The organism is Pseudomonas sp. CCOS 191, assembly GCF_001007005.1.
GTDB lineage: Bacteria > Pseudomonadota > Gammaproteobacteria > Pseudomonadales > Pseudomonadaceae > Aquipseudomonas > Aquipseudomonas soli.
On the sequence record NZ_LN847264.1, the window covers coordinates 1574931 to 1632601 of the forward strand.

Below are 57671 nucleotides of genomic sequence, written 5' to 3' on the forward strand. Positions count from 1 at the left end.
CCGGCGAACGCCAGGGCGAACAGCCAGTTGACCACGGGCGCCTTCCACTTGAGGAAGGTCTCGCTGTGGAAGGCCAGGGTCAGGCCACCGAACACCAGGCAGGCGACCAGGGTCAGCAACTGGCCCTTCTCCAGCTTGCCGTGGCGCAGGAACAGCGCGCCGTAGACCACCACGGAGCTGACGATCAGCATGGCGGTGGCGCTGTAGATCCCGCCGAACTCGAAGCCGTGGCCGGCGAATTCGACCGGGCGCGGGTCAAGCTTGTAGACGATGAAGAACAGCAGCAGCGGGATGAAATCGATGAATTGTTTCACAGTGGCAGCCAGAAGCGGGATGTGACGGCATAATAACAAACATCGATTCCTGCGAAAGCGCTCCTCCATGAATGTTGATCTGCACTGTCACAGCACGGCCTCCGACGGCGCCTTGTCGCCCACGGCACTGGTCGCCCGGGCCCATGAGCACGGGGTGCGCACGCTCTCGCTCACCGACCATGACACCCTTGAAGGCCTGCCGGAGGCGCGCCAGGCCTGCCTGGACAACGGCATGCAGTGGGTCAGCGGCGTGGAGCTGTCGTGCACCTGGGGCGGCGCCACCATTCATGTGCTGGGCTACGACTTCCCTCTCGACGCGCCGGCGTTGCTCGATGCCATCGCCAACCTGCACCGTGGTCGTTGGCTGCGCGCCGAGGAAATCGACCGCAAGCTGGCGGCCAAGGGCATGCCCGGCGCGCTGGACGGCGCGCGGGCCGTGCAGCAGGAACTGGGCGACAGCGGCAACGCCCCGGCGCGTCCGCATTTCGCCGAGTTCATGGTCCGCGCCGGCTTCGTCAAGGACCGCGGCGAGGCGTTCCGCAAGTGGCTGGGCGCCGGCAAGCTGGGCGACGTCAAGCTGCACTGGCCGACGCTTGAGGAAACTGTCGCGACGCTGCGTGAGTCCAATGCGTGGGTGAGCCTGGCCCATCCCATGCACTACGAACTGACCCGCAGCAAGCGCAGACGGCTGATTGCCGACTATATTCAGGCTGGAGGGCAGGCACTGGAAGTGGTCAACGGGATGATGCCGCCCGAGCAGGTGGGGACGATGTCGATCCTCACCCGTGAGTTCGGCCTGCTGGCAAGCGCCGGCAGCGACTTCCACGGCCCTGGCACCTGGGGCGAGATCGGTGCCTACCGGCCATTGCCTGAGGACCTGCCACCCCTGTGGCGCCGATTCCGACATGAACAGCCTATGGCGGTATGAACAGGACGACTTCGTGAGCCAATTTTTCCAGATTCATGCGGAGAACCCGCAGGCGCGCCTGATAAAACAGGCTGTCGAGATCATCCGCAAGGGTGGGGTGGTGGTCTATCCGACCGACTCGGCCTATGCCATGGGCTGCCAGATCGGTGACAAGGCTGCCATCGAGCGCGTGCGCCGCCTGCGCCAGCTGGACAAGCACCACAACTTCACCCTGCTGTGCTGCGACCTGTCCGAGATGGGCACCTTCGCCAAGATCGACACGGCGACGTTCCGCCTGCTCAAGGCCCACATTCCGGGCCCGTACACCTTCATCCTCAACGCCACCCGCGAGGTGCCGCGCCTGCTGATGCACGACAAGCGCCGCACCATTGGCCTGCGCGTGCCGTCCAACCCCATCGTCCTGGCCCTGCTCGAGGAGCTGGGCGAACCGCTGATGAGCGTCAGCCTCATTCTGCCAGGCGACGAGGAGCCGATGACCGACCCCTACGAGATCCGCCAGCGCCTGGAGCACCACGTCGATCTGATCATCGACGGCGGCTTCGGCGACCTGAAGGCCTCTACCGTCATCGACCTGTCCGGTGACGAGCCCGAGCTTATCCGTGAAGGCTGCGGGGATCCGACGCCGTTCCTGGTCAACGCGTGAGCCAGGTACAAGCCCCCGAGGCGCCGGCCGCAGAGGCGCAGACGCCGTTCCAGCTGCAACTGGCCCTGGTCTACGGCGAAGCCCTGACCGAGATGCCGGTCGACCTGTACATCCCGCCGGATGCCCTGGAAGTCTTCCTCGAAGCCTTCGAAGGCCCGCTGGACCTGTTGCTGTACCTGATCCGCAAGCAGAACGTGGACATTCTCGACATCCCCGTGGCCGAGATCACTCGCCAGTACATGAGCTATGTCGAGCTGATGAAGAGCGTGCGCCTGGAGCTTGCGGCCGAATACCTGGTGATGGCCGCCATGCTCGCCGAGATCAAGTCGCGCATGCTGCTGCCGCGTTCCGGCGAGGTCGAGGAGGAGGAGGGCGACCCGCGCGCCGAACTGATTCGCCGGCTGCAGGAGTACGAGCGGTTCAAGGCTGCCGCCGAAGGTATCGACGAGTTGCCCAGGGTCGGACGCGAAATCGTCGTGCCGCGCCTGGAGGCTCCGCAGGCCAAGGTGCGCAAGTTGTTGCCGGAGGTGGCGCTGGAAGAGATCCTGTTGTCCATGGCCGAGGTCATGCGCCGCAACGACCTGTTCGAGAGCCACCAGATCACCCGCGAGGTGCTGTCGACCCGCGAACGCATGAGCGAAGTGCTCGACCGCCTCAAGGGCGGTGCCTTCGTGCCTTTCGTCGAGCTGTTCACCCGCGAGGAGGGCAAGCTCGGCGTGGTGGTGACCTTCATGGCGATTCTCGAGCTGGTGAAGGAATCCTTGATCGAACTGGTGCAGAATGAGCCCTTCGCCCCGATTCACGTCCGTGCCCGGGCAGAATGACCTGACAACTACCGATGAACCTGAACGAACCCCGTGAACTGGCGTCGCTGATCGAGGCCTTCCTGCTTGCCTCGGGCAAGCCGCAATCCCTCGAACGCCTGTACGAGCTGTTCGAGGAGGCCGAGCGCCCGGCCCCCGCCGTTTTCAAGAAGGCCCTGGAGGTGCTGGGCAAGTCCTGCACTGGCCGCGCCTTCGAACTCAAGGAAGTGGCCACCGGCTACCGCCTGCAGATCCGCGAGGACTACGCACCCTGGGTCGGCCGCCTCTGGGAGGAGCGTCCGCAGCGCTATTCCCGCGCGCTGCTGGAAACCATGGCGCTGATCGCCTACCGCCAGCCCATCACCCGTGGCGAGATCGAGGATGTGCGGGGCGTGGCGGTCAACAGCAACATCATCAAGACGCTCATGGAGCGCGAGTGGATCCGCATCGTCGGCTACCGCGAGGTGCCCGGGCGACCGGCGATGTTCGCCACCACCAAGGCATTCCTCGATCATTTCAACCTCAAGAGCCTCGATGAGCTGCCGGCGCTGGCCGAGCTGCGTGAGCTGGAGGTGGAACCTGAGGCCGATCCGGACGAGGCGCCGGTGCCCGCTCACCTGCAAGCCCTGGCCGATGCCAGCCTGGGCGAGGAGGGCGAGGAAATCGAGCCGAAGGAGGAGACCAGCTTCCGCTCGCTGCTGGTGGAACTGGATGCGATGGAAGAAGGGCTCAAGATCGATTTCGATGATTTGCGCGATGAGGCTTCCATCGAGCCCGAGGACGAACCAAAGGCCTGACAGCCCAGCTCTATGGACGCCGGCTTGCGCCTTTGGGCGGAATCTGCTGGGCGATCGGCAAAAACCTTCTACCCTCCAGTGCGTTCCCTTGCTGAACCGCGTATGATGCGCGCCCGCTTTCACTACTACACCGGGAGGTGCCCAGATGAGTGACAAAGACCTGCAAGACCAACAACCTACCCCGCCGTCCGGCGAAAAGCTGCAGAAGGTACTGGCGCGTATCGGCGTCGGCTCGCGTCGTGACGTCGAGGCCTGGATCGGCCAGGGCCGCATCAAGGTCAACGGCGTCGAGGCCACCCTCGGCCTGCGCGTCGACCTGCACGACGCCATTACCGTCGACGGCAAGCTGATCAAGCGCGTCGAGGCCGCCGAGGCGACCCGCCGCGTGATCATGTACAACAAGCCCGACGGCGAGATCTGTACCCGTGACGACCCGGAAGGCCGCCCGACCGTGTTCGACCGCCTGCCGCGGCCGAAAGAGGGCCGCTGGATCAACATCGGCCGCCTGGACATCAACACCACCGGCCTGCTGCTGTTCACCACCGACGGTGAGCTGGCCAACCGCCTGATGCACCCGTCCTATGAAATGGACCGCGAGTACGCAGTACGTGTGCGCGGTGAAGTCGACGACGACATGGTCGACCGGCTCAAGGCTGGTGTGGTGCTCGAAGATGGCCCGGCCAAGTTCACCGATATCCAGAAGGCGCCAGGTGGCGAAGGCTTCAACCACTGGTATCACTGCGTGGTGATGGAAGGCCGCAACCGTGAGGTGCGTCGCCTGTGGGAATCCCAGGGCGTGGTGGTCAGCCGCCTGAAGCGCGTGCGTTTCGGCCCGGTGTTCCTTAACTCCGACCTGCCGATGGGCCGCTGGCGCGAAATGAGCCAGGGCGAGATCGACATTCTCGCCGCGGAAGTTGGCCTGCAGCCGGTGGCACTGCCGGAAATGAAGCTCAAGGCCAAGGACAAGCTCGAGCGCCTGCAGCGCAAGTCGACCCGTCCGCTGGGGCGTGGCGAGCGCGTGCGCACCCTGCGCCCGGCCGCCGAGGGCCAAGCCGAGCGTCCGGCACGTGCGCCGCGTGAAGACGCAGCGCCGCGCAAGGGCAACCGTGGCAGCACGGTGGCCGAGCGTCCGAGCGAGATGCGCAAGCGTCCGTCCCGTCCTGAAGGCGACAAGCCGGCAGGCCGTGGTCGCGGCAAGCCGCGCGGCTGATTCGGTCCGGTAGCGAGAGAGCCAGCCTTCGGGCTGGCTTTTTTGTGTCTGCGGTAAATGGCCCATCGCTGCCCAAGTACCTGAACGGACAGAAAATTTCCCGATCTGTGGCAAATTTTCAAACCACCATGTAAAGAAAACTATACGATTCCTGGCGTTTTCCCCGGCTTACCTGTGCTTTTCCGTTCTTCGTCACAAAATCTTTCCAAAGCCTGCGCGGCAGAGCCTCCCCGGCCCCCTCCACCCCCTTCCCAAACCCCCGCCCAAGCGCTGAGATAGCGCCATTGCCGTGTGCAGAGCCAGGCAGGATCGCCAGGCACTTAAAACAACAAAATGGAGGCGCCATGCACGCCGATCACTCCGCCTTTTCAGGCCTTCACCCCAGGAACGCTGCGTTTTTTCCACAGGAAACGATGCAACGCGTTGACGCCTGCGCGTTTGCAGGGGTATACAATGCGCCGCGTTTTACCTGTGACTCCCTTGCGTACCGCGCACGCTTGCTGACACCCGGTTGATCCGCCCCAGGCCACCAAGGCCACGAGCGACTGCCCGTCACAAGTATCCAAGGTAACCACCTTGCCCATTCCGCTGCGCCACGAGTGCGGTGGGTCCGATTCCGTCACAGATAAAAACAAGCAGGTGACTTCGTTCATGAGTGGACATAACTCACAGTCCGGCGAACTCAAGCGTGGCTTGAAGAACCGCCATATCCAATTGATCGCCCTGGGCGGCGCCATCGGCACCGGGTTGTTCCTGGGCTCGGCCGGTGTGATGAAGTCCGCCGGTCCGTCGATGATCCTCGGCTATGCGATCTGCGGCTTCATCGCCTTCATGATCATGCGCCAGCTCGGCGAGATGATCGTCGAAGAGCCGGTGGCCGGCTCCTTCAGCCATTTCGCGCACAAGTACTGGGGCGGTTTCGCCGGCTTCCTGTCGGGCTGGAACTGCTGGGTGCTGTACATCCTGGTGGGCATGTCGGAACTGTCGGCGGTGGGCAAGTACGTCCACTACTGGTGGCCGGAGATCCCGACCTGGGTTACCGCGGCGGCGTTCTTCCTGCTGATCAACGCGATCAACCTGATGAACGTGAAGTTCTTCGGCGAAGCCGAATTCTGGTTCGCCATCATCAAGGTGGTGGCCATCGTCAGCATGATCGGCCTGGGTGCCTACCTGCTGACCAGCGGCAGCGGCGGTCCTGAAGCCTCGGTGACCAACCTGTGGGCCCATGGTGGTTTCTTCCCGCACGGTGTCAGCGGGCTGGTGATGGCGTTGGCGTTCATCATGTTCTCCTTCGGTGGCCTGGAGATGCTCGGTTTCACCGCCGCCGAGGCCGACAAGCCGAAGACCGTGATCCCCAAGGCGATCAACCAGGTCATCTACCGCATCCTGATCTTCTATGTCGGCGCCCTGGTGGTGCTGCTGTCGCTGACCCCGTGGGACAACCTGGTGGCGAGCATCGACGCCTCTGGCGGCAGCTATGGCAGCAGCCCGTTCGTCCAGGTGTTCTCGTTGCTGGGCAGCGACGTGGCGGCCCACCTGCTGAACTTCGTGGTCCTGACCGCGGCGCTGTCGGTGTACAACAGCGGCACCTACTGCAACGCCCGCATGCTGCTGGGCATGGCCGAGCAAGGTGATGCGCCGGCGGCGCTGGCCAAGGTCGACCGCCGCGGCGTGCCGGTACGTTCGATCCTGGTCTCGGCAGCCGTGACCCTGATCGCGGTGCTGCTCAACTACCTGATGCCGCAGAATGCCCTGGAGCTGCTGATGTCGCTGGTGGTGGCGACCCTGGTGATCAACTGGGCGATGATCAGCTACTCGCACCTGAAGTTCCGCCAGCACCTTGACCGCACCGGCCAGAAGCCGCTGTTCAAGGCGCTGTGGTACCCGTACGGCAACTACCTGGTGCTGGCGTTCGTGGTGCTGATCCTGGGCATCATGCTGCAGATTCCGGGCATCCAGGTGTCGGTGTACGCGATGCCGGTGTGGCTGGTGGTGATGTATGTGGCCTACCAACTGAAGAGCAAGCGCGGCTCCCAGGCCAATGGTGCTGCCGGCAGCATCGCCAAGTAAGCGCTGAGGCGCACCAACAAGAAGCCCGATGCCGAGTAACCGGCATCGGGTTTTTTGTTGCCTGTGCCGGCCTCAGATCTGTTCGAGCAACCAGCCACGAAACGCTCGCAACGATGGCAATGCCTCGTTCCTGGGCGGATAGATCAGGTAGTAGCTGCGCTGGCTGGCAAACGGTGTGCCCGGGCTGAACAGTTCGCCGCTGGCCAGTTCCTCCTGCACCAGGATCCTGGGCACCAGGCCAATGCCTATGCCTGCCCGAACTGCCTGAATCAAATGCGAGGTCAGCTCGAAACTTGGCCCAAGGCGCATCGCCCGGTGGGGCAGGGCATGGTGGGAAAACCACTCACCCCAGGCATGGGGGTTATTGGCGACGTTGAGCAGCACTTCCTCACTGATCCTTTGCGGGCTCCATTGGCCATCCGCATTGGCTTCGGGTGGCAGGATCACCACCAGTTCCTCGGCATGCAGGCGATGGCAGATCAGCCCGGGCAGGTCATGGCTGGCAACGCCAATGGCCGCGTCGATTTCGCTGGTGTCGAAGTTGATGGCTTCGATACGTGAATGAATGTGTACCAGCATGCCGGGGTGGGCGCCGTAGAAGGCATGCAGGCGCGGCAACAGCCATTTCGAGCCGAAGGTCGGCAGTGTCGCCAGGCGCAGGGTGCCGACGCCCGACTGATAGGCCAGGGCCTGCAGGGTGGCGCTGCGTATGCGCCCCAGGGCCTCGCTGAGTTCGCGCTGGTACAGGCGGCCGACGTCGGTCAGTTGCACCTGACGCCCTTCGCGGCGAAACAGTGTGAGCCCCAGCTGTTGCTCCAATGCCTGCACCTGGCGGCTCACCGCGCTCTGGGTCAGCGACAGCTCGGCGGCGGCGCGGGTATAGCTTTCATGCCGCGCGGCGGCCTCGAAGGCCAGCAAGAGCGACATCGAAGGGGTGAGGTGGCGGTAATTCATTCATAAAGCTCATCGATAGCGGCAGGAATATCCGTTTGCCCCTGGCGCGAAACTACAGGAACATTGACGCATTCGAAATCCTCCCATGATCCATTCATGCCGGAGCGACAAGATTTCCGTGAATTAGCCGATATCAAAGAGGCATCCTTCGATGATCGCCCAGCTGCCGCCCCGTGCGCCCGCCGCCCAATACCCCGAATTCCTCGACGCCCTGAAGAACAGCGGCTTCCGTGGCCAGATCAGCGCCGACTACGGCACCCGCACCGTGCTGGCCACCGACAACTCGATCTACCAGCGCCTGCCCCAGGCGGCGGTGTTTCCGCTGGACGCCGACGACGTGGCGCGGGTCGCCAAGCTCATGGCCGAGCCGCGTTTTCGTGACATCAAGCTGACCCCGCGTGGCGGCGGTACCGGCACCAACGGCCAGTCGCTGACCGACGGCATCGTCGTCGACCTGTCGCGGCATATGAACAACATCCTTGAAATCAACGCCGAGCAACGCTGGGTGCGGGTGCAGGCGGGCGTGGTCAAGGACCAGCTGAATGCCGCGCTCAAGCCCCACGGGCTGTTCTTCGCGCCGGAGCTGTCCACCTCCAACCGCGCCACCGTCGGCGGCATGATCAACACCGACGCCAGTGGCCAGGGCAGCTGCACCTACGGCAAGACCCGCGACCACGTGCTCGAATTGCACAGCGTGCTGCTCGGCGGTGAGCGCCTGCACAGCCTGCCGATCGACGATGCGGCGCTGGAGCAGGCCTGCGCCGCCCCAGGCCGGGTCGGCGAGGTGTACCGCATGGCCCGCGAGATCCAGGAAACCCAGGGCGAACTGATCGAGAGCACCTTCCCCAAGCTCAACCGCTGCTTGACCGGCTACGACCTGGCGCACCTGCGCGACGATCAGGGCCGCTTCAATCTCAACAGCGTGCTGTGCGGGGCCGAGGGTTCGCTGGGCTATGTGGTCGAAGCCAAGCTCAATGTGCTGCCGATCCCCAAGTACGCCGTACTGGTCAACGTGCGCTACACCAGCTTCATGGACGCCCTGCGCGACGCTAACGCGCTGATGGCGCACAAGCCGTTGTCGATCGAGACCGTCGATTCCAAGGTGCTGATGCTGGCGATGAAGGACATCGTCTGGCACAGCGTCGCCGAATACTTCCCGGCCGACCCCGAGCGCCCGACCCTGGGCATCAACCTGGTGGAGTTCTGCGGTGACGAACCGGACGAGGTCAATGCCCGGGTCCAGGCCTTCGTCGCGCACCTCCAGGCGGACAAGGGTGTCGAGCGCCTGGGCCACACCCTGGCCGAAGGCGCCGAAGCGGTGACCCGCGTCTATGTGATGCGCAAGCGCTCGGTGGGGCTGCTGGGCAACGTCGAGGGCGAAGTGCGCCCGCAGCCGTTCGTCGAGGACACCGCGGTGCCGCCAGAGCAGCTGGCCGATTACATTGCCGACTTCCGTGCATTGCTCGATGGCTATGGCCTGGCCTACGGCATGTTCGGCCATGTCGATGCCGGTGTGCTGCACGTGCGCCCGGCGCTGGACATGAAAGATCCGGCCCAGGCCGCGCTGGTCAAGCCGATCTCCGATGCCGTGGCGGCGCTGACCAAGAGCTATGGGGGCCTGCTGTGGGGCGAGCACGGCAAGGGCCTGCGCTCGGAGTATGTGCCGGAGTACTTCGGCGAGTTGTACCCGGCGCTGCAGCGCCTCAAGGGCGCGTTCGACCCGCACAACCAGCTCAACCCGGGCAAGATCTGCACCCCGCCGGACAGCGCCGAAGGCCTGACCCCGGTGGATGGCGTGACCCTGCGCGGCGACCTCGACCGAGGCATCGATGAGCGCGTGTGGCAGAGCTTCGGCAGCGCCGTGCACTGCAACGGCAACGGCGCCTGCTACAACTACGACCCCAACGACGCCATGTGCCCGTCGTGGAAGGCCACCCGCGAACGCCAGCACTCGCCCAAGGGCCGTGCCTCGCTGATCCGTGAGTGGCTGCGCCTGCAGGGCGAGGCGAACATCGATGTGCTCGCCGCCGCCCAGCGCAAGGCCTCCTGGCTCAAGGGGTTGCCGGCGCGGCTGCGCAACAGTCGTGCGCAGCAGCAGGGGCAGCACGACTTCTCCCACGAGGTGTACGACGCCATGGCCGGCTGCCTGGCGTGCAAGTCCTGCGCGGGGCAGTGCCCGATCAAGGTCAACGTGCCGGACTTCCGCTCACGCTTCCTCGAGCTGTACCACGGCCGCTACCAGCGTCCGCTGCGCGACTACCTGATCGGCTCGCTGGAGTTCACCATCCCGTACCTGGCTCATGCGCCGGGCCTGTACAACGCGGTGATGGGCTCGAAGTGGGTGAGCAGGCTGCTGGCGGACAAGGTCGGCATGGTCGACAGCCCGCTGATCAGTCGTTTCAACTTCCAGGCCACCCTGACCCGTTGCCGGGTTCAGGTCGCCAGCGTGCCCGCGCTGCGTGAGCTGACCCCGGCCCAGCGCGAGCGCAGCATCGTGCTGGTGCAGGACGCCTTCACCCGCTATTTCGAGACGCCACTGCTGGCCTCGTTCATCGAACTGGCCCATCGCCTGGGGCACAAGGTGTTCCTCGCGCCCTACAGCGCCAACGGCAAGCCGCTGCACGTGCAGGGTTTCCTCGGTGCCTTCGCCAAGGCGGCGGTCCGCAACGCCACCCAGCTCAAGGCCTTGGCCGACTGCGGCGTGCCGCTGGTGGGGTTGGACCCGGCGATGACCCTGGTCTATCGCCAGGAGTACCAGAAGGTCGATGGCGTGGAGTGCCCGTCGGTATTGCTGCCCCAGGAGTGGCTGATGAACGTGCTGCCCGAGCAGGCGCCGTTCAAGGCCGACAGCTTCCGCCTGATGGCCCACTGCACCGAGAAGACCAATGTGCCGGCCAGCACCAGGCAGTGGGAGCAGGTATTCGCCCGCCTGGGGCTGAAACTGGTCACCGAGGCCACCGGCTGCTGCGGCATGTCTGGTACCTATGGGCACGAGGCGCGTAACCAGGAGGCCTCGAAGACCATCTTCGAGCAGTCCTGGGCGACCAAGCTGGACAAGGCAGGGGAGGCACTGGCGACCGGGTATTCATGCCGCAGCCAGGTCAAGCGCATGACCGAGAAGCAGCTGCGCCACCCGCTGGAAGTGGTGCTGCAGTACGCCCAGCGCTAGTGATATTGTCGGGGCCGCTATGCGGCCCAATCGCCGGCAAGCCGGCTCCCACTCTGATCGCATAAGCCCGAGCCATGCGCTAACCCTGTGGGAGCCGGCTTGCCGGCGATGAGGCCGGTGAAGCTACAGCCGAATCAGGATTGATGTGCACTTTGGCGCATCCGCCGCGCCTGGCGATACAAGTACATGCTCAACACCAACCCGCATCCCGCTGCCGCTGCCGCGAACAGGAAAATCGAGGCAAAGCCGAAGCCTGCCGCCACGGCGCCCACCAACGGTCCGGTGATGCCCAGCGACAGGTCGATGAACAGCGAGTAGGCCCCCACCGCCGCGCCGCGGTTGGCCGCCGATACCTGGTTGACCGCCTCCACCCCCAGCGCCGGGAACACCAGCGAGAACCCGAAACCGCTCAACGCTGCGCCCGCCAGGGCCAACCCGGGCGTCGGCGCCAGCCAGAGCATCAGCAACCCCAGGGTTTCTACCGACAGGCAGGCGATAGCCACGCGAAAACCGCCGATACGGTTGATCAGGTTGCCAAACAGCAGTCGCGCACAGATGAAGCTGGCACCGAACAGGCTCAGGGTCAGCGCGGCATCGGGCCAGTCGCGGCTGGCGTAGTACAAGGTGATGAAGGTGGCGATGGTGCCGAAACCGATCGAGCCCAGGGCCAGTCCCGAGCCATGCGCGAAGACCTTGCCCAGCACCCGCAGAAACGGCAGCCGCACCCCTGCCACCACCGGCGCCGCGCGCTTGGGCCAGGCCAGCAGCAAACCGATCGCGCCCAGCAGGATGATGCTCACGCCCATGCTCCACAGCCCCAGATGCTTGACCATCAGTACCCCAAGCGGTGCGCCGATGGCCAATGCGCCATAGCTGGCGATGCCGTTCCAGGAGATCACCTTGGCGGTATTTTCCGAGCCGACCCGGCCGATCCCCCAGCCGATCGACCCCGCCCCCACCAGGCTCTCGGCGCTGCCCAGCACCAGGCGGCCGATGAACAGGCAGATCAGGCTCAGCCAGGGCAGGTGAGTGAGGAAGTTGCAGGCCAGCATGAACACGCCGCTCAGTCCGCAGCCGAACAGGCCGTACATGACTGCCTTCTTGCTGCCGAGGTTGTCGATGATACGGCTGGCGGTAGGGCGGCTGAGCAGGGCGGCCAGATACTGCACGCTGATCACCAGGCCCGCGACCACGGCGCTGAAACCCAGGTCGTTGTGCACGTAGCCGGGCAGTACGGCTAACGGGATGCCGATGTTCAGGTAGCCGATGAAGGTGAACAGGACGATGGCGACCACCTGGGTGGTGGTCGCGAAGGATGAAGGCCGATGTTCGGGCATGAGAGGTTCCGGAAACGATAAAGCGAATGCCGGGACATCATAGTCGTGCGGGTGAGGGTTGTGGATGAAGGTTTCATCGTTGGGGACGGTGGTCGCCTTGGCCACCGTCTGATTGTCACAGAGACGTCAGTTGTTATAAGGCAGCAACCAGCTGACGCTGAACTCGGCATTCGGATAGTCCAGACGCAAGCGAGGCATTACATAGCCGCCGCAGGATCGGCAAGTGTCCATCAGGGTGAAGACCTTGATGCTGGTGACTTCGTCAGGCAGGTTGAGCAAATCCTGGTTGATTGTCGAGGCGATCAGGCGCTCGGAGTCCAGGTGACGTCGATGATTCCTGACGGTCAGCCAATTGGCGCGACGCAGTACGGGAAGGTGGGTGAAGCGAGGGTCCGGGTCGACACCCTGCATACGTGCGCGGGCGTCGATGTAGTCGAGAGGTGGGCGCTGGCCGGGCGCAGGGGGTTGGACCATGATTCCCTGCCTGGCCCTGCCGCCGGAAAGCGCGAAGTACACGCGTCGATTGCCGTTCCTGAGGGTGACCGTGGCGAAGGCGAAGTTGGCGCCCGACAGGTGTTGCTTCAACTGGTTCATGCCGTTTTCGCTGAGCATCTGGGCAACCGACATCGGCGTGTATCCCGCCCGCGTCCCGGACGCGGGCAGCAAGCGATTGAGGACACCGTTGACATGCAATTGCTCCACGGCGTCGAACCTGGCCAGGTTATGGAAGTTGGGGATGATGGATTTGTTCAGCCCCATCACGTCGTTCAGTGAGAAGCCGGCCAGGCCATCCTGTGCGCGGGCTGATGTCAGAATATTGCGTGCGAAGAGTGGGTACTGTGCTTCTTCCACTTGCTCGATCGCGCGTTGCAGGGCGGTCGGTGCGGTGGGCGACACGGTGCTTCGCTGGTGGCGCATCCAGTCACGCAACAAACCTGCGAGGTTGTCGATGTCCTGTTGCAGGCTAGGTCGGGCGGCCACCATGCGGTAGGTTTCACTGACGTCGAGATATTGGCTGATGGCGTCGAGATCAGTGACCCGAGTGAATGTCAGGCGGGTACTTTCCGCTGGAACGGGATAGCGGGTGGGGCTCAGCGTGCCATTTAGCAGGGCTGCTGTCTGGCTGCGTTGCCAGGCCTCGAAGTCGAAAGGGGTACCATAGAACACGCCGGTATCGGCTTCGACCAGCAACCAGTCCTGGTCGAGGTAGTGAACGCGAGCACCGCGCAAGGTGCGCCGATCGGCAAGGCCTCGGCTCAGCCTGCCAAGTCGTACCGGCGGGCAATGGCCGGTGAACAGCGCGACCTGGTCGGCTGTCATTTCAGCGGGTAGGCCAAGCCAATGTTCGCTCACCGGGTAGCCAAGTACCCCCTCATTGTAATAATGGGGAGGGTTGAGCAACCCCATCGTATCGGCTTCTTCATCGCTCAGCGTCTTGAGAATCATGCGTCCGGTATGGCTGTGGCGGCCCCTGTTGGGGATCACTTCCTCGGTGTACTGCACCAGCCGGTTCTCCCTGACCATGACGTGGGCAACGCTATCGCTGTTCGCGCCGTTCGCCCGGTAGGTGATCGGTACCGGTTCGATGCGAATGGTCTCGAATGCCCGGCTGACCTGCTGGCCGTACGCTGGCGTGCCGGCTTGGTTGGCAACAGGCGCCAGCTGTATCGCGATCCCCTGTGGTGGCGCGTCGGGGTATGGGGTGGGCAGGCGCACAGGGTCCTGTGACCACAGCAATGGCGTCTGTCGCACACGCTGGGCCAAGCCTGCGGATTGACCGATCCGGTGGCGGTAGGCGACACCGTTGATGATTGCGTCCACATGTTCAGGGTCGCGGACGATGAATAACGGGTAGACCACCGGGTTGGACGCCTTGTCCCAGGCCCGGGTGATATCGTCGCCTTCGCCCAGCAGCAGGCTGATGACATCAGGCTTATGGCCTGGCAGCAGTTTTTCCTGGGGGAGCGCTTTGCCGAGCTTGGCGTGGGCATTCCCGTCAAGGTTGCCACTCCAGCTTTTGGAGCCTGCGCCATGGCGATACAGCTTGGCGGGTATCGACCGGCCTTTCCAGTGCCTGGCGGCTTGCAGCATCCCAAGGCGCATGGCGCTGGCGCTCCTGCCGGCTGTGCCATACAGCCTCGACAGGGGCCTGATGATCCGCCCGCCAAGGGCAAATGCGCTGCCCAGAGCGCCGAGTGCGTCCAGGCCGCAGCTCAAGGCTTCATTACCACTGCGAACGCTGATGCAGCCCAGCCCTGGTACTAGATTGGAGAACAGTCTGAACAGATAGCGCCCTGTGCTGTCCTTGCGCTTTTCGGCAAGAAAATGCTCATGTGGCGTCGCGCCCTTGCCGCTGTTGTACAGCGCATCGCGATTCCCCAGCGCAACCGATTTGGCATAACAGCGTGCCAGTGCCTGCAATCGGTCTTCGGTCGGTGCATCGATCAGCGCGACAGTTTCTGGCGTGGAGCTGGTGTGCCAGGGAATATCGACTTCGTTGTAGTCCCGATAGCGGAAATCAAGAGCGGCGGCCCATACCGCGCGCTGCTGTGCGGTGATGAGATGGCGACGCCATTTCAGCGTCTCCGGAAACAGTTCATAAATGGTGTCTGCGGTACCGCCAGGAAGATAGACGACTATCCCTTGGGTGCCGGTTTCCGCCTTCCAGTCAGCAGCCGGCGAGTCTCCATGGCTGGGAATGCCGCCTTCGACAGGGCCTATGTAGGTGGGCCAGGTGACCGCGTGGCAATGCCACCTACCGTCACGTAGTTGTTCCTGGTCTGTTTGCGGCAGGTGGCGCAGCAAACGGTGCATCATGTCTTCGTATGTTGCCTGGGCGCGGAGTTGCCATGCCTTGAATTCATGGTCGTAGAGTGCCGTGGCATCAGGCAGTCCGCCGTGTTGGTAGCCCGCGCCGTGGTCCAGGTAGGCGTTGAGGTGCAGCTGCTTGTCTACATTGCTGCCTTCAGGCGCGATTCCTGCCAGGCGCAGCTCCCACCTGGCCATGTCGAAACGATCAGGCATGTCCCGCAGGCTTTCCCGATCCCAGGCAATGAGATAGTGGTCATAGGCCTGTTGCCATTGTGGTTTCGACCAAGGCGGTGACTCCGCGAGCACGCCGTGCAACTGTGCCCACTCGGCAAGAGTCGCGGCCAGGGCACCTTCGAACAGCTCTGTGTCCTCCTTGTGCAGGCCAGTGGCAGCCTCTGCGGTGTCGAATGTCACCGGTTTGCACTGGGTCAGCAGCAGATAGGCTCCGTGGCGCAGGTTGGCCCAGCGCACATCGGGTTCATACAGATAGTCATGGGGATCATCGTCGATCAGCAGTTCTGGGGCAAAGTGGCGTATCAGCAGTTCGGCGGCAATTTCCGCCATGGCGGGTACACCGCCGAGATGCGTGTGGAGGCTGTTGACCAGATCAAGGCGAATTTCGCTGAGGTGTTCGTACTTGTTATGGGTATTGAAGATCTCGAAATCGAGAATATGGCCTGGTCGGCGCTTTTCCGGTGGATAGAGTGCGTCTGTCAGCGCCTGCTCAGCCAGGGCGCGGTGCATTGCAGCGTTTGCCGCGGAGCAGTCCCATTGTGCTGCTGCCGCCAGGCGTTGCCCCAGGCGCTCGAAGGCCCTGGCGCCAAGTAGTGCATCGACTACCTGCCCTGCCGGCGCATTCAGGGCCGAACCGTCCATCGCGATGCGCCCGTACTGGTTCGCAAGCGCACCCTCCTTGCGCTCGCGCGCGGTGGGATGCCTGTATCGCAATCCTTGGTAGTAGAACGAAGCCTGCGCTTCATTGAGCAGCTTTTCGAAGAGGCTGTTGCCGGGTGTATGCGCGAACAGGTGACCAGCGAGGACGGGGAGATCAAGGTGCTCGTGGACTTCAACGGTGGGTTGCCAGTCGCGGTTGGATGCCGCCGTCAGTTGGCCGCGAAGCAGCAGCGTTGCAATGAGATAGGCGTCCGCACGTCTCAGGCGTGGGTGATGGTGCCAGAGTGCCTGGGCAAAGCTGCAGACTGCATAAGGTGTGTCGAGGTGTGATCGTGGAACCAGCTCGGGAAACTTCTGGGTGTCGGCGTCTTTGATGAGTTGTGCGGCCAGGGTTGCATAGAACAGCGCGCAATCGTTCAGGTTCGCCTGCAGGGACGCTTCACGACCCAGAAAGCGATTGAGGTGCTGTTTTGCGCTGTCCTTGCTCAGGGCCGCATCCAGTGCGCTTTCGAGCTCCAGGTCCAGCAGCGTTGACGGGTAAAGTGCGCCAAGACCGAATGCTTGATCGAAATGGTCGCTGAGTGAGGTGGCTATATCCTGTGGGCCGGAAAGCTCACTGATGACAACAACCTGATCAGGGGTAAGTGCGCGAATCCTGGCCTTTTCGGCAGAATTGAGGGTCGAACGACGTGACATGGCGGCCTCTGCTGTGTGAAAGGCGTCAGTCTGTCGAGTTCGGGTAGGCCAGAGCGGTGCGTGGATACCGCACCTTGTGGGAAGTATCTGAACGGTGTGAAAACGTGATGACGGGGATAGCCCGCAGGTCAGCCGTTTTCACACAGTCGGAGGGGGATGCGCGGCTATTCCTGGTCGGCGCTGGATTGATCGTCACCATCCTGCTCGACGGCGGGCGTCGGTTCGGCGTGGGCGGCAACGGATTGCTCTTCGGGGTTCAGGCTTGGGAAGGGAAGATTCGGGATTTCATGCATCTCGTCGTTCCTCGCAAGTGTGAGTGAAAAGGCAGCGCTTGGCGCATGTGAGGCTTCGAAAAGCTGGGGCAGGATACAGCAGTCTGGATGACAGTTTGGGATTTTTCCCGGACGCTGGTCGGTTTTAGCGGGCGGCTATCGAACAATGGGATGCAGGCGGGGCGTGGGAGGCTTGCGCCGCGATAGTGCTATCGCGGCGCAAGCCCAGGCCACATCGGCAGGTTTCAGCGACAGACGTCGGCGATGGCCGCTGCCAGCTGTTCCAGGCGCTTGGCGTCCGCTCCGGCGATGTTCGCCCGGCCGGTACCGACCATGTACACGCTGTGTCGCTCGCGCAGCAGGCGCACCTGCTCGGGGTTCAGGCCGGTGTAGGAGAACATCCCGCGTTGCGCGGCGATATGCGCGAAGCGCTCGGCCAGGCCATGGGGCTTCAGCGCTTTCACCAAGCCGAGGCGAAGCTCGGCGATGCGCTGGCGCATGGCGTTCACTTCCTCGATCCACAACGCCTTGAGTGCCGGGTCACCGAGAATCTCGGCGACCACCGCCGCGCCATGGTCTGGCGGCGTCGACCACAGGTTGCGCGCAATGAACGCCAGCTGGCTGCGCACATCCTGCAGTTTCTCGGCGTCGTGGCTGCACACCAGCAGGGCGCCGGTGCGCTCACGGTACAGGCCGAAGTTCTTCGAGCAGGAACTGGTGATCAGCAGCTCCGGCAGTTCGGCGGCGAACAGGCGCACTGCCCAGGCGTCCTCCTCCAGACCGTCACCGAAGCCTTGGTAGGCAAAGTCGATCAATGGCAGCAGGTTGCGCCGCTTGACGATGTCGAGCACCGCGCGCCAGTCGTCCTGGCCCAGATCGAAGCCGGTGGGGTTGTGGCAGCAGGCGTGCAGCAACACCACGTCGCCTTGCGGTGCTTGCTCCAGTGCGGCGAGCATGGCGTCGACGTTCAGGCGGTTGTCCGCGCCCACGTAGGGGTAGTGCGACACCTTGAGCCCGGCCCCGGCGAAGATCGTCTCGTGGATCGGCCAGGTCGGGTCGCTCAGCCAGATACCGCGGCCCGGCAGGCAGTGGGCGATAAACTCCGCCGCCAGGCGCAGGGCACCTGTGCCGCCAGGGGTCTGGGTGGCGCCGGCGCGCTGGCTTTTGAGCAGCGTGGAATCGCTGCCCAGCACCAGCTCGCTGACCAGGCGCGTGAACGCTGCATCACCATGGCCGCCGACATAGCTCTTGGTGGCCTGCCGCTCGACCAGGCGCTGCTCGGCCTGCTTGACCGCAGCCGGAATCGGCGTCAGCCCCGCAGCGTCCTTGAACACGCCGACACCCAGATCGAACTTGGCCGGGTTGCCGTCGCGGGCGTAGGCTTCCATCAGCCCCAGGATCGGGTCGCCAGGGACCCGAGCGATGGCGGCGAAGTGCATCACTTGCGCCCTTCAGCAGTTTTGGCGACCTCGTCGGTGCGTGCGCACATGATGAAGTCGTTACGGTGCAGGCCTTTGATCGAGTGGCTCCACCACGTCACGGTGACCTTGCCCCACTCGGTCAGCAGGCCTGGGTGGTGGCCTTCGGCTTCGGCGATCTCGCCGATGGCGTTGGTGAAAGCCAGGGCGTGCTTGAAGTTCTTGAACAGGAACACGCGCTCGAGCTCCATGTGGCCGTCGCGGGTTTCGATGTTCCAGTCCGGGATCAGTCGGATCAGTTCCGCCAGCTCCTCGTCGGTGACTTTCGGCGCATCGGCGCGGCAGGCTTCGCAGTGGGCTTGGTTCAAGGCATTCATGGGTGTTTTCCGGTTTGAGTTGTTATCGACAGGGGCGCTCAGGCAGCGACCTTGGGTGGAAACTTCGGTGCGTGCAGGCCCAGCTGCATGGCCTGGTGGACCATGGCCATGATGTCTTCGTGGGCCAGGTCGAACAGACGCTTCATGTTCGGCAGGACGAAGTACAAGGGCTGCAGGATATCGATGCGGTAGGGCGTGCGCATGGCTTCGATCGGGTCGAAGGCCTGGTGCTCCGGTTCGCTGGACAGGCTGTAGACTGTCTCTTTGGGCGAGGAGAGGATGCCGCCGCCGTAGATCTTGCGACCTTGCGCGGTCTCCATCAGGCCGAACTCGATGGTCATCCAGTACAGGCGCGCCAGGTAGACGCGCTGTTCCTTGGTCGCCGCCAGGCCGAGCTTGCCATAGGTGTGGGTGAATTCGGCGAAGAACGGGTTGGTCAGCAGCGGGCAGTGGCCGAAGATCTCGTGGAAGATGTCGGGCTCCTGCAGGTAGTCCAGCTCTTCCGGGGTGCGGATGAAGGTGGCGACCGGGAAGCGTTTGCTGGCCAGCAGTTCGAAGAAGGTCTGGAAGGGGATCAGCGCGGGGACGCGGGCGACCTGCCAGCCGGTGGTGGCGCCGAGCACCTTGTTGACTTCGCCCAGCTGCGGGATGCGGTCATGGGGCAGCTTGAGCTGGTCGATGCCGTCCAGGTATTCCTGGCATGCCCGGCCTTCGATCACTTTCAGCTGGCGGGTGATCAGGGTGTTCCACACCGCATGCTCTTGCTGCGGGTAGTCGATAAAGCCATGCGCATCGGGCTCGCGTGCCACGTATTGCGTCTGTTTCATGTGGCTCTCCTGGTGAGGGCGTTCTTGTTATGTTCAGGACATACCTTAGGAATATCCCTACAAACGAGGTTTTGCACCGGGGTGAGGGCCCATCCTGCGCCGCCGTTTATCCTCTGTGCGTAACGATAATTTTACAAAATTGGCGTCATCCCGGAAAATCACGGACATCGAGCTGGGCAGATGGCTATTTTTGTCAGCTTATCTTTACGACTTTTCCGTGGCGCGAGCAAAAACTCGGCCGCTTAGAGAGCCTTCATGCGCATCAAAGTGCATTGCCAGAACCGCATCGGCATTTTGCGGGACATCCTCAACCTGCTGGTGGAGTACGGGATCAACGTGTTGCGCGGCGAAGTGGGGGGTGACCATGGCAACGCCATCTACCTGCACTGCCCGAACCTGATCAACCTGCAGTTCCAGGCCCTGCGGCCCAAGTTCGAGTCGATCGCCGGGGTGTTCGGGGTCAAGCGCGTCGGCCTGATGCCCAGCGAGCGCCGGCACATGGAGCTCAATGCGCTGCTGGGGGCGCTGGACTTCCCGGTGCTGTCGATCGACATGGGCGGCAGCATCGTCGCCGCCAACCGCGGCGCGGCGCAGCTGCTCGGCGTACGGGTGGACGAAGTGCCGGGCATTCCGCTGTCGCGTTATGTCGAGGACTTCGACCTGCCGGAGCTGATACGGGCCAACAAATCGCGGATCAACGGCCTGCGGATCAAGGTCAAGGGCGATGTGTTCCTGGCCGATATCGCACCGCTGCAGTCCGAGCATGACGACAGTGAAGCCCTGGCCGGCGCGGTAATCACCTTGCACCGTGCGGACCGTATCGGTGAGCGCATCTACAACGTGCGCAAGCAGGAGTTGCGGGGTTTCGACAGCATCTTCCAGAGCTCACGGGTGATGGCCGCCGTGGTGCGCGAGGCGCGGCGCATGGCACCGTTGGATGCACCGCTGCTGATCGAGGGCGAGACCGGTACCGGCAAGGAGCTGCTGGCGCGGGCCTGTCACCTGGCCAGCCCGCGTGGCCAGGCGCCGCTGATGGCGCTCAACTGCGCCGGCCTGCCCGAGTCGATGGCCGAGACCGAGCTGTTCGGCTATGGGCCGGGGGCGTTCGAGGGCGCGCGGGCCGAGGGCAAGCTGGGGCTGCTGGAGCTGACGGCCGGCGGCACGTTGTTCCTCGACGGGGTGGGGGAGATGAGCCCGCGCTTGCAGGTCAAGTTGCTGCGCTTCCTGCAGGATGGCTGTTTCCGCCGGGTTGGCAGCGACGAAGAGGTGTACCTGGATGTGCGGGTGATCTGCGCGACCCAGGTCGACCTGTCCGAACTGTGCGCCCGTGGCGAGTTCCGCCAGGACCTCTACCACCGCCTCAACGTGCTGTCGCTGCACATCCCGCCGCTGCGCGAATGCATGGATGGCCTGGAAGGGCTGGTGCAGCACTTCCTCGACCAGGCCAGCCGGCAGATCGGCTGCCCGCTGCCGCGCCTGGCGCCGCCGGCGATGGAAAAACTCGGCCAGTATCATTGGCCGGGCAATGTGCGCCAGTTGGAAAACGTGTTGTTCCAGGCAGTGTCACTGTGCGAAGGCGGGGTAGTGAAGAGCGAACATATCCGCTTGCCCGATTATGGCGCGCGTCAACCGTTGGGCGAGTTTTCCCTGGATGGCGATCTTTCGCAGATTGTCGGGCGGTTTGAAAGGGCGGTATTGGAAAGTTTGATGAGTGAATTTCCAAGTAGTCGGGCGCTGGGAAGAAGATTGGGCGTTTCCCATACGACCATTGCCAACAAGTTGCGAGATTATTCGTTGAACAAGTCGGTGGAATAATCCGGAAGTTTATCAAGGCTTGAATTGATCGCGGGGCAAGCCCGCTCCCACGAATGCAAAGGTAGTGGGAGGGGCTTGCCTCGCGATAAGCCTATGGCCTCAGCCGTTGGAGCAACCGTTGCCCATCACGCGGTATTCGAGAATGTGCTTCTGGCCCTGGGAGTCCTCATAGGTCATGCGCGCAGGCACCACTTCGCAGACGTTCGGCACTTCGCTCATGGAGATGACGCGGGCGATGTCCAGGTGCTGCGAATAACTGTACTGTTCAACCGGAATCTGCTCGACATCTTTTGCTTCGCCGGCCAGTGCCGCGCCGCAAAAACCGCCAAGTACCAATACCAGTAAAGCTTTCATTTTCAATTTACCTGTCTAAGGTCGTGAGGGGGCGCGCGGCGCTTGTGGCGCCGCGAGTGCAACTAAGTTTCAACTATCAGGATGAGGTGCGGATTAACGTTGCCTTCGTGGGGGCTGTTTCCAAGTTAATCGCGTTGCCGTTGCTGGCGAGGTGAATTCTAGGAGGGTGGTCGGGGCTGAAACAGAGCGGGTTTTGATAAAGTCTTTTGACAGAATCTGTAACAATCCCTGGCAAAGCGCTGCCTTTTCCCGCCTGCGATGGCTGGATGCCATGCACTAGAGCGGTTGCTGCACATTCATGGACTGACGGTTCGTCGCGTTACTACCAACGTCGAATGGTCTTTGTCGCTCTGGTACAGTTACAAACGCTTCCATACAAAAACAACTATTACACCGAGGTAACACAGATGAGTGCGGCTCCACTGTATCCCGTTCGTCCCGAGGTTGCGGCCAGTACCCTGACCGACGAGGCCACCTACAAGGCCATGTACCAGCAATCGGTGATCAACCCGGACGGCTTCTGGCGCGAGCAGGCCCAGCGTCTGGACTGGATCAAGCCCTTCACCAAGGTCAAGCAGACCTCGTTCGACGATCACCATGTCGATATCAAATGGTTTGCCGACGGCACTCTGAATGTCTCCTACAACTGCCTGGACCGCCACCTCGAAGAGCGCGGCGACCAGCTGGCGATCATCTGGGAAGGCGACGACCCTTCCGAGCATCGCAACATCACCTACCGTGAGCTCCACGAGCAGGTCTGCAAGTTCGCCAACGCCCTGCGTGGCCAGGACGTGCACCGGGGCGACGTGGTCACCATCTATATGCCGATGATCCCCGAGGCCGTGGTCGCCATGCTGGCCTGCGCGCGCATCGGTGCGATCCATTCGGTGGTGTTCGGCGGCTTCTCGCCCGAGGCACTGGCCGGCCGCATCATCGACTGCAAGTCCAAGGTGGTGATCACCGCCGACGAAGGCCTGCGTGGTGGCCGTCGTACCCCGCTCAAGGCCAACGTCGACCTGGCCTTGACCAACCCTGAAACCAGCAGCGTGCAAAAGATCATCGTGTGCAAGCGCACCGGTGGCGACATCGCCTGGCACCAGCACCGCGATATCTGGTACGAAGACCTGATGAAGGTCGCCTCCAGCCACTGTGCGCCGAAAGAAATGGGTGCCGAGGAGGCGTTGTTCATCCTCTATACCTCCGGCTCCACCGGCAAGCCCAAGGGTGTGCTGCACACCACCGGTGGCTACCTGGTGTATGCCGCACTGACCCACGAGCGCGTGTTCGACTACCGTCCGGGCGAAGTGTACTGGTGCACCGCCGACGTGGGTTGGGTCACCGGCCACAGCTACATCGTCTATGGGCCGCTGGCCAATGGCGCGACCACGCTGCTGTTCGAAGGCGTGCCGAACTACCCGGACATCACCCGCGTGTCGAAGATCGTCGACAAGCACAAGGTCAACATCCTCTACACCGCGCCGACCGCCATCCGCGCCATGATGGCCGAGGGCGAGGCGGCGGTCGCCGGCGCCGATGGCTCCAGCCTGCGCCTGCTGGGTTCGGTGGGCGAGCCGATCAACCCTGAAGCTTGGAACTGGTACTACAAGACAGTCGGCAAGGAACGTTGCCCGATCGTCGATACCTGGTGGCAGACCGAGACCGGCGGCATCCTCATCAGCCCCTTGCCGGGCGCCACGGGGCTCAAGCCGGGTTCGGCGACCCGTCCGTTCTTCGGCGTGGTGCCGGCGCTGGTAGACAACCTGGGCAACCTGATCGACGGCGCCGCCGAGGGCAACCTGGTGATCCTCGATTCCTGGCCGGGCCAGTCGCGTTCGCTGTACGGCGACCACGACCGCTTCGTCGACACCTATTTCAAGACCTTCCGTGGCATGTACTTCACCGGTGACGGCGCCCGTCGCGACGAAGATGGCTACTACTGGATCACCGGCCGCGTGGATGACGTGCTCAACGTTTCCGGGCACCGCATGGGCACCGCCGAGATCGAGAGCGCGATGGTGGCGCATCCGAAGGTCGCCGAGGCGGCGGTGGTGGGCGTGCCGCACGACATCAAGGGGCAGGGCATCTATGTCTACGTCACCCTGAACGCCGGCGAGGAGTCGAACGAGCAGTTGCGCCTCGAGCTGAAGAACTGGGTGCGCAAGGAGATCGGCCCGATCGCTTCGCCGGACGTGATCCAGTGGGCGCCGGGGCTGCCCAAGACCCGCTCGGGCAAGATCATGCGCCGCATCCTGCGCAAGATCGCCACTGGTGAGTACGACGCGCTGGGCGATATCTCCACACTGGCCGATCCAGGGGTGGTGCAGCACCTGATCGACACCCACAAGGCGATGAGCCTGGCTTCGGCCTGAGCGTCGCGGGGCTGTCTTGCGGCCCCGGTGATCCTGAAACCATGACAAAGCCCCGCCGCACCCGGCGGGGTTTTTGCTTTACTGATACAAACTGTTACTCCGACATTCATCGGTAACCGTTGCTGTCACCGATTTCGCCCAAATGCGGGGCTTGCGGAAACATCTGCGTGCCAAATGAGTGCATTCTGCGGGCATTTCGTGCAGGGTCGCACGCTGCGCTTGCCGGAATACAAGGCTTTGCCAATAATGGGCCCGCTTATTGCTTTGGGTATAGGTTATTTCTCTTTTGCTCTTGCATATCTCGCAGGAGCTGTCAATATCGCCCGCCGCGGTTCCTGGCGCTTCTGTAATTAGTTGTCGCTTTGAAGAAATATCGACCACCGGGCTGTCGCTAGAATGCCACTCACTCGCTCGTGGTCTGCGACCTTGGTCGAAACCTGCGCGGCTCGCGCTGTACCCATTCGCATATCGGGCAGCCGTTACAACTGCCTTGTATTGCCCCGTACCGATGGAGTTACCTGATGAAGAAGCTCGCACTGCTTGGCGCCCTGGCGCTTTCCGTGTTTTCCCTGGTATCGCAGGCCGATGAGAAGCCGTTGAAGATCGGTATCGAGGCCGCCTACCCACCCTTCGCCTTCAAGCAGCCCGATGGCAGCCTCGCAGGCTTCGACTACGACATCGGCAACGCCCTGTGCGAACAGATGAAAGCCAAGTGCACCTGGGTCGAGCAGGAGTTCGACGGCCTGATCCCGGCACTGAAAGTGCGCAAGATCGACGCCATCCTGTCGTCCATGTCGATCACCGACGACCGCAAGAAGTCGGTCGACTTCACCAAGCGCTACTACCTGACCCCGGCGCGCCTGGTGATGAAGGAAGGCACCACCGTCAGCGACAGCCTGGCTGAGCTCAAGGGCAAGAAGATCGGCGTGCAGCGCGGTTCGATCCACGACCGTTTCGCCAAGGAAGTCCTCGCCCCGCAAGGCGCCACCGTGGTGCCCTACGGTACCCAGAACGAAATCTACCTGGACGTCGCCGCCGGCCGCCTGGACGGCACCGTGGCCGATGCCACCCTGCTCGAGGACGGCTTCCTGAAGACCGATGCCGGCAAGGGCTTCGCCTTCGTCGGCCCGGCCTTCACCGACACCAAGTACTTCGGTGACGGCGTCGGTATCGCCGTGCGCAAGGGCGACACCGCCAACGCCGAGCGCATCAACGCCGCCATCGACGCGATCCGCGCCAACGGCAAATACAAAGAGATCGAGAAGAAGTACTTCAACTTCGACATCTACGGTCCAGACTCGAAGTAACCATCGAGTTTCACCTGTGCAATGGTGCAAACAGCAGAATCTCTGAGGTTTGCACCATTTTTCATTCCCAAGCCCTGAGGAATCCGAATCATGTTGAAAGGCTATGGGGCAGTCATCCTCGACGGGGCGTGGCTGACGCTGCAGCTCGCCTTGTCGTCGATGGCCCTGGCCATCGTCCTCGGCCTGATCGGCGTGGCGCTGCGTTTGTCGCCGGTGCGCTGGTTGGCCTGGCTGGGGGACCTGTACTCCACGGTGATCCGTGGCATCCCTGACCTGGTCCTGATCCTGCTGATCTTCTATGGCGGCCAGGACATCCTCAACCGGGTGGCGCCGCTGCTCGGCTATGACGACTATATTGACCTCAATCCCCTGGTCGCCGGCATCGGCACGCTGGGCTTCATCTTTGGCGCGTACCTGTCGGAAACCTTCCGCGGTGCCTTCCTCGGCATCCCCAAGGGCCAGGCAGAGGCGGGCGCGGCCTACGGCATGAGCGGTGTCCAGGTGTTCTTCCGCATCATGGTGCCGCAGATGATCCGCCTGGCGATCCCGGGCTTCACCAACAACTGGCTGGTGCTGACCAAGGCGACCGCGCTGATTTCGGTGGTCGGCCTGCAGGACATGATGTTCAAGGCCAAGCAGGCGGCGGACGCCACCCGCGAACCCTTCACCTTCTTCCTCGCGGTGGCGGCGTTGTACCTGGTGCTGACCAGTGTCTCGCTGCTGGCGCTGAAGTATCTCGAGAAGCGCTACTCGGTGGGCGTCAAGGCGGCTGAACTATGATCTTCGACTACAACGTCATCTGGGAAGCCATGCCGCTGTACCTGGGCGGTCTGCTGACCACCCTCAAGCTGCTGGCGCTGTCGCTGCTGTTCGGCTTGCTGGCGGCCATCCCGCTGGGCCTGATGCGCGTCTCGAAACAGCCGCTGGTGAACATGAGTGCCTGGCTGTACACCTACGTGATCCGCGGCACGCCGATGCTGGTGCAGCTGTTCCTGATCTACTACGGCCTGGCCCAGTTCGAGGCGGTGCGCGAGAGCATCTTCTGGCCGTGGCTGTCCAGCGCGACCTTCTGCGCCTGCCTGGCCTTCGCCGTCAACACCAGCGCCTACACCGCCGAGATCATCGCCGGCAGCCTCAAGGCCACGCCCCATGGCGAGATCGAGGCGGCCAAGGCCATCGGCATGTCGCGCATGAAGATGTACCGCCGCATCCTGCTGCCTTCGGCGCTGCGCCGGGCGCTGCCGCAGTACAGCAACGAAGTGATCATGATGCTGCAGACCACCAGCCTGGCGTCGATCGTCACCCTGATCGACATCACCGGTGCAGCGCGCACGGTCAACGCCCAGTACTACCTGCCTTTCGAGGCCTACATCACGGCGGGCGTGTTCTACCTGTGCCTGACCTTCATCCTCGTGCGCCTGTTCAAGATGGCCGAACGCCGCTGGCTCGGTTACCTGGCGCCGCGCAAGCACTGACCGCTCTGTGAGATCCGACAGTATGTACAAACTCCAAATCCAAGACCTGCACAAGCGCTACGGCAGCCATGAGGTGCTCAAGGGCGTCTCCCTCGAAGCCAAGGCAGGCGACGTGATCAGCATCATCGGCTCCAGCGGTTCGGGCAAATCGACCTTCCTGCGTTGCATCAACCTGCTCGAGCAGCCGCACGCGGGCAAGATCCTGCTCAACAACGAAGAGCTCAAGCTGGTCGCCGGCAAGGACGGCGCGCTCAAGGCCGCCGACCCGAAACAGCTGCAGCGCATGCGTTCGCGCTTGTCGATGGTGTTCCAGCACTTCAACCTGTGGTCGCACATGACCGCGCTGGAAAACGTCATCGAGGCGCCGGTGCACGTGCTGGGCGTGAACAAGAAGGAAGCGCTGGAGAAGGCCGAGCACTACCTGGCCAAGGTCGGCGTATCCCACCGCAAGGACGCGTTCCCCGGGCATATGTCCGGTGGCGAGCAGCAGCGTGTGGCCATTGCCCGCGCCCTGGCCATGGAGCCGGAGGTGATGCTGTTCGACGAACCGACTTCGGCGCTGGATCCGGAACTGGTGGGCGATGTGCTCAAGGTCATGCAATCGCTGGCCCAGGAAGGCCGCACCATGGTGGTGGTCACCCACGAGATGGGCTTTGCCCGCGAGGTTTCCAATCAGCTGGTGTTCCTGCACAAGGGCCTGGTGGAAGAGCGGGGCTGCCCGCGTGAAGTGCTGGTCAACCCACAGTCGGAGCGCCTCAAGCAGTTCCTTTCCGGCAGCCTGAAGTAAAGGCTGCACTTTTGCACCATGATGGGGCATGCTGCGCAACGCACGCAGCATGCCCCGGCGCCACAAGCGCGACCCTCCTTTTCAGGTTTCGGACCACGCCCTATGACCACCCAGCGAATCGGATTTCTCATCTGGCCTAGCACCAAGCCGCTGACCCTGGCGTTGGCCGAAGAGGTGTTGCAGGTGGCCCAGCGGGTGCATCCGGATGTGGTCTACACAATGTCCTTCCTGCAAGCCGAGGCCGGGCAGGAGGGCGCCTGGCGCCTGCCGGGCGAAGCGTGGGCTGGCCGCCTGGAGGGCTATCACAAACTGTTCCTGCTGGCTGATGAGCCGCCGGCGGCGATCGGTTCGGCATTGTCCGCCGCGCTCAAGCAGTTGGCGCGCAGCGGTTGCATGATTGGCGGCTTGTCGGCCGGGGTTTATCCGCTGGCGGCGCTGGGCCTGCTCGACGGCTATCGCGCCGCGGTGCATTGGCGCTGGCAGGATGATTTTGCCGAGCGCTTCCCCAAGGTGATCGCCACCAGCCATCTGTTCGACTGGGATCGTGATCGCCTGACTGCCTGCGGCGGCATGGCGGTGACCGACCTGCTGCTGGCCGTGCTGGCCCGGGACCATGGGGCAGAACTGGCCGGCGCGGTGTCGGAAGAGCTGGTGGTCGAGCGCATTCGCGAAGGTGGCGAGCGCCAGCGCATCCCGCTGCAGAACCGCCTGGGCTCCAGTCACCCCAAGCTCACCCAGGCGGTGCTGCTGATGGAGGCCAACATCGAAGAGCCGCTGACCACCGACGAGATCGCCCAGCATGTGTGCGTGTCCCGCCGCCAGCTGGAGCGGATCTTCAAGCAGTATCTCAATCGCGTGCCCAGCCAGTACTACCTGGAGTTGCGCCTGAACAAGGCGCGGCAGATGCTGATGCAGACCAGCAAGTCGATCATCCAGATCGGCCTGTCCTGCGGGTTCTCCTCCGGGCCGCATTTCTCCAGCGCGTACCGCAATTTCTTCGGCGCCACACCGCGCGAAGACCGTAACCAGCGACGTAACAGCAGCCCGTTCGAGCTGAGTTCGGCGCCGGCCGAGCGCGGCTGAGATTTCATTGGGGCTGCTCCGCAGCCCATCGCCGGCAAGCCGGCTCCCACCGGTGCGTGTAGGCCTTGGGGGTGATATGTTCGGGTGTGGCCTTATCGCTGGTCACCCAGCACTCATACGGATGGCACCTGGCTTAAAGGTGGCGCGGTCGGGGTGGGAGCCGGCTTGCCGGCGATGGGGCGCGCAGCGGCCCTTTCTTCTGAAGTGAACAACCGTTCTCCCAATTTGCGCTGCCATCTCCCCGCTACCTTGTCCTGCCGTTACACTGCGCGATTGCGACACTGTTTGTCGCATTGCCGAAAACCGCGTGAAAACTCGGTTTGGCGCTGTAACAAGTTGTCGCCTGGCAGCAAGGACAGGCGCCGATCAGTCCTTACAATCCCTTCATCGCTCGCCACTTCCAGGCCAGCGTTCCTCTTCAGGAGACTCAGATGTCCGTTGAGCAAGCCCCGGTGCAACGTGCCGATTTCGACCAGGTCATGGTTCCCAACTACTCCCCGGCGGCCTTCATTCCTGTGCGAGGCGAGGGCTCCCGAGTATGGGACCAGTCCGGGCGCGAGCTGATCGACTTCGCCGGCGGCATCGCGGTCAACGCACTCGGCCACTGCCATCCGGCGCTGGTCAAGGCGCTGACCGAGCAAGCCAATACCCTCTGGCATGTCTCCAACGTGTTCACCAACGAGCCGGCCCTGCGCCTGGCGCACAAGCTGGTGGACGCGACCTTTGCCGAGCGCGCCTTCTTCTGCAACTCCGGCGCCGAGGCCAACGAGGCCGCCTTCAAGCTGGCCCGTCGTGTCGCCCATGACCGTTTCGGCCCCGAGAAGCATGAGATCATCGCCACCGTGAACAGCTTCCACGGTCGCACCCTGTTCACCGTCAGCGTTGGTGGCCAGCCCAAGTACTCCGATGGCTTCGGGCCGAAGATCACCGGCATCAGCCACGTGCCGTACAACGACCTGGAAGCGTTGAAGGCGCAGATCTCCGACAAGACCTGCGCCGTGGTCATCGAGCCGATCCAGGGCGAGAGCGGCGTGGTGCCGGCCGACAAGGCCTACCTGGAAGGCGCGCGCAAGCTGTGCGACGAGCACAACGCGCTGCTGATCTTCGATGAAGTGCAGACCGGCGTCGGCCGTACCGGCTCGCTGTATGCCTACCAGCATTACGGCGTCACCCCGGACATCCTGACCAGCGCCAAGAGCCTGGGCGGCGGCTTCCCGATTGGCGCGATGCTGACCACCAGCGACCTGGCCAAGCACCTGGCCGTCGGCACCCACGGCACCACCTACGGCGGCAACCCGCTGGCCTGTGCCGTCGCCTGCGCCGTGCTCGATGTGGTCAACACCCCGGAAACCCTGGCGGGCATCAAGGCCAAACATGAGCGCTTCAAGACCCGCCTGGAGAAGATCGGCCAGGAAACCGGCCTGTTCACCCTGGTGCGCGGTGTCGGCCTGCTGATCGGCTGCGTGCTCAGTGACGCCTGGAAGGGCAAGGCCAAGGACATCCTCAACGCCGCCGAGAAGGAAGGCGTGATGGTCCTGCAGGCAGGTCCCGATGTCGTGCGCTTCGCCCCGAGCCTGGTGGTCGAGGACAGCGATATCGATGAAGGCCTGGAACGCTTCGAGCGTGCTGTGCGCAAACTGACCCAGGGCTGATCCTGCGGTTCTGTCGCCGGCCTCGAGCGAAGCCGGCGATACCTGATTCCAGTGCGGGCACCTGCTTGCAGGTAGTGGCGCGTGCCCGCCGTTTTTTCGTGCCGAGGTGATCGGTGCGCTTTCCCGAAAGGAGTGACACCATGCTGGTGATGCGCCCCGCGCAAATGGCTGATCTGAACGAAGTGCAGCGCATGGCTGCCGACAGCCCCATTGGTGTCACCTCGCTGCCGGACGACGCTGGCCGCCTGGGCGACAAGATCGCCGCGTCGGAAACCTCTTTCGCCGCCGAGGTCAGCTTCAACGGCGAGGAAAGCTACTTCTTCGTGCTCGAGGACAGCGCCACCGGCAAGCTGGTCGGTTGCTCGGCCATCGTCGCCTCGGCCGGCTACTCCGAGCCGTTCTACAGCTTCCGCAACGAGACCTTCGTGCACGCCTCCCGCGAGCTGAAGATCCACAACAAGATCCACGTCCTGTCGCTGTGCCACGACCTTACCGGCAATAGCCTGCTGACCAGCTTCTACGTGGTGCCGGAGCTGGTGACCAGCGCCTTTGCCGAACTCAACTCGCGTGGCCGCCTGCTGTTCATGGCCTCGCACCCGGAGCGCTTCGCCGAGTCGGTGGTCACCGAGATCGTCGGCTACAGCGACGAGCAGGGCGAGTCACCGTTCTGGGACGCCATCGGCCGCAACTTCTTCGACCTCAACTATGCCGATGCCGAGCGCCTGTGTGGCCTGAAGAGCCGCACCTTCCTTGCCGAGCTGATGCCGCACTACCCGATCTATGTGCCGCTGCTACCGGACGCCGCGCAGGAAGCCATGGGCCAGGTGCATCCGCGGGCGCAGATCACCTTCGACATCCTCATGCGTGAGGGCTTCGAGACTGAGCACTACATCGACATCTTCGACGGTGGCCCGACCCTGCATGCCCGCGCTTCAGGCATCCGCTCCATTGCCCAGAGCCGGGTGGTGCCGGTCAAACTCGACGACGCAGTGATCAAGGGCGGCCGTCCGTATCTGGTGTGCAATGGCCAGTTGCAGGACTACCGCGCCGTGCTGCTGGAACTGGACTGGGTGCCGGGCAAGCCGGTCAGCCTCAGCGGCGAAGCTGCCGAGGCCCTGGGTGTCGGCGAGGGCGCCAGCGTGCGCCTGGTCGCGGTCTGAACCGCCGCAACAGAGAGTTTCGCGGCAGGCACAGACCGCCGCACAAGGAGATAGCATGATCGTTCGTCCTGTACGCAGCAGCGATTTACCCGCGCTGATCGAGTTGGCCCGCAGCACCGGCACCACCGGGCTGACCACCCTGCCTGCCAACGAGGAACGCCTCGGCCAGCGGGTCGGCTGGGCGGAAAAGAGCTTCCGTGGCGAAGCCGAGCGCGGCGACACCGACTACTTGTTCGTGCTGGAGAACGACGAGGGCCTGGTGGTCGGCATCAGCGCCATCGCCGGCGCTGTCGGCCTGCGCGAGCCCTGGTACAACTATCGGGTCGGCCTGACCGTCAGCGCTTCCCAGGAGCTGAACATCTACCGCGAGATTCCCACGCTGTTCCTGGCCAACGACCTGACCGGCAACTCCGAGCTGTGTTCGCTGTTCCTGCGCAGCGATTACCGCAGCGGGCTCAACGGGCGTCTGCTGTCCAAGGCGCGCATGCTGTTCATCGCCGAGTTCCCGCAACTGTTCGGCAACAAGATCATCGCCGAGATGCGCGGCATGTCCGACGAGGCAGGTCGTTCGCCATTCTGGGAAAGCCTGGGCCGGCACTTCTTCAAGATGGAGTTCAGCCAGGCCGACTACCTCACCGGCGTGGGCAACAAGTCGTTCATCGCCGAGCTGATGCCCAAGTTCCCGCTGTACACCTGCTTCCTCTCGGAAGCGGCGCGCAACGTCATCGGCCGCGTGCACGCCGATACCGAGCCGGCGCTGGCCATGCTCAAGCGCGAAGGTTTCAACTACCAGGGCTACGTCGACATCTTCGACGCAGGCCCCGCCATCGAGTGCGAGACCTCGAAGATCCGCGCCGTGCGTGACAGCGAGACCCTGGTGCTGGCCGTTGGTACACCAGGCGACGACGCCACCCCTTTCATCATCCACAACCGCAAGCGCGAAGACTGCCGCATCACGGCCGCGCCGGCGCGCCTGGCCGCGGGCACCCTGGTGGTCGATCCGCAGACCGCCAAGCGCCTGCGCCTGGGCGCCGGCGACAACGTGCGCGCCGTGCCACTGTCCGCCGGTCGGGAGGCCCAGTAAATGAATACGCATTACATTGCCGGCCAATGGCTGGCTGGCCAGGGCGAAGCCCTGCAGTCGCTCAACCCCGTCACCCAGGCGGTGATTTGGCAAGGGCAGGGCGCCGATGCCGCGCAGGTAGAGAATGCCGTGCAGGCTGCCCGCCAGGCGTTCCCCGGCTGGGCATCGCTGAGCCTGGAGGCGCGCATCAGCGTGCTGGAGGCCTTCGCCGAGAAGCTCAAGGCCAATGCCGAGGCGCTGTCGCGCTGCATTGGCGAGGAAACCGGCAAGCCGCTGTGGGAATCGGCCACCGAAGTGACCAGCATGGTCAACAAGGTCGCCATCTCGGTGCAGAGCTACCGCGAGCGTACCGGCGAGAAGAGCGGTCCGCTGGCCGACGCCACTGCCGTGCTGCGCCACAAGCCCCATGGCGTGGTGGCGGTGTTCGGCCCATACAACTTCCCGGGTCACCTGCCCAACGGCCATATCGTTCCGGCGCTGCTGGCTGGCAACTGCGTGGTGTTCAAACCCAGCGAGCTGACCCCCAAGGTTGCCGAGCTGACGGTCCAGTGCTGGATCGAGGCCGGGTTGCCGGCTGGTGTGCTCAACCTGGTCCAGGGTGCCCGTGAGACCGGCGTGGCGCTGGCCGCCAACCCGGGTATCGACGGCTTGTTCTTCACCGGTTCCAGCCGTACCGGCAACCTGCTGCACCAGCAGTTCGCCGGCCGCCCGGACAAGATCCTGGCCCTGGAGATGGGCGGCAACAACCCGCTGGTGGTTGACGAGGTCAAGGATCTGGATGCCGCGGTGTACACCATCATCCAATCGGCCTTCATCTCCGCCGGCCAGCGTTGCACCTGTGCCCGCCGCCTGTTGGTGCCGCAGGGCGCCTGGGGTGACGCGCTGATTCAGCGCCTGGTCGAGGTGAGCCGCAGCATCAGTGTCGGCGCATTTGATCAGCAGCCCGCGCCGTTCATGGGTTCGGTGATTTCGCTGCAGGCGGCCCGCGCATTGCTGGCGGCCCAGGCCGAACTGCTCGGCAAGGGCGCCGTGGCGCTGCTGGAGATGACCCAACCGCAGGCTGACGCCGCCTTGCTTACCCCCGGCATCATCGACGTCACTGCGGTAACCGGGCGCCCGGACGAGGAATTCTTCGGCCCATTGCTGCAGGTGATCCGCTACATCGATTTCGATGCGGCAATCGAGGAAGCCAACAACACCCAGTACGGCCTGGCCGCCGGCCTGCTGTCGGACTCCAATGCCCGTTACCAGCACTTCTGGCTGCGCAGCCGCGCCGGCATCGTCAACTGGAACAAGCAACTGACCGGCGCCGCCAGCAGCGCGCCGTTCGGTGGCGTCGGTGCCAGCGGCAACCACCGCGCCAGCGCCTACTACGCGGCGGACTACTGCGCCTACCCCGTGGCTTCGCTGGAGACCGCGAACCTCGTACTGCCGGCGACCCTGACGCCGGGCGTCACCCTATAACAACAGGTCTCGGAGCCTTGCCGATGAAATCCTTTGAAGTGAATTTTGATGGCCTGGTGGGGCCGACCCACAACTACGGCGGCCTGTCCTACGGCAACGTGGCCTCGCAGAGCAACAGCCAGCAGGGTTCCAACCCGCGCGAGGCGGCGCGCCAGGGCCTGGCGAAGATGAAGGCGCTGATGGAAATGGGCTTCAAGCAGGGCGTGCTGGCCCCGCAGGAGCGCCCGGATGTGGCCGCATTGCGCCGCCTGGGTTTCACCGGCAATGATGCCGAAGTGATCCAGCGTGCCGCCAAGGAAGCCATGCCGCTGCTGGTCGCCAGCTGCTCGGCGTCGAGCATGTGGGTGGCCAACGCCGCCACTGTCAGCCCCAGCGCCGACACCGCCGATGGCCGCGTGCATTTCACCGCGGCCAACCTGAACTGCAAGTACCATCGCAGCATCGAGCACCCGACCACCAGCCGGGTGCTGGGCGCCATGTTCAGCGATGACAAGCACTTCGCTCATCACCAGGCCTTGCCGGCCGTGGCGCAGTTCGGTGACGAAGGCGCGGCCAACCATACGCGGTTCTGCCGTGCCTATGGCGAAGCGGGGGTGGAGTTCTTCGTCTATGGCCGCAGCGCCTTCGACAGCCGCTACCCCGCGCCGCAGAAGTACCCGGCGCGCCAGACTCTGGAGGCTTCCCAGGCCGTCGCTCGCCTGCATGGGCTGAGCGATGATGGCGTGGTCTACGCTCAACAGAATCCGGCAGTGATCGATCAGGGCGTGTTCCACAACGACGTGATCTCGGTAGGCAATGGCGAAGTGCTGTTCTACCACGAGGACGCCTTCCTCGAGACCGATGCGGTGCTTGGCCAACTGCAGGCTAAACTGGCCAGCAAGGGTGGCCGCTTCCAGGGCATCTGCGTGCCGCGTGCGGCGGTGACGGTGGAGGACGCGGTGCGTTCCTACCTGTTCAATAGCCAGTTGCTCAGTCGCGAAGACGGCTCGATGCTGCTGGTGGTGCCGGAAGAGTGCCGCAACAACGAGCGGGTCTGGGCGTACCTGGGGCAACTGACCAGCCAGGGCGGCCCGGTGAAGGAGGTCAAGGTGTTCGACCTCAAGCAGAGCATGCAGAACGGCGGTGGTCCGGCTTGCCTGCGGCTGCGCGTGGCGTTGAAGGAAAACGAACTGGCGGCGGTCAACCAAGGCGTTATCATGACCGCCCCGCTGTACGACACCCTGGTGCAATGGGTCGAAAAGCACTACCGCGATCGCCTCGGCGAGGCGGACCTGGCCGACCCGCAGTTGCTGGTGGAATGCCGCACGGCACTGGATGAACTGACCCAGATCCTCAAGCTGGGTTCGGTCTATCCGTTCCAACGCCAACCTTGAAGAGAGAAATTGCAATGTCCGACGCCCTGCGCCTGATCCTGGAAGATGAAGACGGCACCCAGCTGGAAACCTCGTGCACCCGTTTTGCCGTGGTCTGGCAAGGCAAGGAGGTGTGGATCCAGCAGGACGGTCGCGGCCAGCTGCTGATCGGCGTCGATGTCGAGGAAGACGACACCGAGTACGCCAACCTGCTGCTGCGCCCGATGGCCACCAACCTGGTCAGCCTGCAACTGGAAATGGAACCGGCCGATGTCGCCGGTGACGACGACCACGTCCACGGCCCGGACTGCGGCCACCACCACTAAGGAAGCGCCTATGCTCGCCCTTGGCAAACTGCTTGAGCTGACCCTGACCGATCACGAACCGGCCGAGAAGACCCAAGTGACCACCCGGGGCGTGCGTTTGCGCTGGCTGGGGGAGGGTGCGCTGGAAGTGCGCCCGCCCGAAGGTGAGGATTGCGGGCTCGACCTGCTGCTGTCGGCCGGTATCCATGGCAACGAGACAGCGCCGATCGAGTTGCTCGAAAGGCTGCTGCACGGCGTGGCCAACGGCAAGATCAAGCCTCGTGCGCGGGTGCTGTTCCTGTTCGGCAACCCGGCGGCGATCCGCAAGGGTGAGCGTTTCATCGAGCAGGACATCAACCGTCTGTTCAATGGCCGGCATGAACTCTCCAGTGGCTTCGAGGCGCTGCGCGCCGCCGAACTCGAACAGTTCGCCCGGGTGTTCTTTAGCAAGCCCGAACGCACCCGCCTGCACTACGACCTGCATACCGCCATTCGTGGGTCCAAGATCGAGCAGTTCGCGCTGTACCCCTACAAGGAGGGGCGCCTGCACTCTCGTCGAGAGCTGGCGCGCCTGGCAGCGGCCGGCATGGAGGCGGTGCTGCTGCAGAGCAAGTCGTCGATCACCTTCAGTGCCTTCACCTATGAGCAGCTCGATGCCGAGGCCTTCACCCTGGAGCTCGGCAAGGCCCGTCCGTTCGGGCAGAACGAGGAGGTCAACCTCGACAGGCTCGAAGCGCGTCTGATCCAGCTCATCGAAGATGCCGAGCCGCAGACCGAGCAGTCCCTGGATGGCCTCAAGCTGTTCAGTGTCGCCCGCGAGATCATCAAGCACAGCGACAGCTTCCGCCTGCACCTGCCGGCGGACATCGAGAACTTCTCCGAGCTGAAAAAGGGCGATCTGCTGGCCGAGGATCTGGCCGAGACGCGCTGGGTGGTGGAGGAGGAGGGCGCACGAATCATCTTCCCTAACCCCAAGGTGAAGAACGGGCTGCGCGCCGGCATCCTGATCGTCCCGGATTCGGGGCAACGCCTGGCCTGATACCCGTAGGCGCGGGGCAAGCCCGCGCCTGCGATTTTGGATCCCTTCGGTGATGAAATTCTTTTAATTCACCAACCTGTTAATTTTCCCTGCCCCGGGACCGTAATTGGCTTGCCAGTAGCGAAACGCTGGCGATAGCATCGCGGTCATGCCGTTTTCAATTGCTTTAGCCCTGCAAGCCGTCCAATCGACGGTTTCTATCGCATAAACACACTGCACCGAGACTGCAGGACCGATATAATGCGGCCCTTTGCCGTCGTTTCGTCGATTCGACGTGTGGCCGCCGTTTCCGTGGAAGAACCTATGAAAAGCGCAGAAATCCGTGAAGCCTTCCTCCGCTTCTTCGAAGAGCAGGGACATACTCGCGTTGCCTCCAGCTCCCTGATCCCGGGCAATGACCCGACCCTGCTGTTCACCAACGCCGGCATGAACCAGTTCAAGGACTGCTTCCTCGGCCAGGAAAAGCGCGCCTACACCCGCGCCGTGAGCAGCCAGAAGTGCGTGCGCGCCGGTGGCAAGCACAACGACCTGGAAAACGTCGGCTACACCGCCCGTCACCACACCTTCTTCGAGATGCTGGGCAACTTCAGCTTCGGCGACTATTTCAAGCGCGATGCCATCACCTTCGCCTGGACCTTCCTGACCTCGGACAAGTGGCTGAACCTGCCCAAGGAAAAGCTGTGGGTCACCGTCTACGCCAGCGACGACGAAGCCTACGACATCTGGACCAAGGAAGTCGGCGTTCCGGCCGAGCGCATGGTACGCATCGGCGACAACAAAGGCGCCCCGTACGCCTCCGACAACTTCTGGACCATGGGCGACACCGGCCCGTGCGGCCCGTGCACCGAGATCTTCTATGACCACGGCGCCGACATCTGGGGCGGCCCACCCGGCTCGCCGGAAGAAGACGGCGACCGCTACATCGAGATCTGGAACAACGTCTTCATGCAGTTCAACCGCACCGCCGACGGCGTCCTGCACCCGCTGCCCGCCCCGTCGGTGGACACCGGCATGGGCCTGGAGCGCATCAGTGCGGTGATGCAGCACGTGCACTCGAACTACGAGATCGACCTGTTCCAGAGCCTGCTGGCCGCCGCTGCCGAAGCCATCGGCTGCAGCAACGATGACCAGCCATCGCTGAAAGTGGTCGCCGACCATATCCGTTCCTGCGGCTTCCTGATTGCCGACGGCGTGCTGCCGTCCAACGAAGGCCGCGGGTACGTGCTGCGCCGCATCATTCGCCGCGCCTGCCGCCACGGCAACAAGCTGGGCGCCAAGGGCAGCTTCTTCCACAAGATCGTCGCCGCCCTGGTGGCCGAGATGGGCTCAGCTTTCGCTGAGCTGAAGAGCCAGCAGGCGCACATCGAGCGCGTGCTCAAGACCGAGGAAGAGCAGTTCGCCAAGACCCTCGAGCAGGGCCTGCGTATCCTCGAGCAGGACCTGGCCCAACTGCAGGGCAAGGTCGTCCCGGGCGACGTGGTGTTCAAGCTGTACGACACCTACGGCTTCCCCATGGACCTCACCGCCGACATCGCCCGCGAGCGCGAGTTGACCATCGACGAAGCCGGCTTCGAGCGTGAAATGGAAGCCCAGCGCGAGCGTGCCCGTTCCGCCAGCGCCTTCGGCATGGACTACAACAGCCTGGTCAAGGTCGACACCGCCACCGACTTCCTCGGCTACGACACTACCGAAGGGCAAGGCAAGATCGTCGCCCTGTACAAGGATGGTCAGTCGGTCGACCAGTTGGGCGAAGGCGAGGAGGGCGTGGTCGTGCTCGACCGCACGCCGTTCTACGCCGAGTCCGGCGGCCAGGTCGGCGACAGCGGCTACCTGCAGGCCGGTGCCGCGCGTTTCGACGTGCGCGATACCACCAAGACCGGTGGTGCCTTCCTGCACCACGGCGTGGTCGCCAGCGGTGCGCTGGTCATCGGCTCGCCGGTCGAGGCCAAGGTCGATGCCGAGGTGCAACACGCCACCTCGCTGAACCACTCGGCCACTCACCTGCTGCACGAAGCGTTGCGCCAGGTGCTGGGCGATCACGTGCAGCAGAAGGGCTCGCTGGTCGACAGCCAGCGCCTGCGTTTCGACTTCAGCCACTTCGAGGCGGTCAAGCCAGAGCAGATCAAGGCCCTGGAAGACATCGTCAACCGCGAAGTGCGCAGGAACACCCCGGTCGAGACCGAGCTGACCGATATCGAAACCGCCAAGGCCAAGGGCGCCATGGCGCTGTTCGGTGAAAAATATGGCGACACCGTGCGTGTGCTGAGCATGGGCGGTGATTTCTCCGTCGAGCTGTGTGGCGGCATCCATGCCAAGCGCACCGGCGACATCAGCCTGTTCAAGATCATCAGCGAAGGCGGCGTGGCCTCTGGCGTGCGCCGTATCGAAGCGGTCACCGGCGCCGCCGCGCTGGCCTACCTGAACGCTGCCGAAGAGCAGGTCAAGGAAGCCGCGCAGCTGGTCAAGGGCAACCGCGACAACCTGATCGACAAGCTGTCGGCTGTGCTCGAGCGCAACCGCCAGCTGGAAAAGCAGCTCGAACAGCTGCAGGCCAAGGCCGCCAGCGCCGCCGGGGACGATCTCTCCAACGCGGCCGTTGAGGTCAAGGGTGCCAAGGTCCTCGCCGCCCGCCTGGATGGGCAGGATGGCAAGGCCCTGCTGGCGCTCGTCGATCAGCTGAAGAACAAGCTCGGCCATGCAGTGATCCTGCTGGGCAGCGAGCATGAGGGCAAGGTCGTGCTGGTGGCTGGCGTGACCAAGGACCTCTCCAGCCAACTCAAGGCTGGCGATCTGATGAAACAAGCCGCTGCGGCGGTCGGTGGCAAGGGCGGTGGTCGCCCTGACATGGCCCAGGGTGGTGGCGTCGACGTCGCCGCGCTGGACAAGGCCCTGGCCCTGGCAGTGCCGTTCGCCGAGCAGGGACTTTGAGATGAGGCGGCCGGCGGTCTAGTCGCCGGCCGTTTCATGTTGGATTGTTTTTTGGGGCCCTTTAGGGCTGAGGCACCTTTGAAATGGCGTTGATCGTACAGAAATTTGGCGGTACCTCTGTCGGTTCCATCGAGCGGATCGAGCAGGTTGCCGACAAGGTCAAGAAATTCCGCGAGCAAGGCACCGACCTGGTGGTCGTGCTGTCGGCGATGAGCGGGGAAACCAATCGCCTGATCGACCTGGCGAAACAGATCACCGACAAGCCCGAACCCCGCGAGCTGGACGTGATCGTCTCGACCGGCGAGCAGGTCACCATCGCCCTGTTGTCCATGGCCCTGATGAAGCGCGGCGTGCCGGCGGTGTCCTACACCGGCAACCAGGTGCGCATCCTCACCGACAGCGCGCACAACAAGGCGCGCATCCTGCAGATCGACGACCAGAAGATCCGCGCCGACCTCAAGGCTGGCCGTGTCGTGGTGGTTGCCGGTTTCCAGGGTGTCGACGAGCACGGCAACATCACCACCCTCGGTCGTGGCGGCTCCGACACCACCGGCGTGGCCCTGGCCGCGGCCCTGAAAGCCGATGAGTGCCAGATCTACACCGATGTCGATGGCGTCTACACCACCGACCCGCGTGTCGTGCCCCAGGCCCAGCGCCTGGAGAAGATCACCTTCGAGGAAATGCTGGAAATGGCCAGCCTCGGCTCCAAGGTGCTGCAGATCCGCTCGGTGGAGTTCGCCGGCAAGTACAACGTCCCGCTGCGCGTGCTGCACAGCTTCAAGGAGGGTCCGGGTACCCTCATTACCATCGATGAAGAGGAATCCATGGAACAGCCGATCATTTCCGGTATCGCCTTCAACCGTGATGAGGCCAAGCTGACCATTCGTGGCGTCCCGGACACCCCAGGCGTTGCCTTCAAGATCCTCGGCCCGATCAGCGCCGCGAACATCGAAGTCGACATGATCGTGCAGAACGTCTCGCACGATAACACCACCGACTTCACCTTCACCGTGCACCGCAACGAGTACGAGAAGGCGCTGAGCGTGCTGGAGAACACCGCCCGCGAGATCGGCGCGCGTGAAGTGATCGGCGACACCAAGATTGCCAAGGTATCGATCGTCGGCGTCGGCATGCGTTCCCACGCGGGCGTTGCCAGCCGCATGTTCGAGGCCCTGGCCAAGGAGAGCATCAACATCCAGATGATCTCCACCTCCGAGATCAAGGTCTCGGTGGTGATCGAAGAGAAGTACCTGGAGCTGGCCGTACGCGCGCTGCACACTGCGTTCGAGCTCGATGCTCCTGCCCGACAGGGTGAGTGACACGCTGCCTGGAGGGGCGCGGCTTGCCGCGCCCTTCGCGTTTCTGGTCGCGGCGGCTGTCCCTGTCCAGGCAGCCGTGGCGGTCGATCCGGGTCAGTGCCGTCGTCCCCGGCCAGGCCCTGCTTTTCAAAGACTGTTGTCCCTGAAGATTCATGTGAGGAGAAAACTATGCTGATTCTGACTCGTCGGTGCGCCGAGAGCCTGATCATTGGTGACGGTGAGATCACCGTGACGGTCCTGGGTGTCAAAGGCAACCAGGTGCGTATCGGCGTGAGCGCGCCGAAAGAAGTGGCCGTTCACCGCGAGGAAATCTACCTGCGGATCAAGAAAGAGAAGGACGAGGAGCCAAGCCTTTAATTCTTTTGAAGTTTTTTTCAAAAAAAGGGTTGCAAACGAGGAAGGGTGTGTTTAATATTCGCCTCGTGTTGCGGTGAGGTGGCCGAGTGGCCGAAGGCGCTCCCCTGCTAAGGGAGTATACCTCATAAGGGTATCGGGGGTTCGAATCCCCCCTTCACCGCCATTATTTGCCTGGAGCGCTTCAAGCGATCCGAATGGCACAGCAAGACACGGACTCATAGCTCAGCTGGATAGAGTACTCGGCTACGAACCGAGCGGTCGGAGGTTCGAATCCTCCTGAGTCCGCCACTTTTGAAGTGGCTTTGCTTGCAAGGCTGCTTCAATCAACCAGTGGTAACCTGGTCTAAAACTACCCCACGGACTCATAGCTCAGCTGGATAGAGTACTCGGCTACGAACCGAGCGGTCGCAGGTTCGAATCCTGCTGAGTCCGCCACTTTTGAAGTGGTTTTGCTTGCAAAGGCACTTCAACAAGCCAGTGGTAACCTGGCCTAAAACTACCAACCACGGACTCATAGCTCAGCTGGATAGAGTACTCGGCTACGAACCGAGCGGTCGCAGGTTCGAATCCTGCTGAGTCCGCCACTTTTTGAAGTGGCTCTGCTTGCAAAGACGCTTCAACAAGCCAGTGGTAATCTGGCCTAAAACTACCAACCACGGACTCATAGCTCAGCTGGATAGAGTACTCGGCTACGAACCGAGCGGTCGCAGGTTCGAATCCTGCTGAGTCCGCCATACATCAAGAAGCCCGCTCATTTGAGCGGGCTTTTTGTTTTCCGAATGCGCTGAATTGTCGCAGATGTCCATCTAAGCTACTGCTGTAGGTGATCCTTGCAAGGATCTGCAGCTGTAGATCGAGTCGACACAAAACGAATGTGCTTTTAACGCCAGAGCAACCGTCGCACTGATGGCTTCGAGCGTTGTCACAGCTTTAGCGCGCAAACGATTGTTCTAGCCAAAAATTTAAGCGATCCGACAGCTTGCACAGTGTATGATTGCGCCCGTCAGCCCCGCCGGGGCTTGTGGAATACCACCATGGACTTACCCAGTAGTTACTCGCTAACACGCTTCATACAGACAGATCTGACCGATTGATTCTCCCGGCGTGCTCCGCTGCTGGGAGTGGAGTTCGCCTATGACCGAAATCGAAGTAAAGAAAACCCAAGACAGCCTGCAGGATCGCCTGGCCCAGGTGATCGAGCTGTTGCAGCGCCAGCGGGTGGTCGAGGACCTGACGCACCGTCAGGAAGGTCATCACCATGACCTGGTGGAAAACCTGGTCCATCGCCAGAACCTGGTCGAGCTGCAGCGCAAGCTCGACGATCTGCACCCCGCCGACATCGCCTACATCCTCGAAGCCCTGCCGCTGGACGATCGTCTGACGGTCTGGCAGCTGGTGCGCTCCGACCGTGACGGCGACATCCTGCTTGAAGTCTCCGATGCGGTGCGCCAGACCCTGATCGCCGACATGGACGATCACGAGTTGCTGGCGGCCGCCAAGGAGATGGACGCCGACGAACTCGCCGACCTGGCTCCGGAATTGCCCCGCGACGTCGTTCATGAGCTCATGGAGAGCCTCGATGCCCAGCAGCGCGAGCGTGTGCGCTCGGCCCTGAGCTACGACGAGGAGCAGGTCGGTGCATTGATGGACTTCGAGATGGTCACCATCCGCGAAGATGTCAGCCTCGAAGTGGTACTGCGTTACCTGCGCCGGCTCAAAGAGCTGCCAGGGCACACCGACAAGCTGTTCGTGGTCGATTACGACGGTATTCTCAAGGGCGTGCTGCCCATCAAGCGGTTGTTGGTCAACGACCCGGACAAGAAGGTCGCGGAGGTCATGGCCAATGACCCGGTGACCTTCCACCCCGAGGAAGATGCCTACGACGCGGCTCAGGCCTTTGAGCGATACGACTTGGTATCCGCTCCGGTGGTGGACAAGAAAGAGCGCTTGATCGGCCGCCTGACCATCGATGAAATGGTCGATCTGATCCGTGAGGAAAGTGAGAGCGAAGTGCTCAACATGGCCGGTCTACGCGAAGAGGAAGACATCTTCGCCTCGGTCTGGCGCTCGCTGCGCAACCGCTGGGCGTGGCTGGCCATCAACCTGATCACCGCGTTTGTCGCGTCGCGGGTGATCGGCCTGTTCGAAGGCTCCATCGAGAAGCTGGTGGCCCTGGCGGCATTGATGCCGATCGTTGCCGGTATCGGCGGCAACTCCGGCAACCAGACCATCACCATGATCGTTCGCGCGATGGCACTGGACCAGGTGTCACCAGGCAACACCAGCCGCCTGATGCGCAAGGAGCTGGCGGTATCGTTGATCAATGGCCTGGTCTGGGGTGGTGTGATCGGGGTGGTGGCGTTCTGGCTGTACGGCAGCTGGTCACTGGGGCTGGTCATGACCGCCGCGATGACCTTGAACCTGCTGCTGGCAGCGCTGATGGGTGTACTGATCCCGATGACGCTGACGCGCCTGGGCCGAGATCCGGCAATGGGGTCGAGCGTGATGATCACTGCCGTGACCGACAGTGGTGGGTTCTTCATCTTCCTCGGCCTGGCAACGTTGTTCCTGATGTAGGTCGACGGAGCGCCAGAAACAAGAAAGCCAGCTTACGCTGGCTTTTTTGTGTGCGCTTGGCAGGATCAGGACGCGTCGGCGGCCATTTCCACATCGTGAGCGATGAGGGCGACCAGAGCATTCTGCTGGCGGTGGGACAGCTGGCGGAAGCGTTGCAGCAGTTCGCGTTCGTGAAGGCTGAGCTCTGGGCTGTCCAGGCGCATGCTCAGCTCGTCACCCAGAGCGCCTTCCTGGATAAGGCTCTGCTCCAGGCGGGCGATGATCTCGGAGTTCATGCTGCGGTGATGGTTGCGCGCTACCTCGGCAATGCGCTCACGCATCCCGTCTGGCAGGCGGACGACAAACTTGTCAGCGGTGCGGCTGGAGTAGATAGCCTGTTTCATTGGGCGCATATAAATTGACCGGTTGTTCTGGTTCAGGGGAGCGGTTCTCAAATTGGCCGCACGGTGGAAGTACGACCGCGGCGACGACAAAATGTTCAACCGTGATGTGATTTTGGTTCTTCATCTTGCCTCATGGTCGCCGTTTCCTTGGCGTCAATTCTGTGACAAATAGTGATCTCGATAAAGGCTTTTTGCCAGTACCAATTATCAGAAATGAGCACTGGTTTGAAAAGTTTCACATTCATCGAATTGCACAGGTGTCAGACAAATGCCGTCAAAATCTGGTAAAAGACAGCAAAGGGTCAGGGAAAATCATCAAATGCGCTGTTTTCCCATACATTGAGCATAGTGGCTATGCAATATGACGCAAGCGGTGGGGCGGCCTCAAGGGGGCGCCTGATATTCCTCATGGGACCGTCTGGTTCAGGAAAAGATTCCCTGATTGAGGCGGCCCGTGAGCGATTGTCCGCCCAAGGGGTCGAATTCGCCCGGCGGGTCATCACGCGCTCTGCCGAAGCCAAGGGAGAAGCCGCGCATGGCGTGAGCGCCGAACGTTTCGAGGTGATGCGCGAAGCGGGGGCCTTTGCGTTGGACTGGCAGGCCAATGGCCTGCGCTACGGCATCCCTGTGCAGCTGGATGCTTGGCTCGTTGCGGGGCGCTCGGTACTGGTCAATGGTTCCCGGGCGTACCTGCCGATCGCCCGGCAGCGCTATCCCGACCTCGTGGCTGTAGGGCTGGTCGTTTCCCCGCAGGTATTGCGCCAGCGCTTGCTGGCCCGGGGGCGGGAGAGCACCGAGCAGATCGAGCAGCGCCTGGCCCGCAACTTCAGGCTGCAGGCCTATGATCCCGGCGTGCATGTCGTGGACAATTCCGGGCCGTTGGCCGGTGCGGTCGAGGCCTTGATCGCACTGTTGCACGCCGAAGGCGTTATCGCTGACACGCAGGGAAAAAGGCCGACGTGCATAATGCCCGATTGATACATGACAAATGCGCACATGCTGGTTAACATGCTCGCCGTCCCCGCCGTACAGCGTCCGCTGTTGGCTGCAGTGTCTCAGTAGCTCAATTGGATAGAGCATCCCCCTCCTAAGGGGAAGGTTGCAGGTTCAAATCCTGCCTGGGACGCCATTCCCCTTGTGCTTTTCATAGTCCAGTGTGCCCGCGTGCCTGCCTCAGAGCTGGGCGCTGTAGCGTTGCTCGATATCCCGGTCATCCTCAGAGGCCAGCCTGCCATGCGACTGGCTGGCGACCTGCGCGCTTTGGGCCTGCTGTTCGACCTTGGCCTGGACCTTCGCCTCGACCTCTTCCTGCAGACGCTGGGCGATCTGTTGGTCGATTCTTGCTTTTTGGTCGGGCGGCAATGCGTCGTATTCCTCCGACGTCAGGCCCAGCTCCTGAAGCATCTTTTCCTTGATCTTCTCTGCTGGCGACTTGGCCATGTAATCGCGAAATTCCTGCAGGGCGCTGGATCCTTCCTGTTTGCCCACGCTGGCCTGTTCACGCTTGGCCGCGTCCGGATTCTGCAGCATGACCATCAGCTTGGCGAAGGCCTCCTTGCGATTGTCTTCGGCGTGTTGCTGCGAAGTGCTGCCCTGATTGTTCTGCTGTGCCGAAGCTTTCGCGCTGGCCATCAGCGGCTGGAGCGCGGGCATCTGCGCGGCGGGATGTTCGAGAACGCTGCGTTGGGTTTGTACGGCCTGCCAGCTCAGGCCGTTCGCTGTGATAAGCATGTTTCCTCCATGAACGACTGTTAGAGAGGCGACTAAAGGGGCAAAAGCTGTGCCAGCGATGGTGGAGCGGCAAAATAGGCCGCAAGGGCTATTCCGGCGACCGCTCGCTCGGAATATGCTTGCCCGGCAGAGGAACGGTATTGCCGCTAGCGGCAAAAAATAAGTGTCGGCAGCACCGGTTACGGGGCGCAGTTGCTGGGCAACAGGGAGAGCGTCCATGAGTCAGGCAGCAAAGCCGATACCGGCTGGCTTCACCGAGCAGCAATTGCACACCTTGTTCGAACTGATCAGCGACGGCATCTGGGACTGGGATGCCAACAGCGGCTACGTCTACCGCAACCTGGGCTGGTACGCGATGCTGGGTTACCCCAGCCACTCGCTGGACAACTCCGTGCTGACTTGGGAAAGCGTGATACACCCGCAGGACTATCCGCGGGTGATGGCGCATTTCGAGGCCTATATCACCCAGCGCAATGAGCGCTACCGTATCGAGTACCGGTGCCGTTGCCAGGATGGCAGTTACCTGTGGGTCGAGGACAGCGGCCATATCATCGCCCGCAACGCCGATGGCTCGGTGGCGCGAATGCTCGGGGCCCATCGCAATATCGACGCAGGCAAGCGCCTGGTGGAGGAGCTCGAACAGCGCAACCAATCGCTGGAGGGCCAGGTGGCCGAGCGTACCCGTGAGCTGTCATGGGTCAACCAGCAATTGCAGCGGCAACTGGATGAGAACCGCGAACTGGCCGAGCGGGATGCGTTGACCCGTACCGCCAACCGCTATCGCCTGGAGAAAACGCTCCAGCAGGAGTGTGAGCGCGCCCGGCGCTTCCATGAGCCACTGGCATTGATCGCCATGGACCTGGACGACTTCAAGCCGATCAACGACCTGCACGGTCATGCCCGCGGGGATGCCGCGCTGATCGAGGTCACCGAGCGCATCCGTCAGTGCCTGGGCGGTCGGGGACTGCTGGCACGTTGGGGAGGTGATGAGTTTGCCGTGGTGTTGCCGCGCACATCGCTGGAACAGGCCTGTGAGGTGGCGTCGGCGATCCGCACGGCGATGGCGGCGATCGAGCCCATCGGCACGTGTCGGCTGACCATGAGCTATGGCGTGGTGCAGTGGCGTGAGGGTGACGATGTCGGCGGGTTGCTGGCACGGGCGGATCAGGCGCTGTATCGGGCCAAGGCGGATGGCAAGAACACCGTAGCCGAGTGATGGTCAAAAAAAGACCCGCGGCGCCTGGGGCGCAGCGGGCCAAATCGGCTAGTGCCGCTTCAGTGTCTTCAATCAGATGTGCAGTGCGTGCCCCAGGGCGCGCAGCGCCGCTTCCTGTACCGCCTCGCCCAGCGTCGGGTGGGCATGAATGGTCCCGGCGATGTCTTCCAGGCGCGCGCCCATCTCCAGGGACTGGGCGAAGGCACTGGACAGTTCGGAAACCGCCACGCCCACGGCTTGCCAGCCGAGGATCAGATGGTTGTCACGGCGAGCCACCACACGCACGAAGCCGCTCTTCGACTCCAGGCTCATGGCCCGGCCATTCGCGGCGAAGGGGAACTGCGCGACGATGCAATCCACACCTTGTTGGCCGGCCTGTTCCGGGGTCTTGCCGACCACCACCACTTCCGGGTCGGTGAAGCACACCGCGGCGATTGCGGCCGGCTCGAAACGTCGCGTCTTGCCGGCGATGATCTCGGCAACCATCTCGCCCTGGGCCATGGCCCGGTGCGCCAGCATCGGCTCGCCGGCCACGTCGCCGATGGCCCAGACGTTGCGCATGCTGGTCTGGCAGCGCTCATCAATGGCGATGGCGGCGCCGTTCATCTTCAGGTCCAGGCTTTCCAGGCCGAAGCCTTTGCTGCGTGGACGGCGGCCCACGGCCACCAGCACCTGGTCAGCTTCCAGGCGCAGTTGCCCACCCTGGCCGTCGCTGGCCAGCAGGCAGCCGTCGGCATAGCCTTCGACACTGTGGCCCAGGTACAGGGCGATGCCGAGTTTCCTGATCGAGTCGGCCACCGGCGCGGTGAGTTCCGCGTCGTAGGTCGGCAGGATGCGTTCGCGGGCTTCCACCACGCTGACCTTGGCGCCGAGCTTGCGGTAGGCGATGCCCAGCTCCAGGCCGATGTAGCCGCCGCCGACCACCACCAGGTGCTCGGGCATGGCCTGGGGCGCCAGGGCCTCGGTGGAGGAAATGATCGGCCCGCCAATCGGCAGCATCGGCAGTTCGACACTGCTGGAGCCGGTGGCCAGCAGCAGGTGTTCGCACTGGATGCGCTGGCCGTCGACTTCGACGCTCTTGCCATCGAGGATCTTCGCCCAACCATGGATCACCTTCACGCCGTGCTTTTTCAGCAGCGCGGCGACGCCGCTGGTGAGGCGGTCGACGATGCCGTCCTTCCACTCGACGCTGCGGCTGATGTCCAGGCGCGGCGAGGACACGCTGATGCCCAGCGGTGAGGGTTCGGTGTAGCGGCTGGCCTGGTGGAACTGCTCGGCCACGTGGATCAGCGCCTTGGACGGAATGCAGCCGATGTTCAGGCAGGTGCCGCCCAGGGCCTGGCCTTCGACCAGCACGGTGGGGATGCCCAGTTGCCCGGCGCGGATGGCGGCCACATAGCCGCCGGGGCCGCCACCGATGATCAGCAGGGTGGTGTTGATGAGCTCTTGCATGATCACTCCACGAACAGGCAGGCGGGCTGTTCCAGCAGGCCGCGCACGGCCTGGATGAACAGTGCGGCATCCATGCCATCGACCACGCGGTGGTCGAACGAGCTGGACAGGTTCATCATCTTGCGCACGACGATCTGGCCGTCGATCACCACCGGCCGTTCGACCATGCGGTTGACGCCGACGATCGCCACTTCCGGGGTGTTGACCACCGGGGTGCTGACGATGCCGCCGAGGGCGCCGAGGCTGGTCAGGGTGATGGTCGAGCCGGACAGCTCTTCACGGCTGGCCTTGTTGTTGCGCGCCGCGTGAGCGACACGGGCGATCTCGCTGGCGTTGCTCCACAGGCTGCCGGCTTCGGCATGGCGCAGCACGGGCACCATCAGGCCGTTGTCACCCTGGGTGGCGATGCCGACGTGCACCGCGCCGTGGCGGGTGATGACCTGGGCTTCGTCGTCGTAGGTGGCGTTGATCTGCGGGAAGTCGCGCAGGGCGACGACCATGGCGCGCACCAGGAACGGCAGCAGGGTCAGCTTTCCGCGGCTGTCGCCATGCTTGGCGTTGAGCTGTTGGCGCAGGGCCTCGAGGGCGGTGACGTCGATTTCCTCGACGTAGCTGAAGTGGGCGACGCGACGCTTGGCGTCCTGCATGCGCTGGGCGATCTTGCGGCGCAGGCCGATCACCGGCACCTGCTCGCTGTCGGTGCGTTTACCGTAGCCGCCGGGTGCCTGCCCGGCACTGCTCTGCGGCTTGCTGATGAAGGCGTCGAGGTCTTCGTGCAGGATGCGCCCGGCCGGGCCGCTACCGTGTACGTAGCGCAGCTCGATACCGGCATCCAGGGCGCGCTTGCGTACCGCCGGGGAGGCCAGTGGCTTGTCATGGGCCTCGCGCGGCACGATGGGCGCGGCGCTGTGGTTGGCGGCGGCTTGCGGCGCTGCTTCAAGGCGCGCCTCGGGCTTGGCTTCGGCTTTGACCGGCGCAGGTGCCGGCTCGGCCGGCTTGGCCTGGGGCGTGTCGACATGATTGCCGCTGCCTTCGACTTCGATGCGGATCAGCTCGCTGCCGACCGCCATCACTTCACCAGGCTGGCCGCCCAGGGCCAGCACCTTGCCGCTGACCGGCGAAGGGATTTCCACGGTGGCCTTGTCGGTCATGACATCGGCCACCACTTGATCTTCGGCGATCACATCGCCGACCTTGACGAACCATTCCACCAACTCGACCTGCGCGATGCCTTCGCCAATGTCCGGCATCTTGATGACGTGCGTGCCCATTCAGACCTCCATGACCCGTTTCAGTGCCGCGCCTACCCGCGAAGGGCCGGGGAAGTAGGCCCATTCCTGTGCGTGGGGGTAGGGGGTATCCCAGCCGGTGACGCGCTCGATCGGCGCCTCGAGGTGATGGAAGCAGTGCTCCTGGACCAGCGATACCAGTTCCGCGCCGAAGCCGCAGGTGCGGGTGGCTTCGTGCACGACCACGCAGCGGCCGGTTTTCTTCACCGACTCGACGATGGTCTCCAGGTCCAGCGGCCACAGGCTGCGCAGGTCGATGACCTCGGCGTCGATGCCGCTCTCTTCGGCCGCCACTTGCGACACGTACACGGTGGTGCCGTAGGTCAATACGGTGACGTCGTTGCCGGGGCGGGTGATCACCGCCTTGTCCAGCGGCACGCTGTAGTAGCCATCCGGCACGGCGCTGTGCGGGTGCTTGGACCACGGCGTCACCGGACGGTCGTGGTGGCCGTCGAACGGGCCGTTGTACAGGCGCTTGGGCTCGAGGAAGATAACCGGATCGTCGCATTCGATCGAGGCGATCAGCAGGCCCTTGGCGTCGTAGGGGTTCGATGGCATGACGGTGCGCAGGCCGCAGACCTGGGTGAACATCGCCTCGGGGCTCTGGCTGTGGGTCTGGCCGCCGTAGATGCCGCCACCGCAAGGCATGCGCAGGGTCAGCGGGGAGATGAACTCGCCGGCCGAGCGATAGCGCAGGCGGGCCATCTCCGAAACGATCTGGTCGGAGGCGGGGTAGAAGTAGTCGGCGAACTGGATCTCGACCACCGGGCGCAGGCCATAGGCGCCCATGCCCACGGCGGTGCCGACGATGCCGCTTTCGGAGATCGGCGCGTCGAACACGCGGGACTTGCCGTACTTGGTCTGCAGGCCTTCGGTGCAGCGGAACACGCCGCCGAAGTAGCCAACGTCCTGGCCATAGACCACCACGTTGTCATCGCGCTCGAGCATGACATCCATGGCCGAGCGCAGGGCCTGGATCATGGTCATGGTGGTGGTGGACATGGCGTTTTCCAGATGGATGCTGTTGTTGTGATCGTTCATCTCAGACCCCCAGTTCCTGGCGCTGACGGCGCAAGTGGTCGGGCATTTCCTTGTACACGTCCTCGAACATCGACGCGGCGCTGGGGATATGGCCATTGCTCAGGGTGCCGAACTGCTCGGCGTCCTTCTGCGCCTTGATCACCTCGGCCTCGAGCTCGGCGGTGACCGCCTGGTGCTCTTCCTCGGACCAGTGGCCAAGCTTGATCAGGTGCTGCTTGAGGCGGGCGATCGGGTCGCCCAGCGGGAAGTGGCTCCAGTCGTCGGCCGGGCGGTACTTGGACGGGTCGTCCGAAGTCGAGTGCGGACCGGCGCGGTAGGTGACCCACTCGATCAGCGTCGGGCCCAAGCCGCGGCGGGCGCGTTCGGCGGCCCAGCGCGAAGCGGCGTAGACCGCGATGAAGTCGTTGCCGTCGACACGCAGCGAAGCGATGCCGCAACCCACGCCACGGCCGGCGAAGGTAGTCGACTCGCCCCCGGCGATGGCCTGGAAGGTCGAGATCGCCCACTGGTTGTTGACCACGTTGAGGATCACCGGGGCGCGGTAGACGTGGGCGAAGGTCAGCGCGGTGTGGAAGTCGGACTCGGCAGTGGCGCCGTCGCCGATCCATGCCGAGGCGATCTTGGTATCGCCCTTGATCGCCGAGGCCATGGCCCAGCCGACCGCCTGGACGAACTGGGTGGCCAGGTTGCCGCTGATGGTGAAGAAGCCGGCCTCGCGCACCGAATACATGATCGGCAGCTGGCGGCCCTTGAGCGGGTCACGGGTGTTGGACAGCAGCTGGCAGATCATGTCGACCAGCGACACGTCGCGGGCCATCAGGATGCTCTGCTGGCGATAGGTGGGGAAGCACATGTCGCTGCGGTTCAGGGCCAGGGCCTGGCCGCTGCCGATGGCTTCCTCGCCCAGGCTCTGCATGTAGAAGGACATCTTCTTCTGACGCTGGGCAACCACCATGCGGCTGTCGAAGATGCGCGTCTTGAGCATGGCGTGCATGCCCTGGCGCAGCACCTGCGGCTCGATGCCCTCGGCCCACGGGCCAACGGCGTCGCCATGCTCGTTGAGCACGCGCACGAGGCTGTAGGAAAGGTCCGCGGTGTCGGCGGCTTCCACATCGATAGGGGGTTTACGGACTTGACCTGCGTCGTTCAGGCGCAGGTAGGAGAAATCGGTCTGGCAGCCTGGCCGGCCTGTAGGCTCGGGCACATGCAGACGCAGGGGGGCGTACTCGTTCATGCTTTTTACGCTCGCTCGAATGTTGTTTTTGTGAGCTTTGAAGCGGCCGCCGCTGACTGCCGGCTCGTGACTGGCAGGTCAGCGTCTTTTTACATCATAGGGGGACGGCAGGAGAATTTTTCTCTCAAGTTCGTTGCCTTTCTCCTGTGGCGCAGATAAACATTCCGTACAACCACAAAAACCAGGTCAATTTCTCTCATGCGTAAACTGGATCGAACGGATATCGGCATCCTCAACAGCCTGCAGGAAAACGCCCGCATCACCAACGCGGAGTTGGCGCGCTCTGTCAACCTGTCGCCCACGCCGTGCTTCAACCGGGTCAAGGCCATGGAGGAGCTGGGGGTGATCCGCCAGCAGGTCACGCTACTGTCGCCCGAGGCGCTGGGTCTGGATGTGAATGTGTTCATCCACGTTAGCCTGGAAAAGCAGGTGGAGCAGTCGCTGCATCGCTTCGAGGAAGAAATTGCCGAGCGCCCGGAGGTGATGGAGTGTTACCTGATGACCGGGGACCCGGACTACCTGCTGCGGGTGCTGCTGCCAAGCATTCAGGCACTGGAGCGCTTTCTCGACTACCTGACCCGCTTGCCCGGGGTGGCGAACATTCGCTCCAGCTTTGCCTTGAAGCAGGTGCGCTACAAGACCGCGTTGCCGCTGCCGGCCAATGGCATGACGTTGCGCGAGCAATGATCCGGGCGCGGTGCCTGGGGTGCTTGATATTTTAAACACCCCCGGCCTATGTTGTGTGCGTCGCCATTCCCGGCATGCGAACACAACAAGAAGGACAGCGTCATGACGACCGAAGGCCCGCGCAACCAGGCAGTGCTCCTGGAGGGCATCGATGAAATCGAGTGCGTCACCCCCGACCTCAACGGCGTGCCCCGCGGCAAGGTGATGACCGCCGAAGGCTTCCTTGAGGGGCGCCGCCTGCAGATGGCCCGTGGCGTGCTGCTGCAGTGCATCATGGGCGGTTACCCGGCGGCAAAATACTATGGCAGCGACGATGGCGACCTCGCGCTGGTGGCCGAACCCTCGCAGATCCACCGCCTGCCCTGGAGCGACGAACCTCGGGCATTGGCGATCTGCGATGCGGTGGAACTCGATGGCACTCCTTCGGGGTTGTCCAGCCGTGGCCAGCTCAAGGCGGTGATCGCCCGGTACGCCGAGCGCGGGCTGGCCCCGGTGGTGGCGACCGAGCTGGAGTTCTTCGTCTTTGCCGCCAACAGCGACCCGACCCAGCCGTTCCAGCCGCCGCTGGGCAAGGACGGACGCCGGGAAATGGGCCACTCGGCCTTCAGTGTCAGCTCCAACAACGGCCTGCGCCCGTTCTTCAACGAGGTGTACCGCTGCATGGCGGCGCTGGGCCTGCCACGCGACACCTTCATGCACGAGATGGGCGTCAGCCAGTTCGAGATCAACCTGCTGCACGGCGATCCTTTGCTGCTGGCCGACCAGACCTTCCTGTTCAAGCACCTGCTCAAGGAGGTCGCGCTCAAGCATGGCCTGACCGTGGTGTGCATGGCCAAGCCACTGGCGCACACGCCTGGCAGTTCGATGCACATTCACCAGAGCCTGGTGGAGGTCGGCAGTGGGCGCAATGTGTTCAGCGACGAGCAGGGCAGGGCGACCGACACCTTCCACCATTTCATCGGTGGCCTGCAGGCCTGCCTGGCCGACTTCACCGCGCTGTTCGCGCCGAACGTCAATTCCTACCAGCGCCTGTGCCACCCCTATGCATCACCGAACAACGCCTGCTGGTCCGAGGACAACCGTGCCGCGGGCCTGCGCATCCCGGCCAGCTCGCCTGTGGCGCGGCGGGTGGAGAACCGCCTGCCGGGCGCCGATGCCAACCCCTACCTGGCCATTGCCGCAAGCCTCGCCGCCGGCCTGCACGGTATCGAACGGCAGATTGCGCCGACGCCGGCCATCCAGGGCGAGTTCGAGGTGCCGGAGCACCTCAGCCTGCCTTGCACCCTGCATGCCGCGCTTGAGCGGCTCAAGCGCAGCGCCCTGGCGCGGGAACTGTTCGGCAAGGAGTTCATCGAAGGCTACATCGCCACCAAGACCCTGGAGCTGAGCGATTTCTTCGATGAAATCACCCCCTGGGAGCGCCGTGTGCTGGCCGCGCAGGCCTGAGCGCGACACGACCGCTACTGGATGCGCCCCCACGGCTCTTTTTGCGGCCTGGGGGCCTGTGCCAAGATGGATTTGCTTTTATGCTTGCCTGCAACCCAACGCCACCTGGTCAAGGAGCTTGACGGGACGTATGCGAAATATCTGGAAGCCGTTTCAGTCGCTGTACTTCGCTGCCTTGATGATGCTGATCGGCTCGGGCCTGCTGAGTACCTACCTGGCCTTGCGCCTGGCCGCCGATCATGTCGACAGCCTGTGGATCGGTGCGTTGATGGCAGCCAACTATTTTGGCCTGGCGGTGGGGGGCAAGGTGGGGCACCGTTTGATCGGCCGGGTCGGGCATATTCGTGCCTATGCCACCTGTGCCGGCATCGTCGGCGCGGCGGTGCTCGGGCATGGGCTGACCAGCTGGCTGCCGGTCTGGATCGGGCTGCGCATGATCGTCGGCTTGGGCATGATGTGCCAGTACATGGTCATCGAGAGCTGGCTCAACGAACAGGCCGATGCCAAGCACCGCGGCGCGGTGTTCAGCGGCTATATGATTGCCTCCTACCTGGGGCTGGTGCTCGGCCAGCTGATCCTGGTGGTGCACCCACAGCTGGGGCCGGAACTGCTGATGCTGGTGGCCATGTGCTTTGCCTTGTGCCTGGTGCCGGTGGCCATGACCCGGCGCATTCACCCCGCACCGTTGCGCCCGGCGCCGATGGAGCCGAAGTTCTTCATCAAGCGCGTGCCGCAATCGCTGTCCACGGTGCTCGGTTCGGGCCTGATCGTCGGCTCCTTCTATGGCCTGGCGCCGCTGTATGCGTCCAGCCAGGGGCTGAGCACCGAGCAGATCGGCCTGTTCATGGGCTGCTGCATCTTTGCCGGGCTGCTGGTGCAGTGGCCGCTGGGCTGGCTTTCCGACCGCTATGACCGCGCGGTGCTGATCCGCAGCGTGGCCATCGGCCTGGCCCTGGCCGCCGCGCCGCTGGCGATCCTGCCGGGGGTTCCGCTCGAGCTGCTGTTCGCCATGGGCTTTGTCATATCGCTGTTGCAGTTCTGCCTGTACCCCTTGGCGGTGGCGTTCTCCAATGACCACGTGGAGAGCGAGCGGCGGGTCTCGCTGACCGCCATGCTGCTGGTCACCTATGGTGTGGGCGCCTGTATCGGGCCGTTGGCGGCCGGGGTGCTGATGAAGCTGCTGGGGGCGCAGATGCTCTACGCCTTTTTCGTGTTCTTCGCGCTGGTGCTGGTCTGGCGCATTCGGCCCAAGGCGGTCACCGGGTTGCATCAGGTCCAGGATGCGCCACTGGGGCACGTGGCGATGCCGGCGGCGGGCTCGCCCTTGTCGGCGGCCCTCGACCCACGGGTGGATGAGCAGACGGTGCAGGATGTGATGCAGGCGCCGGTGGCGGCGGAAGATACCGAGGAGGATGAGAAGGGGGCGGTGGCGCCTAAGGTCGAAGGGACTTTGTAGGAGCGGCTTTAGCCGCGATCACCCGCGAAGCGGGTGCCGGTACCGGGTTGCCTGTATCGCGGCTAAAGCCGCTCCTACAGAGGTTTGGGTTATCTTCCGCACGAATGAAAACGCCACCCGATGGGTGGCGTTTTTCATGGGCTGGCGACGATCAATAGTCGTCCTTGTCGAACCGTCGCGCTTCACGCTGCAGCTGGTAGACGAAGCTCTCGATCTTGCGCTGGGCCTGACCGTTGAGGTTGTGGAAGCGCACCCCGGCGAAGGTGGTGTTGATGCGCTCTTCGAAGTGCAGGTGGCGCAGTTCGACCAGGGTGTCGGTCAACCCCAGTGGGTTGCCGGCCTTGAAGCGCTCGTAGACCTGGCCCAATTGCAGGCGATCCTCGACATTGCCGTCGAAGCGCAGTTTGCAGCCGGTGGCCGAGATATCCAGCAGTTTGCCGCGCAGCGCGCCATTGCCCTTGAGGTGGGTGCCATCGAGGGTCACGTCGACCAGTTGCGATAGCTTCAGCGCGGCGCGGAAGGCATTGCGGCGCTGGTGATAGGTCACTTCATCGGGCAGAGGGCCACGGTAGCAGCGGTGGCCGTCGATCTCGGTGATGGTCAGCGGTACGCTGCTTTCCCAGGCGATGCGCACGCCGTCGTGGAAGCCTTCGATGCGGAAGGGTTCGCCGCTCTCGATGTACTTTTCGCCGTCGCGAGGGATCATTTCATCCAGTGCCAGGACACCGCTTTCCCGGTCGACATGCACCACATAGCTCTGGAACCGCTGGCTGCGCTCATGGAAGCTGATGATCAGCGGGTCGTGGCTATCCAGCAGCTGGCGCAAGTTGGCCGCGATCTCCAAAGGGGTGGTCAGCACCTTTGGGGGCTGGGGAGCATCGGATTCATTGAACACGGGTTATCAATCTCCAGGCAAAACGGCACACGCAAGTTACGGCATTTTGCCAGTATGTTCCGTGCCTTGAAACAAATAATCAAACCTGGCTGATTGCCCGGGGCTTGTCCATGGGCGACGTGGCGCCCCGGCTGTCATAGAGCGACGGGGAGTCGCCGCCCATGAGGATTCTGATCTGATTGGTCGTGGCGTGTTGCTGCGCCTGGATGATCCGCCCGTTGGTCTCGTTGACCTGCTGGCAGTTGTCCATCAGTTGGGTCAGCACATCGAGCTGCTGCATGATGATCTCGCCATTGGGCGACAGGTCGGCGACGGCTTTCACGCCGGCACGGTCGGCGCTGAGGCCGAGCCCAACAAGCAGGTTGTTGCGCCGCAGCCCCTGCTGCTCAAGCAGGACGATCAGGGATTGCTTGCGGGCAAGGATCTGCTCCAGCTTGGCCATATCCCGACCGTGCAGGGCCACTGCCTCCTTTTGCAGAAGGTCGAGCAGTTCCTGCGTCGGTGCTAAGTCGTCTTCGATCAGTTGCAGCAGAGTGATGTCGTGCATGGCTAACTCTTGGCGTGTTGCGTCCTTGAAGTCAGCGCGCCTGGTGGTTAGCGCTGAGCTTCGAAATCAAGCAGTTTGCTAGCGACCCGGTCGGCGTCGACCTTGTAGCTGCCGTCTGCGATGGCCTGTTTCAACTCGGCCACGCGGGCACTGTTGACGGTGGGCTGATCGCGCAGCTTGTCGCTGATCTTCTGCAATTGCTGGGCCTCTGGGCTCAGATGTACTGTTTCTCCGCTGGCACCGGTGTGCTTGGGCGCTTCGTTGGCCTCGCCGGCTTTGGCGGCGTTGCCGGACGCGGTGTTGCCGCGAACGCCGCCCGTGACGGACGGAGAGTTATTCAAACGACT

Annotated in this window: 48 protein-coding genes and 6 tRNA genes (2 of these 54 cut by a window edge); 36 read left to right on the forward strand and 18 right to left on the reverse strand. The window is 63.4% G+C overall.

The features are described from left to right. Positions 1 to 314, reverse strand: partial view of a septation protein A gene (locus CCOS191_RS07135; RefSeq protein ID WP_023631974.1) — the 5' portion only. It extends 283 nt beyond the left edge of the window; the window shows 314 of its 597 coding nt (coding positions 1-314); it begins with the start codon at positions 312 to 314; the stop codon falls past the left edge of the window. Between the two features lie 67 nt (positions 315 to 381). Here CCOS191_RS07135 and CCOS191_RS07140 point away from each other — a divergent pair, with 67 nt between their 5' ends. The 6 genes from CCOS191_RS07140 to CCOS191_RS07165 all read left to right on the forward strand — a co-directional run bounded on the left by CCOS191_RS07140 (position 382) and on the right by CCOS191_RS07165 (position 6765). Next, complete coding sequence (locus CCOS191_RS07140; RefSeq protein WP_046854611.1) at positions 382 to 1242, forward strand: PHP domain-containing protein; 861 nt, start codon at positions 382 to 384, stop codon at positions 1240 to 1242. A 13-nt stretch (positions 1243 to 1255) separates the two neighbouring features. After that, positions 1256 to 1885: an L-threonylcarbamoyladenylate synthase gene (locus CCOS191_RS07145; RefSeq protein ID WP_038707583.1), complete on the forward strand. Its 630-nt coding sequence runs from the start codon at positions 1256 to 1258 to the stop codon at positions 1883 to 1885. 125 nt (positions 1886 to 2010) lie between these two features. Continuing rightward, complete coding sequence (locus CCOS191_RS07150) at positions 2011 to 2709, forward strand: segregation and condensation protein A (protein ID WP_172670920.1); 699 nt, start codon at positions 2011 to 2013, stop codon at positions 2707 to 2709. A gap of 14 nt (positions 2710 to 2723) precedes the next feature. Further along, positions 2724 to 3485: an SMC-Scp complex subunit ScpB gene (scpB, locus tag CCOS191_RS07155; protein ID WP_046854613.1), complete on the forward strand. Its 762-nt coding sequence runs from the start codon at positions 2724 to 2726 to the stop codon at positions 3483 to 3485. Between the two features lie 145 nt (positions 3486 to 3630). Continuing rightward, on the forward strand, positions 3631 to 4695 hold the full coding sequence (rluB, locus tag CCOS191_RS07160) for a 23S rRNA pseudouridine(2605) synthase RluB (RefSeq protein WP_038706581.1): 1065 nt from the start codon (positions 3631 to 3633) through the stop codon (positions 4693 to 4695). Between the two features lie 651 nt (positions 4696 to 5346). Beyond that, the gene (locus tag CCOS191_RS07165; RefSeq protein WP_023632492.1) at positions 5347 to 6765 is read left to right on the forward strand and encodes an amino acid permease; all 1419 of its coding nucleotides are present in this window, start codon (positions 5347 to 5349) and stop codon (positions 6763 to 6765) included. Positions 6766 to 6837: 72 nt separating this feature from the next. Here the strand turns inward: CCOS191_RS07165 and CCOS191_RS07170 are convergent, their stop codons facing one another. Beyond that, positions 6838 to 7719, reverse strand: a complete 882-nt coding sequence (locus CCOS191_RS07170) for a LysR substrate-binding domain-containing protein (RefSeq protein ID WP_038706580.1) — start codon at positions 7717 to 7719, stop codon at positions 6838 to 6840. Between the two features lie 151 nt (positions 7720 to 7870). On the opposite strand from CCOS191_RS07170, the gene ydiJ reads away from it, so the two are divergent. After that, the gene (ydiJ, locus tag CCOS191_RS07175; protein WP_046854614.1) at positions 7871 to 10888 is read left to right on the forward strand and encodes a D-2-hydroxyglutarate dehydrogenase YdiJ; all 3018 of its coding nucleotides are present in this window, start codon (positions 7871 to 7873) and stop codon (positions 10886 to 10888) included. A 134-nt stretch (positions 10889 to 11022) separates the two neighbouring features. Here the strand turns inward: ydiJ and CCOS191_RS07180 are convergent, their stop codons facing one another. The 6 genes from CCOS191_RS07180 to phhA all read right to left on the reverse strand — a co-directional run bounded on the left by CCOS191_RS07180 (position 11023) and on the right by phhA (position 19520). Beyond that, positions 11023 to 12225: an MFS transporter gene (locus CCOS191_RS07180; protein WP_046854615.1), complete on the reverse strand. Its 1203-nt coding sequence runs from the start codon at positions 12223 to 12225 to the stop codon at positions 11023 to 11025. A 126-nt stretch (positions 12226 to 12351) separates the two neighbouring features. Next, positions 12352 to 16626, reverse strand: coding sequence for a deaminase domain-containing protein (locus CCOS191_RS07185; protein ID WP_046854616.1), 4275 nt, complete (start codon positions 16624 to 16626; stop codon positions 12352 to 12354). Positions 16627 to 16790: 164 nt separating this feature from the next. Then, positions 16791 to 16919: a hypothetical protein gene (locus CCOS191_RS28510; RefSeq protein WP_263974800.1), complete on the reverse strand. Its 129-nt coding sequence runs from the start codon at positions 16917 to 16919 to the stop codon at positions 16791 to 16793. A gap of 224 nt (positions 16920 to 17143) precedes the next feature. Further along, a complete protein-coding gene (locus CCOS191_RS07195; protein WP_172670876.1) occupies positions 17144 to 18340 on the reverse strand; it encodes an amino acid aminotransferase in 1197 nt (398 codons plus the stop codon). After that, positions 18337 to 18693, reverse strand: a complete 357-nt coding sequence (locus CCOS191_RS07200; protein WP_023628481.1) for a 4a-hydroxytetrahydrobiopterin dehydratase — start codon at positions 18691 to 18693, stop codon at positions 18337 to 18339. Before CCOS191_RS07200 ends, CCOS191_RS07195 begins: the two co-directional genes overlap by 4 nt. A gap of 38 nt (positions 18694 to 18731) precedes the next feature. Next, a complete protein-coding gene (phhA, locus tag CCOS191_RS07205) occupies positions 18732 to 19520 on the reverse strand; it encodes a phenylalanine 4-monooxygenase (protein WP_023628482.1) in 789 nt (262 codons plus the stop codon). Positions 19521 to 19775: 255 nt separating this feature from the next. Here phhA and CCOS191_RS07210 point away from each other — a divergent pair, with 255 nt between their 5' ends. Next, positions 19776 to 21335, forward strand: coding sequence for a sigma-54-dependent phenylalanine hydroxylase transcriptional regulator PhhR (locus tag CCOS191_RS07210; protein ID WP_046854619.1), 1560 nt, complete (start codon positions 19776 to 19778; stop codon positions 21333 to 21335). A gap of 99 nt (positions 21336 to 21434) precedes the next feature. Here the strand turns inward: CCOS191_RS07210 and CCOS191_RS07215 are convergent, their stop codons facing one another. After that, positions 21435 to 21689 carry a DUF2790 domain-containing protein gene (locus tag CCOS191_RS07215; RefSeq protein ID WP_023630669.1) on the reverse strand — a complete coding sequence of 85 codons (255 nt, stop codon included), beginning with the start codon at positions 21687 to 21689 and terminating at the stop codon, positions 21435 to 21437. A gap of 407 nt (positions 21690 to 22096) precedes the next feature. Between CCOS191_RS07215 and acs the strand changes: the two genes are divergently transcribed. The 22 genes from acs (at position 22097) to mgtE (ending at position 43947) form a co-directional block, all read left to right on the forward strand. Beyond that, on the forward strand, positions 22097 to 24058 hold the full coding sequence (gene acs, locus CCOS191_RS07220) for an acetate--CoA ligase (RefSeq protein WP_038706576.1): 1962 nt from the start codon (positions 22097 to 22099) through the stop codon (positions 24056 to 24058). Between the two features lie 521 nt (positions 24059 to 24579). Then, a complete protein-coding gene (locus tag CCOS191_RS07225; RefSeq protein ID WP_023630943.1) occupies positions 24580 to 25365 on the forward strand; it encodes an ABC transporter substrate-binding protein in 786 nt (261 codons plus the stop codon). Positions 25366 to 25455: 90 nt separating this feature from the next. Further along, positions 25456 to 26145 carry an ABC transporter permease gene (locus CCOS191_RS07230; RefSeq protein WP_023630944.1) on the forward strand — a complete coding sequence of 230 codons (690 nt, stop codon included), beginning with the start codon at positions 25456 to 25458 and terminating at the stop codon, positions 26143 to 26145. Then, entirely contained in the window at positions 26142 to 26840 is a 699-nt protein-coding gene (locus CCOS191_RS07235) for an ABC transporter permease (RefSeq protein WP_046854620.1), read from the forward strand. Before CCOS191_RS07230 ends, CCOS191_RS07235 begins: the two co-directional genes overlap by 4 nt. 22 nt (positions 26841 to 26862) lie before the next feature. After that, on the forward strand, positions 26863 to 27627 hold the full coding sequence (locus CCOS191_RS07240; RefSeq protein ID WP_023630946.1) for an ABC transporter ATP-binding protein: 765 nt from the start codon (positions 26863 to 26865) through the stop codon (positions 27625 to 27627). Between the two features lie 102 nt (positions 27628 to 27729). Then, positions 27730 to 28710, forward strand: coding sequence for a transcriptional regulator ArgR (argR, locus tag CCOS191_RS07245; protein ID WP_038706575.1), 981 nt, complete (start codon positions 27730 to 27732; stop codon positions 28708 to 28710). A gap of 431 nt (positions 28711 to 29141) precedes the next feature. Next, complete coding sequence (locus tag CCOS191_RS07250) at positions 29142 to 30362, forward strand: aspartate aminotransferase family protein (protein ID WP_046854621.1); 1221 nt, start codon at positions 29142 to 29144, stop codon at positions 30360 to 30362. A gap of 140 nt (positions 30363 to 30502) precedes the next feature. Then, positions 30503 to 31522: an arginine/ornithine succinyltransferase subunit alpha gene (gene aruF / locus CCOS191_RS07255; RefSeq protein WP_046854622.1), complete on the forward strand. Its 1020-nt coding sequence runs from the start codon at positions 30503 to 30505 to the stop codon at positions 31520 to 31522. 55 nt (positions 31523 to 31577) lie between these two features. Then, on the forward strand, positions 31578 to 32606 hold the full coding sequence (gene astA / locus CCOS191_RS07260) for an arginine N-succinyltransferase (protein ID WP_046854623.1): 1029 nt from the start codon (positions 31578 to 31580) through the stop codon (positions 32604 to 32606). Next, positions 32607 to 34070, forward strand: a complete 1464-nt coding sequence (astD, locus tag CCOS191_RS07265; RefSeq protein ID WP_046854624.1) for a succinylglutamate-semialdehyde dehydrogenase — start codon at positions 32607 to 32609, stop codon at positions 34068 to 34070. Positions 34071 to 34093: 23 nt separating this feature from the next. Next, complete coding sequence (gene astB, locus CCOS191_RS07270; protein ID WP_046854625.1) at positions 34094 to 35443, forward strand: N-succinylarginine dihydrolase; 1350 nt, start codon at positions 34094 to 34096, stop codon at positions 35441 to 35443. A 14-nt stretch (positions 35444 to 35457) separates the two neighbouring features. Next, positions 35458 to 35748 carry a hypothetical protein gene (locus tag CCOS191_RS07275; protein WP_011534960.1) on the forward strand — a complete coding sequence of 97 codons (291 nt, stop codon included), beginning with the start codon at positions 35458 to 35460 and terminating at the stop codon, positions 35746 to 35748. Positions 35749 to 35758: 10 nt separating this feature from the next. Further along, positions 35759 to 36766, forward strand: a complete 1008-nt coding sequence (gene astE, locus CCOS191_RS07280) for a succinylglutamate desuccinylase (protein WP_046854626.1) — start codon at positions 35759 to 35761, stop codon at positions 36764 to 36766. A gap of 303 nt (positions 36767 to 37069) precedes the next feature. Next, positions 37070 to 39694, forward strand: a complete 2625-nt coding sequence (gene alaS / locus CCOS191_RS07285; RefSeq protein WP_046854627.1) for an alanine--tRNA ligase — start codon at positions 37070 to 37072, stop codon at positions 39692 to 39694. A gap of 83 nt (positions 39695 to 39777) precedes the next feature. Continuing rightward, positions 39778 to 41013 (forward strand): aspartate kinase, encoded by a 1236-nt coding sequence (locus tag CCOS191_RS07290; protein WP_028691060.1) that lies wholly within the window; start codon positions 39778 to 39780, stop codon positions 41011 to 41013. A 168-nt stretch (positions 41014 to 41181) separates the two neighbouring features. Continuing rightward, positions 41182 to 41370, forward strand: a complete 189-nt coding sequence (csrA, locus tag CCOS191_RS07295; protein WP_003254503.1) for a carbon storage regulator CsrA — start codon at positions 41182 to 41184, stop codon at positions 41368 to 41370. Positions 41371 to 41442: 72 nt separating this feature from the next. Then, positions 41443 to 41533: transfer RNA gene (locus CCOS191_RS07300), tRNA-Ser, on the forward strand. Between the two features lie 48 nt (positions 41534 to 41581). Continuing rightward, a tRNA-Arg gene (locus CCOS191_RS07305) sits at positions 41582 to 41658 on the forward strand. Positions 41659 to 41728: 70 nt separating this feature from the next. Continuing rightward, positions 41729 to 41805 (forward strand) — tRNA-Arg (locus CCOS191_RS07310). 72 nt (positions 41806 to 41877) lie between these two features. Beyond that, positions 41878 to 41954: transfer RNA gene (locus CCOS191_RS07315), tRNA-Arg, on the forward strand. A gap of 73 nt (positions 41955 to 42027) precedes the next feature. Further along, a tRNA-Arg gene (locus tag CCOS191_RS07320) sits at positions 42028 to 42104 on the forward strand. Between the two features lie 400 nt (positions 42105 to 42504). Continuing rightward, a complete protein-coding gene (gene mgtE, locus CCOS191_RS07325; protein WP_023629439.1) occupies positions 42505 to 43947 on the forward strand; it encodes a magnesium transporter in 1443 nt (480 codons plus the stop codon). A gap of 65 nt (positions 43948 to 44012) precedes the next feature. Here mgtE and CCOS191_RS07330 read toward each other — a convergent pair whose 3' ends face one another. After that, positions 44013 to 44339, reverse strand: a complete 327-nt coding sequence (locus CCOS191_RS07330) for an Arc family DNA-binding protein (RefSeq protein WP_003254499.1) — start codon at positions 44337 to 44339, stop codon at positions 44013 to 44015. Positions 44340 to 44684: 345 nt separating this feature from the next. Between CCOS191_RS07330 and phnN the strand changes: the two genes are divergently transcribed. Beyond that, on the forward strand, positions 44685 to 45308 hold the full coding sequence (gene phnN / locus CCOS191_RS07335; RefSeq protein ID WP_046854628.1) for a phosphonate metabolism protein/1,5-bisphosphokinase (PRPP-forming) PhnN: 624 nt from the start codon (positions 44685 to 44687) through the stop codon (positions 45306 to 45308). A gap of 74 nt (positions 45309 to 45382) precedes the next feature. Next, positions 45383 to 45459: transfer RNA gene (locus CCOS191_RS07340), tRNA-Arg, on the forward strand. Positions 45460 to 45503: 44 nt separating this feature from the next. On the opposite strand, the gene CCOS191_RS07345 is transcribed toward CCOS191_RS07340, so the two are convergent. Next, the gene (locus CCOS191_RS07345; RefSeq protein ID WP_046854629.1) at positions 45504 to 46061 is read right to left on the reverse strand and encodes a hypothetical protein; all 558 of its coding nucleotides are present in this window, start codon (positions 46059 to 46061) and stop codon (positions 45504 to 45506) included. Positions 46062 to 46278: 217 nt separating this feature from the next. Between CCOS191_RS07345 and CCOS191_RS07350 the strand changes: the two genes are divergently transcribed. Continuing rightward, positions 46279 to 47277, forward strand: a complete 999-nt coding sequence (locus tag CCOS191_RS07350) for a sensor domain-containing diguanylate cyclase (protein ID WP_046854630.1) — start codon at positions 46279 to 46281, stop codon at positions 47275 to 47277. Between the two features lie 72 nt (positions 47278 to 47349). Here CCOS191_RS07350 and lpdA read toward each other — a convergent pair whose 3' ends face one another. The 4 genes from lpdA to CCOS191_RS07370 are packed head-to-tail and all read right to left on the reverse strand — an operon-like array spanning position 47350 to position 52293. Next, positions 47350 to 48729, reverse strand: a complete 1380-nt coding sequence (lpdA, locus tag CCOS191_RS07355; protein WP_046854631.1) for a dihydrolipoyl dehydrogenase — start codon at positions 48727 to 48729, stop codon at positions 47350 to 47352. A gap of 2 nt (positions 48730 to 48731) precedes the next feature. Further along, on the reverse strand, positions 48732 to 50000 hold the full coding sequence (locus CCOS191_RS07360; protein WP_046854632.1) for a dihydrolipoamide acetyltransferase family protein: 1269 nt from the start codon (positions 49998 to 50000) through the stop codon (positions 48732 to 48734). Next, positions 50001 to 51059: an alpha-ketoacid dehydrogenase subunit beta gene (locus CCOS191_RS07365; RefSeq protein WP_046854633.1), complete on the reverse strand. Its 1059-nt coding sequence runs from the start codon at positions 51057 to 51059 to the stop codon at positions 50001 to 50003. A 1-nt stretch (position 51060) separates the two neighbouring features. Continuing rightward, positions 51061 to 52293, reverse strand: coding sequence for a 3-methyl-2-oxobutanoate dehydrogenase (2-methylpropanoyl-transferring) subunit alpha (locus CCOS191_RS07370; RefSeq protein WP_046854634.1), 1233 nt, complete (start codon positions 52291 to 52293; stop codon positions 51061 to 51063). A gap of 198 nt (positions 52294 to 52491) precedes the next feature. Here CCOS191_RS07370 and bkdR point away from each other — a divergent pair, with 198 nt between their 5' ends. The 3 genes from bkdR (at position 52492) to CCOS191_RS07385 (ending at position 55882) form a co-directional block, all read left to right on the forward strand. Then, positions 52492 to 52980 carry a Bkd operon transcriptional regulator BkdR gene (gene bkdR / locus CCOS191_RS07375; protein WP_028691050.1) on the forward strand — a complete coding sequence of 163 codons (489 nt, stop codon included), beginning with the start codon at positions 52492 to 52494 and terminating at the stop codon, positions 52978 to 52980. A 204-nt stretch (positions 52981 to 53184) separates the two neighbouring features. Continuing rightward, positions 53185 to 54426: a glutamine synthetase family protein gene (locus CCOS191_RS07380; RefSeq protein ID WP_172670921.1), complete on the forward strand. Its 1242-nt coding sequence runs from the start codon at positions 53185 to 53187 to the stop codon at positions 54424 to 54426. Between the two features lie 130 nt (positions 54427 to 54556). After that, on the forward strand, positions 54557 to 55882 hold the full coding sequence (locus CCOS191_RS07385; RefSeq protein ID WP_046854636.1) for an MFS transporter: 1326 nt from the start codon (positions 54557 to 54559) through the stop codon (positions 55880 to 55882). A 151-nt stretch (positions 55883 to 56033) separates the two neighbouring features. On the opposite strand, the gene CCOS191_RS07390 is transcribed toward CCOS191_RS07385, so the two are convergent. The 3 genes from CCOS191_RS07390 to flgM form a co-directional block, all read right to left on the reverse strand. Then, entirely contained in the window at positions 56034 to 56777 is a 744-nt protein-coding gene (locus tag CCOS191_RS07390; RefSeq protein ID WP_046854637.1) for a flagellar brake protein, read from the reverse strand. A 79-nt stretch (positions 56778 to 56856) separates the two neighbouring features. Further along, positions 56857 to 57324, reverse strand: a complete 468-nt coding sequence (locus CCOS191_RS07395; RefSeq protein WP_046854638.1) for a flagella synthesis protein FlgN — start codon at positions 57322 to 57324, stop codon at positions 56857 to 56859. Positions 57325 to 57371: 47 nt separating this feature from the next. Continuing rightward, on the reverse strand, positions 57372 to 57671 hold the 3' portion of the coding sequence (gene flgM, locus CCOS191_RS07400) for a flagellar biosynthesis anti-sigma factor FlgM (RefSeq protein ID WP_046854639.1). 15 nt of this gene lie beyond the right edge of the window; 300 of the gene's 315 nt are visible here — the last part of the coding sequence; the start codon falls outside the window, past its right edge; its stop codon occupies positions 57372 to 57374.

Bases quoted from the DNA above. Each gene is read 5' to 3' on its own strand.
- CCOS191_RS07140 (WP_046854611.1), top strand. From the start codon at position 382: ATGAATGTTGATCTGCACTGTCACAGCACGGCCTCCGACGGCGCCTTG.
- scpB (WP_046854613.1), top strand. From the start codon at position 2,724: ATGAACCTGAACGAACCCCGTGAACTGGCGTCGCTGATCGAGGCCTTC.
- rluB (WP_038706581.1), top strand. From the start codon at position 3,631: ATGAGTGACAAAGACCTGCAAGACCAACAACCTACCCCGCCGTCCGGC.
- CCOS191_RS07165 (WP_023632492.1), top strand. From the start codon at position 5,347: ATGAGTGGACATAACTCACAGTCCGGCGAACTCAAGCGTGGCTTGAAG.
- CCOS191_RS07170 (WP_038706580.1), bottom strand. From the start codon at position 7,719: ATGAATTACCGCCACCTCACCCCTTCGATGTCGCTCTTGCTGGCCTTC.
- ydiJ (WP_046854614.1), top strand. From the start codon at position 7,871: ATGATCGCCCAGCTGCCGCCCCGTGCGCCCGCCGCCCAATACCCCGAA.
- CCOS191_RS07180 (WP_046854615.1), bottom strand. From the start codon at position 12,225: ATGCCCGAACATCGGCCTTCATCCTTCGCGACCACCACCCAGGTGGTC.
- CCOS191_RS07185 (WP_046854616.1), bottom strand. From the start codon at position 16,626: ATGTCACGTCGTTCGACCCTCAATTCTGCCGAAAAGGCCAGGATTCGC.
- CCOS191_RS28510 (WP_263974800.1), bottom strand. From the start codon at position 16,919: ATGCATGAAATCCCGAATCTTCCCTTCCCAAGCCTGAACCCCGAAGAG.
- CCOS191_RS07200 (WP_023628481.1), bottom strand. From the start codon at position 18,693: ATGAATGCCTTGAACCAAGCCCACTGCGAAGCCTGCCGCGCCGATGCG.
- phhA (WP_023628482.1), bottom strand. From the start codon at position 19,520: ATGAAACAGACGCAATACGTGGCACGCGAGCCCGATGCGCATGGCTTT.
- CCOS191_RS07210 (WP_046854619.1), top strand. From the start codon at position 19,776: ATGCGCATCAAAGTGCATTGCCAGAACCGCATCGGCATTTTGCGGGAC.
- CCOS191_RS07215 (WP_023630669.1), bottom strand. From the start codon at position 21,689: ATGAAAGCTTTACTGGTATTGGTACTTGGCGGTTTTTGCGGCGCGGCA.
- acs (WP_038706576.1), top strand. From the start codon at position 22,097: ATGAGTGCGGCTCCACTGTATCCCGTTCGTCCCGAGGTTGCGGCCAGT.
- CCOS191_RS07225 (WP_023630943.1), top strand. From the start codon at position 24,580: ATGAAGAAGCTCGCACTGCTTGGCGCCCTGGCGCTTTCCGTGTTTTCC.
- CCOS191_RS07230 (WP_023630944.1), top strand. From the start codon at position 25,456: ATGTTGAAAGGCTATGGGGCAGTCATCCTCGACGGGGCGTGGCTGACG.
- CCOS191_RS07235 (WP_046854620.1), top strand. From the start codon at position 26,142: ATGATCTTCGACTACAACGTCATCTGGGAAGCCATGCCGCTGTACCTG.
- CCOS191_RS07240 (WP_023630946.1), top strand. From the start codon at position 26,863: ATGTACAAACTCCAAATCCAAGACCTGCACAAGCGCTACGGCAGCCAT.
- argR (WP_038706575.1), top strand. From the start codon at position 27,730: ATGACCACCCAGCGAATCGGATTTCTCATCTGGCCTAGCACCAAGCCG.
- CCOS191_RS07250 (WP_046854621.1), top strand. From the start codon at position 29,142: ATGTCCGTTGAGCAAGCCCCGGTGCAACGTGCCGATTTCGACCAGGTC.
- aruF (WP_046854622.1), top strand. From the start codon at position 30,503: ATGCTGGTGATGCGCCCCGCGCAAATGGCTGATCTGAACGAAGTGCAG.
- astA (WP_046854623.1), top strand. From the start codon at position 31,578: ATGATCGTTCGTCCTGTACGCAGCAGCGATTTACCCGCGCTGATCGAG.
- astD (WP_046854624.1), top strand. From the start codon at position 32,607: ATGAATACGCATTACATTGCCGGCCAATGGCTGGCTGGCCAGGGCGAA.
- astB (WP_046854625.1), top strand. From the start codon at position 34,094: ATGAAATCCTTTGAAGTGAATTTTGATGGCCTGGTGGGGCCGACCCAC.
- CCOS191_RS07275 (WP_011534960.1), top strand. From the start codon at position 35,458: ATGTCCGACGCCCTGCGCCTGATCCTGGAAGATGAAGACGGCACCCAG.
- astE (WP_046854626.1), top strand. From the start codon at position 35,759: ATGCTCGCCCTTGGCAAACTGCTTGAGCTGACCCTGACCGATCACGAA.
- alaS (WP_046854627.1), top strand. From the start codon at position 37,070: ATGAAAAGCGCAGAAATCCGTGAAGCCTTCCTCCGCTTCTTCGAAGAG.
- CCOS191_RS07290 (WP_028691060.1), top strand. From the start codon at position 39,778: ATGGCGTTGATCGTACAGAAATTTGGCGGTACCTCTGTCGGTTCCATC.
- csrA (WP_003254503.1), top strand. From the start codon at position 41,182: ATGCTGATTCTGACTCGTCGGTGCGCCGAGAGCCTGATCATTGGTGAC.
- mgtE (WP_023629439.1), top strand. From the start codon at position 42,505: ATGACCGAAATCGAAGTAAAGAAAACCCAAGACAGCCTGCAGGATCGC.
- CCOS191_RS07330 (WP_003254499.1), bottom strand. From the start codon at position 44,339: ATGCGCCCAATGAAACAGGCTATCTACTCCAGCCGCACCGCTGACAAG.
- phnN (WP_046854628.1), top strand. From the start codon at position 44,685: ATGCAATATGACGCAAGCGGTGGGGCGGCCTCAAGGGGGCGCCTGATA.
- CCOS191_RS07345 (WP_046854629.1), bottom strand. From the start codon at position 46,061: ATGCTTATCACAGCGAACGGCCTGAGCTGGCAGGCCGTACAAACCCAA.
- CCOS191_RS07350 (WP_046854630.1), top strand. From the start codon at position 46,279: ATGAGTCAGGCAGCAAAGCCGATACCGGCTGGCTTCACCGAGCAGCAA.
- lpdA (WP_046854631.1), bottom strand. From the start codon at position 48,729: ATGCAAGAGCTCATCAACACCACCCTGCTGATCATCGGTGGCGGCCCC.
- CCOS191_RS07360 (WP_046854632.1), bottom strand. From the start codon at position 50,000: ATGGGCACGCACGTCATCAAGATGCCGGACATTGGCGAAGGCATCGCG.
- CCOS191_RS07365 (WP_046854633.1), bottom strand. From the start codon at position 51,059: ATGAACGATCACAACAACAGCATCCATCTGGAAAACGCCATGTCCACC.
- CCOS191_RS07370 (WP_046854634.1), bottom strand. From the start codon at position 52,293: ATGAACGAGTACGCCCCCCTGCGTCTGCATGTGCCCGAGCCTACAGGC.
- bkdR (WP_028691050.1), top strand. From the start codon at position 52,492: ATGCGTAAACTGGATCGAACGGATATCGGCATCCTCAACAGCCTGCAG.
- CCOS191_RS07380 (WP_172670921.1), top strand. From the start codon at position 53,185: ATGACCGCCGAAGGCTTCCTTGAGGGGCGCCGCCTGCAGATGGCCCGT.
- CCOS191_RS07385 (WP_046854636.1), top strand. From the start codon at position 54,557: ATGCGAAATATCTGGAAGCCGTTTCAGTCGCTGTACTTCGCTGCCTTG.
- CCOS191_RS07395 (WP_046854638.1), bottom strand. From the start codon at position 57,324: ATGCACGACATCACTCTGCTGCAACTGATCGAAGACGACTTAGCACCG.